Source organism: Paraglaciecola polaris LMG 21857 (assembly GCF_000315055.1).
Lineage (GTDB): Bacteria > Pseudomonadota > Gammaproteobacteria > Enterobacterales > Alteromonadaceae > Paraglaciecola > Paraglaciecola polaris.
Genome location: NZ_BAER01000111.1, coordinates 1 through 45,553 on the forward strand (window position 1 = coordinate 1; position 45,553 = coordinate 45,553).

Here is a 45,553-nt window from a genome sequence, read left to right on the forward strand (position 1 = left end):
GTGGGTTTCATTCGGCGATGAGCAATTGAATCGGCTTTGGCAGCAATACCCTCAAGACCAATTTGCATTGATGCTAACTCTTGCACCCTCAGTCATTACCATATTCGCAGGCATATTCTGGCTTCAACGATTGCTATTGGAGCTTAGTCGTGGCCTATTCTATTCGATAAAAAGCATGATCTGTTTGAAATGGTTGGCATGGTTGTCCCTTTTTGCCGTGATATACCAAATGATCTGGCCATTGCTGCCATCAATGCTGCTCAATGATCTGCAGTCTGTTGATGTGCGTATTCGTCCTTTGACCATAATGGCTGTGCTGTGTTTGCCGGTTTTAGTTCACTTGTTCAGCGCCGCCAAAGAACTTGACCAAGAAAACAACGAGATCGTTTAGATGCCTGTTATTGTTAATCTCGATGTCATGATGGCTAAGCGTAAAGTCAGTTCAAAAGATTTAGCTAAGTATATTGGTATAACCGAAGCTAATTTATCAATACTGAAACGTGGGAAAGTTAAAGGTGTCCGCTTTGGTACTCTTGAGGCCATATGCCGCTACTTACACTGCCAGCCTGGTGATATTCTGGCGTTTGAAGATGACACGAAACCAGACATGCCGCGGCGTATGGAATAACATGGACGGTGAATAATAATGCGTCACTTACAGGTTTTTATTGATGGTAGTGTCAATACCCAATTGAAGGTGGGATACGGCGCGTACCTTGTTGTATCTGATCCGAGTGCCTCGATAGAGGCATTGAAATATAGGGTAAAACCCAAGCGTTTTGAGCAAACGAGTTCAACTAAGTTGGAGTTACAAACACTGTTGTGGGCATTGGCAGAAATACGCACATTGGCAGGTAGCGAACCTATCGCGCTGACTATTTATACCGACTCGCAAAACATTATTAGTTTACCCGACAGACGCGCCCGTCTTGAACAAAATGACTACTTTTCTAGTAACAATAAACGGCTGAATAATTATCAGTTATATCAGGCGTTTTACCGTTTAACTTCTGGTATCGAATGCGAATTCGTTAAGGTGGCGGGGCATAAGGTGTCAAGCAATAAGGGGGAAATTGATAGGCGCTTTGCCTTGGTTGATAAAGCGTCTAGAGGTGCGTTACGGATGGAGTTTTAACGCTTGCCTATTGCTCAAATCCTAACGATAAAAGCGAGTCATGAATAAAAAGCATTTCAATGACTTGTCGTGGTTCTGATTACAGCGTTTTGTTGAGGTGAATGACTCGGTAGGGGGATTGCCTTTAGGACGTTCATTGTGGCATTTATGTGTTCGTTAACGCGGCCTGCGCATTAACAAATTCTTGAGCTTGTTCCGATAAGCATCTACCTGACAGATAGTTTTTTTGGCCCTTATGGTAAAGTAACCAGCCCGGAGACGGGTGACCAGCCGCAGGCTCTATTTTACTGATCTCTGCCCAAGGGATCGTACTCTCGATATGAATCGATTTACTGCTGACACCAGTGTCATCTATGGTGAGGGTTAATTCTGTATTGGCGGCTTTACTGATCAATTGCCTAGCGAGCCACCATGATTTTTTAAAGCGGAGACTGAACACTTCTAAACCACCCAGAGCGATAATGAACCATGCCACATAGGGGGCTATTTCGGTGAAACTGAGCATAACTAAGCCCGAAATAACCAGAAAAATCGCGATAATATAAGTACGTTTCGCATTGCCAGCAGACGCTGATGCATCGTAGGTTTCAATAAAGTGGCTTTTATCCAGCATATATGAAGTGGAATAGGTGAAGGGTGTCGTCATTAATACGTCAAAGCTGAGCTAAAAATGTAGTGTAGCGAGAAGCGTCCTACCTTGGTAGCGCTTTTAGCCTGATTGTGCTTGCAAGAGATAACAAAAAGGGCCCTAAGGCCCTTCAACAATTAAGTGTTTGTAACACGTTGCTAATTAAATAAGCCTTTGAGCTTGTCACCTGCTTTTTCGAGCAATTTACCTTTCTGTTTTTCGATCTCTTCGTTCACTTTCTTCTTAGCTTCTGCTGCCAAGCGTTTTTTCGCTTCCACTTTTGCGGCAGCAATAACGTTATCGAGCATGGTATTAACGACTGCCGCGCCGACTTGATTAGCTGGCATGCCATTAGGTTTGCCGATTGGACCCGCGTTGAAGGTGGGTAATGTTACTTCGTAAGCTTTGGTGTCTATTTTTAGATCGCCAGTGGGCAATTTTTCAAAATTAAACATCAGGCGCACATTACTTACCGTGACGTTTTCTACTATCACTAAGGGATTAGGTCCCTCTGTGGTTGGTGCTGGTTCATTTGCGGTTTTTGGCAACTGGGCTTCTAAGTTGCTTTTCAATACCATTAAATTGCCCTGACCATTTGCATCGACTTCATAGAGGATGGCCGGTGCATTGACGCTAACGGTCTGAATTACGTATGGCTCATTAATAACGTCGCCTATGTCTAACGTAACAGCAGCAAGACTAAATGCGTTTGCTTCACTGAAACCTTTGGGATTTTTCACGTTTAGTTCACTGATGGTCATTCGGCCATCGGTCAGCGCCAGCTCAACCTTGCTTACCGCTACTGTGGTTCCTAGGTATTGGCTCCCTTGTTGCTCAATTTGGCTGCGAATAAAGTCGCCAGCACCGCTTAACATGTACCATGCACCGCCTGCTATCAGTAGTATGAGCAGACCAAAAATCATTAATCCTTTTTTCATGAATTTTTCCTTTCGCTAGTTAGTGAATTTTATTATTGCAACACAGCATATGAATTACTAGCGCACAGGTAAAGCGGGTGCATCATCATTATGATGTTTTTTATGGGTAAATGAAGATATGCGGCATTTGTATACTGAGCTGTTGGAGTGGGGGGGATGTCATTAAATCACTGAACCCGGCGAGTTTTAATGATGCTTAATAGGCAAACTTACTACCCCCCAGATAATCAGCAGGCTTAGTGCTATCTGCTATTTTGCATAGTCCTGCACTGCTGGTTACTGAGTGGTTGCACCAATAAAGAGGGTGTCAGCGTGGTGATACGCTGATATTAACGGGCAAGGCTTCTGAGGTGAAAAAGGCTTTTAAAGTAAGCTTAGAAATCAACCCAAATAAATAATTAAGCTTGTCTGGATTAAACCAGTCGCTCAAGAGAGCGTCATTATTCAATTAAAAAGGGATACGCGCTCTGGGCTGTTAACTCAGCCTTGTCTCAAGCACATGCCCTATTCATCCTCTGGCGTTTCGACGACGCTTTTTATTTCAGAGAGTTCCTGTTGCAACGTGTCTATGCGCCTTTCCATTGCTTTGCGCTGGTCTTTTTCAGTGTCGGGCATTTGCGCTTCCAAGGATTTTATTTGCTCGAGTATGGCGACTTTGTCGCTGGCTTGCTGCTGAGCTTGTTCGGCTTTATCAAATACTACATCTTCTGCTGTGGTCACACTTTGCACTTGATTGAATGCCGGGGAGTGGGCGATTTTACGTTCTACGTCTGGACCTGCGTGCTGGCTAATGAATGTGGGTGACATAATTTCGATGTCATTGTCGTGTAGGCAATCGAGTACATGGCGATGCAAATTTGAACGTGCGGTAAGCAGGTTTTTTACTTCGACTAATAAACCACTGACTTTGTAACTGACTGAAAAATCCCCTAGATGCGTGATATGTACAAAAGGTTCTTCTAGCTCTGTTTGAATGGCTGCTTGTAATAATAAATCATCAATACGGCTGTGGTGTAAATCATACCCTAGTGATAATTCCACCGAGATGATAGTACCTGAGCGGCGTATCACACTGACGGGTTTTTTGACCAAGGCACTATTTGGGATGGATACCAGTTCTCGGGTTTGGGTTTGAATTTCACAGTCGAATAGCCCAAGTTCAGTGACACGGCCAAAGTAGGTATCAAAGCTGATGAAATCACCGGTGCGAAAAGGTTGAGTGAAGCGCATGAGTGCCCCAGCCATTAGGTTACTGAATAAAGTGGTAGAGGAAAATGCTAATAATCCAGATAACACCAGACCAATTAAACTTAAGATTTGCAGCTCTAAGCTTTCGGATACGGGAAGCATGATCACGACCGTGACTAACCCCACCAGCATAAGCGTTAACATGGCTAATTGGCGAGCGAAAATATTCTCATCGCCTGTGTGTTTCAACGTATTAAACAGCAGTCGCTGGGCTATCCAGGTCAGTATTGCGAAGGTTGCGAGTGTGACGGTGACCGGTAACCAGTCGCTGATAAAATTGTTGCTCATAGGCATATCCTTTTGTTTTAGCCAATTAGATTAGCCATGAAAAACGGTGTTTCAATATCTTGGTTATACCTTGAACCTCGGGTGAAATGCCAGCCAAATTCTACGTTTATCTAGGGACTCAGTGCCCTTGATCTAATTTGTTCTGCTCTTGAATGAATATTTGACATTCGGAAAAACATATATATGATATTTCGCATGTTAATCTGCAGAAGCCAGTTATGTCAACTCACATGCCGTTACCCTTGTTCACGCCGCTTTCATTTTATAAGTGTTTGTCTGACGATACGCGACTCAAAGCCTTGTTGTTGATTTATTTGGAAAAAGAGCTTTGTGTATGCGATTTGATTACCGCTCTTGAACTGAGTCAACCTAAGGTGTCACGTCATTTGGCTGATTTACGCCGTTGCCAAATTTTATGTGACGAGCGCAGAGGGAAATGGGTGTATTACTCACTCAATCCTAAATTGCCCCATTGGGTAATGAGTGTGCTTGAAACCACAGCGCACAATACTGAAAGCTATTTAAATGACTGTATCACCAACCTCAATATTGCCAAGCAAAATGAATGCTGTGAGTAATGTTTTGTGCCGTAAGTCCGTTCTACCCGCAATCGAAATTATCAGCTGAGTCGAGTGTTTCCATGTTAAAAATATTATTTATTTGTACCCATAATCGTTGTCGCAGTATTTTATCTGAAGCGATAACTAATCACCTAGGTCAGGGCAAATTAGAAGCACGCAGCGCTGGCAGCCAGCCTGTGGGGGAAGTGCATCCTTTGTCGCTTAAGTACCTGCAAGAAGAGGGTGTTAACACCCAAGGGCTGATAAGCCAATCGTGGGATGAATTCGAAGACTTTGCTCCAGATGTGGTGATCACTGTATGTGATAGTGCGGCAGGGGAAGCGTGCCCGTTGTGGTTTGGCGACAGTGTAAAAGTACATTGGGGATTGTCTGATCCGTCTAAGCTAACTGGCGATGAAGAACATATCGCTCAGGCGTTTCGCACAAGCATAAATGAAATTAGTCAGCGTGTGCATGCCATGCTCACTATCAAGGCTGACGCCCAGGATGCTGTGGCTCTGCGTCAAGCATTCAACCACTTGGGGGCAAAATAATGTCTGATATCGAATCACGCGTGTGCTCGACCTTACCTGACAATATTGATGCTGGGTCGTTCGTTGTGCCGCAATTCAATCAATTTAAAACGGCGTCGTTCGTCCACAAACCACGTATTTTATTATTATATGGCTCGCTGCGGGCTCGTTCTTTTAGCCGCTTAGTAGTAGAAGAGAGTGCCCGTATACTGCAAGCCATGGGCGCTGAAACACGTATTTTCAATCCGACAGGATTACCGTTACCGGATGGTGATGACGCCGAAAATACAAAAGTAGCTGAACTACGCGAATTGATGTTGTGGTCAGAAGGCCAAGTGTGGTGCTCACCGGAACGCCATGGTTCGATGACTGGCATACTGAAGAGCCAAATTGATTGGGTGCCGCTTTCAATTGGTGCGGTTCGCCCCACACAAGGAAAAACACTTGCCGTTATGCAGGTAAGTGGTGGATCACAGTCCTTTAATGCGGTTAACCAGATGCGTGTATTAGGCCGTTGGATGCGTATGTTGACCATACCTAATCAATCATCTGTAGCGAAAGCCTTTATGGAGTTTGACGACAATGACTGTATGAAACCATCGCCATATTACAACCGTATTGTAGATGTGCTGGAGGAGCTAATGAAATTTACACTATTAACGCGAGATAACGCCGATTATTTAGTTGACCGTTATTCCGAACGAGTTGAAAGCGCTGAGCAAGTGAGTCAACGCGTCAATCAACGCTCTATTTAGCAGGTATTTTAGCATGGGATTATTTGAACGTTATTTATCGATTTGGGTGGCATTGAGTATTGCTGCTGGTGTGATTCTGGGTAGTTTCTTGCCTGAGTTATTTGCTGGAGTGGCCGCACTGGAATATGCGCACGTTAATGTCGTGGTAGCCGTACTGATTTGGTTGATGATCTACCCCATGATGATCCAAATCGATTTTTCATCCCTTAAAGATGTCGGTCGCAAACCGAAAGGCATCTTGCTGACACTGGCGATTAACTGGCTCATCAAACCTTTTACCATGGCTGCATTAGGCTGGTTGTTTTTTAAAGGCTTCTTTGCCGACTGGGTTGATCCGCAAACCGCAAACGAATATATCGCCGGTATGATCTTGCTCGGCGTAGCGCCGTGCACGGCTATGGTATTTGTGTGGAGTCAGCTAACCAAAGGGGATGCTAATTATACTCTGGTACAGGTCTCGGTGAATGACATCATTATGATCTTTGCTTTTGCCCCTATTAGTGCGTTATTGCTCGGCATGAGCGATATTCAGGTGCCTTGGGAAACCTTGCTAATTTCAGTGTTGTTATATGTATTGCTGCCACTGATTGCCGGGGCGCTCACGCGCTCTTGGCTTAACAAGGCAGGCGACAGTGAGGGGGATAGCAACATTCATCGTTTTGTCGCCACCCTGAAACCTTGGTCGATTATCGGCTTGCTGGCGACAGTGGGATTGTTGTTTGGCTTTCAAGCACAAACGATCCTCGACCAGCCACAGATGATCTTATTGATCGCGATACCGCTATTGATTCAAACATACGGCATTTTTGCTATTACTTATTACGCTGCCAAGCGCTTAAGCTTGCCACATAATGTGGCAGCACCTGCCAGTATGATTGGCTCGTCCAACTTTTTTGAGTTGGCGGTGGCAGTCGCTATATCGTTATTTGGCTTACATTCAGGGGCTGCTCTTGCCACGGTCGTCGGGGTGTTGGTTGAAGTGCCAGTGATGCTGTCGTTAGTGTATTTTGCTAATCGTACACGCCATTGGTTTGTCTGATATTGATTTGCCTACTGCCCATAAAAAAGCCAGCAAATTAAGCTGGCTCTTGGGTTGGCTTTAATGGTCAAAGTATTGATTTAGTCGTTGCTGTGCAAGCTCGCGTTTAGCCCGCCCCATTTAGATGAATCTGCCACTATGGCTTCAACGCTACCGTTTTGGCTGTTACGGCGGAACAACAAACCGTTCATGCCTGATAACTGACGGGCGGCAACGACTTCGCCGTCTGGGGTGGTTACCTTGGTGCCAGCTGTAACATACAAGCCTGCTTCAACGATACAGTCATCACCAAGTGAAATGCCGGTACCTGCATTGGCACCTAACATGCTGTTTTTGCCAATTGAGTTTATGGTTTTTCCGCCACCGGATAAAGTACCCATGGTTGATGCGCCACCGCCGATATCGGAACCATCGCCTACTACCACACCTTGAGAAATACGCCCTTCAACCATAGAACTGCCGAGTGTACCTGCGTTAAAGTTAACGAAGCCCTCATGCATTACTGTGGTGCCAGCGGCTAAATGAGCGCCCAAACGTACTCGGTCAGCATCACCGATGCGCACACCTTCTGGGATAACGTAGTCGGTCATACGTGGGAATTTGTCTATAGAAGATATGCTCAGATGATGATGCTCGCCAGCGATGGCGCCGCGTAGTGCTTCGACTTTATTCGGCAGTACGGGGCCAGCTGAGGTCCAGGCCACATTGGTCAGTAAACCAAAAATTCCCGTTAGATTAATCTTGTTAGGCTGAACACTGCCTTCAGATAATAAATGTAAACGCAGGTAAGCGTCTTCGATGGTTTGGGGAGCGCCGTCGATCTCTAATTCGATTTCAACGAAATCGCTGTTAATCAAGCCTACTTTTTGCGCAAGGCAGCTACGCGCAATTTGGGTATTCGCGCGTGGAAACCACACATCTAACGTTTTACCACTCTCGGCATCGATGTAACGATGACCAATACGTTTTACAGTCATTTATTTTTCCTAGTTTCGTTAGTTTTAAAGGCAGAAGCCGAATTATGTCTTGTATTGACACAGTTGGCAGCCCCATTTTACTTATAAATTATAATCAACGTCGAATTAAACCTACTGTGCAGACCAGTAGCAGCCTACAAAGTGAGGGATAGTTCACTATTTATTTTTTCTGTGGCAGCAATTTTTTTCTGTACAGCAAAATCGACTAAGGATAATTCAACGCCGCGATTGGCTGCGTTTGCTGCCGCAGGATCGAATGAACACAGGGTGAGAATTTCATTGTAGCTTTGCGTTTGCCAGATGTAACAACGGTTGAAGCCACTGTGCAGCAACGCATAACCTTTGTCGTCGTTAACTAATTTTGCACTGAGCGAGACGCGTAAATCTTGAAAATAGTCCGTGACTTGGGCTGCTATGTCTACCCGTGGCTCGAGAGTTTTAATATAACGGTTAAGTGGCACATCCCCTTGTTGGACACCTGCTTGCTGGCGAGCACTTTCGATACTGAGTGGGTTACCGTATTTTGCAATTGCGGATGTGAGGACATCGTTTAATACGTCTTTGATCCCCACATAAGCACTTTCAACCGTATACAAGCTAGATATCTTGGTAATAAAACCATTGAATTTGTTGAAATTTAATTCAAGGCGTTGTTCTAAACGCGAATTTTGATAAGGCTGGTAAAAACTCAGGCGTACTTTATCGCTACGTGTACTGCCGGCGATGTGATGTAATTTAGCCCCTTGATCATACAGGCTCATCGCGCTGGCAAGGGCGTTATCGCCAATATACAGACTTTTAATATCTAGGGTACTGCGACTATCTTGACTGATTGTTAAACGCTGGGTGGCATCGAAGCGTTTTAATCCTGTGGTTTGCTCTAATGGATGAACATCAGCAGCATGGGCTAAACCCGAGCCTGCCAACGATAGATAACTAACTAACAAAAAACGTTTTGGGATCTTTATCTTCATGGGGTTCCTAATGGCGTGAACAGCTATGCCTAACATGCAGCATAGCACTTCGGGCTGTCCGGCAACACTCATGCAAGGCCAGTGAAAGATATAGTTATGAAAGTGTGATTTACAATCATTCAATCGACGGGTGGCTTTTGGCTAAAGCTATGAGTCGCGTATGATATGCAAGTTTATATACCGCCGCTATTGAAGCACTTGATATTGCAACACTAGCAGATTAATCTAATGCAAAGGGTCGCGACAGTAACCTGCTTTAGGAGCTTAAAATTTGCACCAAATAGATTTAACCAATTGCTGCTATAAATTTCCTCTAGATCCAACAGTCATGTTTATTTTTAAGGTATTTCGTTGAGTGAATGTATGACAAACTTTTGCGGCTATTCCAAGCACGCCTTAACTGCTGTATAACGACGCCATGAAAATACCAAAACGAATCCAACCACTGGTTGATGATGGCCTCGTAGATGAGGTACTTTACCAGTTAATGAGTGGTAAAGAGGCGACTGTGTACGCCGTGCGTTGTGGCAACGAAATCCGTTGTGCCAAAGTCTATAAAGAAGCGATGAAGCGCAGTTTTAAAAAAGCTGCGCAATATCAAGAAGGGCGAAAAGTACGTAACACACGTCGTGCCCGGGCCATGGAAAAAGGCTCAAAATTCGGTCGTAAGCAACAAGAAGACGCCTGGCAAAATACTGAAGTAGACGCCTTGTTTACCTTGGCAAAAGCCGGTGTGCGTGTTCCTGAGCCTTACGGTTGTTACGATGGCGTGTTGCTCATGGAACTTATCACAGATGACGACGGTGACGTTGCCCCTCGTTTAAACGATGTAGGCATGTCTGCCGAGCAAGCGATGGAAGATCACGCCGTTGTCATGGTTTATGTCATGCGCATGCTTTTAGCTGGGCTAGTGCACGGCGATTTGTCTGAGTTCAACGTATTAGTTGATGCCTACGGCCCAGTGATCATCGATTTACCCCAAGTGGTCGATGCAGCAGCCAATAATAATGCTTTTAGCATGTTGCAGCGTGATGTACGCAACATGACCGAATATTACGGGCAATTCGCGCCAGAATTGAAAACCACTCATTATGCCGAAGAAATGTGGGCCTTGTTTGAATCCGGTGAACTTGAAGCTGATACGCCTTTAACTGGGCATTTTGACTTCCCAGATGATGAGGCTGATGTAGACACAGTGCTGGAGGAAATTAAAGCGGCGTTTGAAGAAGAACAAGAACGTAAAGCGCGTATTGCTGGCCCTAGCGAAGAAGACTAGCAGCACGCTATTACCCGCTCAGAATACTTCAATTATGCGGATAGCGTCTGTTATCTGCATAATTGACATTGTCGAGAGCAGAATAAACAAAGCTGACCTTATTTAAGATACTTCAACGCAGATGCAACAGCGCATTTTTCTGGTCTATTCTGAAATCAAATTCCCGCAAAAAATTCATTCCTAATAAGCCGTCACTATGAGCAAGTTCATCTAGTGGCAATACCATCACATTAATGTTTCTCACTTTCGCCTTAGCGATTTCAAGGCTGGCGAATTGATACATGGGCGAGCGTACGGTGCCATTGGCCGTTTGTACGTTAAATTGGCCAACAAATTTGCTTGCTACCGATTTAAACAACGCTTTAAATTTCTGCCGAGATATGGCGGTGGTTGATGCGCCGGTGTCGATCAAAAAGTGCACCTGATTGCCACTCAGACTGGTTTCAACTACGTACTGATCGCCGTATTTTTGTAGCGGGATCTGAAAGGAATTTGTAAGACCGACTCTTTGAGGGCTGCCATTGGTTGCTTGACTTGTATCACCGTTGTCAGCATTTATTGACTCATCGATTCGTTGAATGATTTGGCGGATCTCCATCGCTTGTGGATCCTCATAGCGAATGGATGCAAGTACGTTTTCCATCAGACTTGCTTGTTGCTGGCGAGCATAAGCGGTAGCTAAGGCTAAAATCAACTCACGATCAGTGGGACTCACCTGCAATAGTGGCTCAACGAATTGTGCCAGTATGTCCCATGAATTCGCTTGTTTCAGCTCGGTGATGGTTTCATTGGTTAAGCGCGCAATGGTATTTTGCACTTGTGTTTGTTGCGCTTTACTCAAGGGTAAACTCAGCATGCCATGATAATGAATAATGGCGTCACTGAGTAAGTGTGACTGGGCGATGTATTGGGCTTCCAAGAGCAAAAACTCGACATCTTGCGGGTATTGGCGCAAATAGAGTGGAAAAAACGCCTCAAGTTTGGCGTATTCCTGCCCCGTAAGCCAGCGACGAGTTTGGGCTAAATAGGCTTGCCGTCGGTCTGGCTTAAAACGCTTTGTGCCCGAGGCCGATGTTTCGTTTTCGATGTTTGCCTTATTTTCATAGGGCGGGTTCGACGTGTTTGATTGGGGCTCTTGGTTAGCGGGCTGCATCGGAGCTTGCTTAAAAGGTGCTAGGTTAGTTGTTTCAAATACCGGTTTATGTACCGCGACTGGACGCAGCTCATGAAAACTCAGGTACTGATATACATTGATGCTCAATGAGGCAAAAAATGCCAGGACCAGTGCGCTATTGAGTTTGCTCATGACATCTACGCCTTTATTCTGCGGGGTTAATCAGCATGGCGTTGAAATAAGTCTCGGAAAATATTTTTGGCATGCGCTTAGGCTTGCCTGAGCTAAGAGCGATACAGACAAATTCAGTTCGCGCTTTTAACATGCTTAAGCCGTCACTTAGGCGAATAAATTGGAAGTGTCTGGCCAGTTTTAACTTGTTATCACATGCGACAATCCAAGTGGCGCACGCCAAGGTGTCACCTAATACTGCTGCGGCAAGGTAATCAATTTCGTGACGACTAATGGCCATACCCCGGTCTAGTTCTTGATATTGTTCGATACTCAGCCCTAACGCGTTGGAATGCGCCCAGGCTGTACGTTCAAGCTGACTGACATAAGCCACATTATTCACGTGATTGTAATGATCTATTTGCTCAGGGCTGATGTGCCATTGACAGATAAACGGGCTTGGATATTGCCAAGGAAGTTGTTCAACAGAAGTGGGCATAAATGCTTACGTCTCGGGTGTTATCTCAATACTGGGTACATAAGGTAACGGGTTATCACCCTGAGGGGCAAATAATAGTGTTACTAACTGTTCCTCTTTTAACACAATATCTTGTATGAACGTCTCGCTATTAGGGATTTTTTTAAATGCGTTATAGCCGTTTTGTAAAAACTGATGGAGAGTGTGCAAGCCTTTGGCCCTAGCTGGATGTTTAGACAATGTTAGCATCATAGCGATACCTTTTATGCTGGCCGCTTGATGTAGGTTGCGACCCAATGTACGCAGCAGGCTAATCTGTTCTAGGCGTAAATCAATATTGTTACAGGCCACATAAGCTTTAGCATAGCTTTGTTGGTCGAGAATTATGCAGGCTAAATGCGTTTGTTCAGTTAGTTTACTTGCCAGCGCGTAATCCAGTTCATAAGATAAAGCATGAAGGTGCAGAGCGGCAGCCAAGGATGACAGTGCTTTTTGTGGCAAGTATTTATGTATTTTGGGTACCACGCGGGCGATATCTGTATCTCGCTGGGTAAAATCTTGTGGACCGTATATTTGCTCAGCGAAAAAATTTAGGGCAGAGGCGCAGTTGGGGTTGTTATTTTGTGCGTTATGAGTGGCTTGCATACGCAAGGTTTGCCAGGCTTGTACTGCATGAATGAGCGGCAAGACATGGGTGCCCTGGGCAAGACGCTGAATGGACGCCACCGTATGCAGGTGGCAGGAAATTTGCGTGATAAGATCAGGCATATACCCCACCGTTATCGATGACGACCAATTGAAAATAACGACTCACACTACTGAGTCAGAGTGATTTTACCGAAGACATCAGCCGTTATGTACCCTAAATTCTTGCTGCCATTTTGCGCTGGGAAATCATGGTCACCCATAAAATGCTCGCGAACATCGCTACCATCGTTATCACAATAAGCTAACATGAAACCCATCACATCCTCGGTTTTCAGCGGGATCGATGCTTTAGGTGATTTATCTGTGTAGTCATTTGGATAACGTTTAATCGCTACCTCCCACAGGATAGTATTCGGCTTCTCTAGCTGACGCTTCCAGTTGCTGTTGATATGGTCATTGTACAGGTGGGCTTTTTCATCATCGCCAATATCCGCCGCTTGGTTATCAAGACCTATGTGGTAAGCCAATGCGGAATGATTAAATTGATGATTACCGCCAGACGCATCACCATCGACAAATATTTCAAGGGCATCGTCATCCCAGTAGCGCTCTAATGGGTCTGCATGGGTATCAATCAGCATATCGTCAGTGATTTCGGCTTGTAAATAAAGGTAGTTTTTATCCCACAATAAGCGATAGCGACCGTTGAAATCAGATTTTTCAGGCAGGGTACCATCCATTAAATATGGCATGTCATGCCATTGTGCGTGCTGCCATACAGCCTCTTGTTGTCCGTCTATGACAGGAGCCGTTGACGTGTGTTTAACATCAAAAGCGTGGGCGGAAGCCGCACTAAAGGCTGAAACGATTAATAGCGATTTTACGATAGCTTTTAACATGCTATGTCCTTGTTGGTGATATGAGATATTTTGCTGCCCATAGCTTGGCGTAAAGCGTTCAGTAACACAATAGGCACAGATATGAACTTGAGTTTAGGTGCTCGGGTTAGGTAGAATGCCGCCCTAATGAATACCTTATCCCCCACAAAATCACCTATTGGTGAAATCCATTGCAAACCCCATCGTTATCAAGATGTGATGACGTTATTTGATGCTGCCTTTAGTCAAAGTGAAAACACCCGCTTGATCAAAGGGCCTGGGGAGCCAGAATACGTGCCTGCTGGGAATGACTGCGCTTATCATCAAGTGATTTTTGCCCATGGATATTTCGCTAGCGCGCTTCATGAAATCGCCCATTGGTGTATTGCCGGGCCACAGCGGCGGTTGCTCAATGATTACGGGTATTGGTACTGCCCAGACGGACGTAACGAAACACAGCAGATGCAATTTGAACAGGTCGAAGTTAAACCCCAGGCCATTGAGTGGGCATTTTCTGTGGCAGCCAATAAAACATTTAGGGTCAGCACTGATAACCTCAATGGGGCGCAGCCAGATAAGCACACTTTCACCTTAAATGTACATAAACAGGTGATGCGTTACTTACAAGACGGTTTTCCTGCTCGGGCCACAATATTTATCAAAACGTTAGGCATCTTCTACGGCACCGGTGACCTGACGCCTGGGCATTTTTTGCAGCCAAAGAGACGGGGTCATTGGTCAACGAACGCATTCGAGGAGGGAGAGTGACGGATAAAGCACGGTTTAAACTTGGCCTTATTATTAATCCATTTGCAGGAATCGGTGGCAGTGTGGCGTTAAAAGGCAGTGATGGTGCTGATACCCGAACGCAAGCGCTAGCACTTGGCGCCCAGAAGCTGGCTAATACTCGCACCCGTTTGGCCCTAGAGGAACTGCTACCATTTAAATCTCAACTGCATATTTTTACTGCAGCAGGTGAAATGGGGGAAACGCTGGCCGCTGAGTTAGGTTTTGATTTCACTGTGGTTTATCGCTCGTTGAGTGAGCAAAGCGAAGCGATTGATACTGAGCGTTGTGCGGCAGAAGTAAAACAACGGAATGTTGATTTATTATTGTTCGCCGGAGGTGATGGTACTGCACGTAACATCTGCCACGTTATTGCCGATACCCTACCTGTGCTGGGTGTGCCTGCGGGCTGTAAAATTCATTCGGGCGTATACGCTGTTACGCCACAAGCCGCAGGGCGAGTGGTTAGTATGTTGATTCAAGGGCAAATTGTTACGCTGCAAGATGCTGACGTAATGGACATTGATGAAGAGCTTTTTCGCCAAGGCAGAGTGAACGCGCGTCAGTACGGTGAAATGCGTGTACCGAGCGAGTTGCGTTATATTCAGGCCGTCAAAATGGGCGGTAAAGAGTCTGATGAATTGGTGCTTGCGGATATCGCAGCGCACGTTATTGAGTTCATGGAAGCGCATCCTCAGCGGCTTTTTGTTATGGGCTCAGGCTCTACGGTTGATTTTATTATGCAGGAATTGGGCTTAGCCAATACTTTATTAGGGGTTGATGTCATTCAACATGGCAGTGTGCTTGCCAGCGATGTGACTGCTCAAGCCTTATTAGCCTATACCGCCAATACTCAGGTGACGTTGATCATCACACTGATTGGCGGTCAGGGGCATATTTTCGGACGAGGTAATCAGCAGTTGAGCCCTCAAGTGCTGCGGCAAATAGGTCGTGAGAACTTCTTGGTGGTCGCGACAAAAAGTAAGTTACAAGCCCTGAACGATAAACCTTTAATAGCGGATACCGGCGATATTGCACTGGACGCCATGCTGTCTGGTTTAATTAGTGTCACCACGGGTTATAAAGACCAAGTGCTATACCCGATTGCTCAATTCGAATAAGCAACTTTATATGTTAACAAAGGATATTAGTCACCGTTATGTGTGAATCAGTAAACAGCGATGTAGCAAAGCAAAAATTTGATGATTTTGTAGATGCCACTCAAGCCTACCTTGATGGTGTAGTGGTCTACGGTAACGATCAGGAGCTATTTATTGCCAGCTACCTGACCGGCCATTTTTCTCTGGTCGGCAGCAATGCTCTGGGCTTAGACGATTACTCCTTAGCAGCGTTAAACCGTTACATGCTGGAAAGCCTTGAAAAAGCCTATGCTAATAATGAAGTGCAAGGACAAGATCAAGTGCAAGTATCGGCTTTGTGGCAACGGCTATTTGTCGAAGCTGACGTGTTAGCTTAAATGTAAACAGCCTAAAAATGTGGGTTTAACGCTTGATGATGCTAAGTGTTAGCCTGCGGATTGGATTACCTGCGTTCTTGTTGTGTTAAATTTCTCGGCGAATGAGCTGCCTGATCAAAAAACGATTCGGATTTAAGGTATTGAGTAAGTCATTTGGCATAGGCAAAGGCTGGCCACAAATTTGACTGGCCAGAAGCTCCGCCATAAGTGGCGCAGTGGTTAGCCCTCGGGAGCCCAAACCCGTCAACATATATATATTTGGCACGTCACTACCTTGGGGGTAATACGTCGGCGGCAAGGCTTTATATAAATCCCCAAGTTCGATTTTTTGTTGGGCGATGTTTGCCAGAGACCCTACCAAAGGTAAGTGATCGGGTGAGCTGCAACGCACAGCTGCACGGCCAATGCCATTACCTACCACATTTTGTGCCCATGCACATTGCGCAAGTGATTGATAATGAGTGGCTAGGTTTTTAGCTTGCTCTTCAAGTCGGTAATCTGTGGCAAGATCATCTTTTACGTAAGTCGAACCCAGGGCATGTTGTCCTTGGTATTCTGGGGTTAAATACCCCTTGTGGCACAAGACGGTGTTCAGTTTTGTTAATGCGGGTTGCGTGGGAATGGCCTCAACTTGTCCCCGTACCATACGCAGAGGGAAGGGGTGTAAGTCGCTTACGCTATGGCTTTGCGCACCAGTTGCGTAGAGCACTATGTCTGCATTTACGGAGGAAGGCTGCGAGCTCGAATTTTCACCGACGCCAGCAAAGTTTACCTGCCACTGGTCATTATGTCGTTCAACTCTGGTCACCGCATGGTTGTTATGCAAGGTCGTTTGGCTTAAATCATTGGCTGCGCGGAATAGGGCATTAACCAATTGAGTTGGGTCAATCCAGCCCCCTAAAGGCATAAATAAACCACTGTATGGCACATCACAGTGACTTATTTGCGTGGCTTGCTCTTGGTTGACATAGCGAACTAGGGCGTGTGGCCAAATATCGTTATCGATTAATTTGGCATAGCGTGCGGCTAGCGGTGGTTTAAAGCCAAGTTGCAGTACGCCGCACCATTGATGAGCAAAGTCGTAGCCTTGGTTTATCAAGTTTCGATAAAGGCCTGCTGCGTAAATGAAACTATGGGCATTAATTTGACTGCTATGACTGGGATCCACGTTCAACTGTGGATAAAAACCAGCTTGAGGATTGCCTGAAGCGCCTTGCCCTGGGGTCGAGTCTTTAAAATATACGTCACAAGATATGCCTCTTTTCGCTAAGGCATATGCGGCACTAGCACCCGCAATACCGGCGCCGATAACAACCACTTTAGTTGGGGTTGCTGTATCGGCAATATGCGCAGCACTTCGTTGGAAATAGCTAGCTTGTCCGCGATGACGTTCGGCCCTTTCAATATGTCCGGCTAACATGTCCCGCTTGCGCCCATGACCTTTACGTTTCTCGACGGTGAAACCCGCCTCACGTAATCCACGTTTGACAAATCCTGCGGCAGTAAATGTAGCAAACGTGCAATTATCTGTGGCTAATCGCGCCATTTGTTCAAACAGGGCTTGAGACCACATTTGCGGGTTTTTACTCGGGGCAAATCCGTCTAAATACCAAGCATCGACCAAACCAGTTTCAGCGGTATGTATTTGCGGCAACGAATCGTGTATATCCCCCAGCCACAAGTCTAACACCACTCGATTAGCGCAAAATGTCATCCGGTGACAGCCATTAAGTGGCATGGGATATTGAGCGATAAGTTCGTCTGCGAAGTGATTATATTGAACGAAAGTACTCAGTGCCTGCACTAAGTCTTGTTGGTTAAGCGGAAACTTTTCAGTACTTACAAAATGCAGGGTCAACTGACTGAGGGGGTTGCGCTGCATAAATTGGCTAAAAGCGCTAAGGGTTACTAAAAAATTCAACCCGGTCCCGAAACCCGTCTCGGCGATCACGAAGGTATTTTTTGACCACAGTGACCAACGTGCGAGTAATTGATTATTTTGCAGAAAGACATGCTCTGCCTCGGCGACACCACCGGCTGCGGAAAAATATATATCGTCAAAATCCGTGGCAAGTGGTGAGCCATCAGAATTAAACTGAATATCTGCTGTTTTAATAGTCAATCGTGTGGGTCTCCGCGTATGCTTGGGCTAGTCTTCAAAAGCGCGATAGTTTAAGGTAACTGTCTTAACAAACCAAACAGTCTATATAAACCAAACTGTATTGCTATTCTAACCGGTGATGATTTGTTGAACAGTGGGCGCTGTGCATGATTTTTGTGCACAAAAGAGCAGACCAGTTGCAACGTTAAAATCGTTACCATATGCGGCAATTTTATAAGCAGCAATTTTTTGCTTGAAGGGTTCATCATGAGAAGAGCAGTTATCACCGGACTAGGCATTGTTTCTAGTATTGGTAACAATAAAAATGAAGTCACGCAGTCCTTAAGAGAAGGGCGTTCTGGCATCACATATTCTGAAGAGTTTGCTGAAAATGGCATGCGTAGCCATGTTTGGGGCAAAGTTAATATTAACTTAGCGGATCACATTGACCGTAAAACCTTACGTTTTATGGGCGATGCAGCAGGCTATGCGTATATTGCTATGCAGCAAGCGGTGGAAGATTCAGGGTTAACACCTGAAATGGTCTCTAACGTCCGTACCGGTATTATCGCCGGCTCTGGTGGCGCTTCGTCTCAACATCAGGTTGAAGCGGTGGATATTTTACGTGAAAAAGGCTTACGTCGCGTGGGGCCTTATATGGTGACACGCTGCATGGGCAGTACGGTATCAGCTTGTTTAGCGACCCCATTCAAAATCAAAGGCGTTAACTACTCAATCAGCTCTGCTTGTTCAACCAGTGCGCATTGTATTGGTAACGCGCTTGAGCAAATTCAACTGGGCAAACAAGATATTATTTTTGCTGGTGGTGGTGAAGAATTGCATTGGACTTTGTCGATGGAGTTTGACGCTATGGGCGCGCTTTCCACTAAGTATAACGATGACCCAAGCAAAGCATCACGTACCTATGATGCCAACCGTGACGGTTTCGTTGGCGCAGGTGGTGGTGGCATGGTGGTAGTTGAAGAACTCGAACATGCCTTGGCTCGTGGCGCTAAAATTTACGGTGAAATTGTTGGTTATGGCGCGACGTCGGACGGTGCAGACATGGTTGCCCCATCAGGTGAAGGTGCGATCCGTTGTATGCAACAAGCGATGCAGGGCCTTGAAGAGCCAATTGATTATATCAATACCCACGGTACGTCTACCCCAGTGGGCGACGTGAAAGAGTTATGGGCTATCGGTGAAGTGTTTGGCGATAAAGTGCCGCCACTGAGTGCGACTAAAGCGATGACGGGTCATGCATTAGGTGCTGCAGGCGTAAACGAAGCGATTTATAGCTTGTTGATGATGGAAAACGATTTTATCGCCCCGTCTATTAACATCGAAACCCTCGATGAAGCGGCCAACGGCATGGATGTAGTGACCGAAACCCGTGATGCTAAATTAAACACAGTCATGTCAAACAGCTTCGGCTTTGGTGGCACAAACTGTACTTTAGTGATGCAGCGTTACAAAGGCTAATTAGCCAAGCGCATGTGCGTAAATGCAAAAGCCCGCTAAATTCAGCGGGCTTTTTACGTTCTGGGAATGAGCGTATTTAAAAGTAAGTTTCTTCTAATTTAATAAAGACTTGGCTTATTCCAAGTTGTACGTCATCAATAAAGTGATGCAGCTTATCTTGAATAAGTGTTTGCGGATTAGCTGCCATTAACATCTTCTCCACGACTTCGAGCTCATGGGATACAGCTGCAAAGTTTGGCAGGTTTTGTACACATCCCTTAACCTCTTGCAAAGTGTGCAGTAATGAACGGGGAAATCGCTCTTCTAGCAATAAGAATTTCAATACGTCGGGACGACGGATCCTGAGCCGTACTTCTCGGCGATACATCTGATAAGCCGTTAATGATTTAAGCACACTCATCCACTGTAGATTTTCAAACGCCGACTGTTCTGTTTCCGTTTCTGGTAGTAAAGTGGCTGAGCGCACGTCTATGATCCGCGTGGTCATATCGGCTCTTTCTAAGTTGCGCCCAATTTTTAAGAAATTATAGCCTTCATCATGGGTCATGGTACCCGCTAAAATGCCGGTAATCTTCTGTACTGACTCAATAACTTCAGTCAGAAAATCGTATCGCGAGCGTCTAAACAACGCTTTTTGATGATTTTCATCACCATAAATATACAGTTCGTTGATTTGCTCCCATACCTCTCTAGGAATGATCTCCCGGATAGTTCTGGCGTTCTCCCGCGCAAACTCTAAGGAGCTGACAATGGATGACGGGTTATTAGGTCCTACAAGTAAAAAGTTTAAAACGCTGTGTTCGTCCGCCATGTCGTAGTGGGCATAAAAGGTTGTTCTGTCAGATACTATGTCGATTATGGGCTCCCAACCCAGCACAATGCTTTTGGGTAAATCGAGCAGTAGATTCGAGTTGACGTTAATCAGTCTAGCGGTATTTTCAGCACGCTCTAGATAACGCCCTAACCAACATAAATTATTTGCGACTCGAGATAACATAATTAGCTTCCCTCCATATCAACAATCCAAGTGTCTTTACTGCCACCACCCTGTGATGAGTTGACCACAGTCGAACCCTTCACTAATGCGACGCGAGTGAGACCACCCATAGTGACACACACGTCTTTACTACTGAGTATAAAGGGGCGCAAATCTAAATGCCTGCCTTCTACTTCATTGCCAACCATAGTCGGGGCAGTCGACAGCAGCAACATAGGCTGGGCCACGTAGTTTCTAGGATCATCTTCTATCAGTTTGCGGAACTCATCATGCTCCTTTGGCGTGGCATGGGGGCCAATCAACATACCGTAACCCCCTGATTCATTGGCGGGTTTGACGACCATTTTTTCGATATTGGCCAGTACATATGCTTTTTCGTCAGGATTCACACATCGATAGGTAGGTACATTTGACAGCAAAGGCTCTTCATCAAGGTAATATTCGATAATCTGTGGCACATAGCTATATACCACTTTATCGTCTGCCACCCCTGAACCCGGTGCATTAGCCAGCGCTACTTTGCCCGCTTTCCATGCGCGCATGAGGCCAGGCACACCGAGGGTCGACTCGGTATTAAATACTTCAGGATCGATAAAAGCATCGTCGATACGGCGATAGATAACGTCTACCTGACTGAGACCGTTTATGGTGCGCATATACACGCAGTTATCTTCATCTACGACTAAGTCATCACCCACCACTAACTCGGCACCCATCTGCTGGGCTAAGTAGGCATGTTCAAAATATGCAGAGTTATAAGTGCCGGGTGTCAAAACCACTATTTCAGGCTCTGGAATATCCCGTGGGGAAAGCGCGGCTAACATGTCGTATAAGTCCGACGGGTAATTATCTACCGGTAAAATGTCATATTGCCTGAACATTTCTGGGAATACGCGTTTCATCACTTGCCTATTTTCAAGCATGTATGACACGCCAGATGGGACGCGTAGGTTGTCTTCCAGCACGTAAACAGTACCATTTTGGTCCCGCACTAAATCTGAGCCACATATATGTGCCCAAATCCCTAGTGGTGGGCTGAAGCCTTTACACTGGGGTAAAAAGTTTTTTGAATGAGTTAACAAATCTTTGGGAAAAATACCGTCCTGAATGATTTTTTGCTCGTTGTAGAGGTCATCGATAAACATGTTCAATGCTTTGACCCGTTGTTTTAGGCCTTTTTCAATCTGTTGCCACTCTTTGAGTTCGATAAGGCGAGGAACGATGTCAAACGGCCAAGCTCTGTCGATTGATCCTTCTTCGTCGTTGTATACACGAAACGTTATCCCCATCACTTTTATGGCTGAATCGGCAGCGGCTTTATATTCTTGCAGTTCTGCATCGGAAAGGTCTTGTATGAAATCACACAAGTCTGTTGCATAAGTCCTCGGCTCCCCAGGACGTTTAACTAACTCATCGTGAAATGGGCCTGTGTCGTATTTATTCCAATTAATCGGCATACTGAGATCTCCATCTTGCTAGTTGCATATTTAGTATACGGATTCAGTTCGTTTTTGATACAAAAAGTCTTGACGTTTATGCTGGGTTCTATTCAAATCATAGGCAATTAGTCGATCGTTATAGCTACATCTTTGGTAGACCGTTTGAGTAAAATTAAATGACATATTGTTTAGCAGTAAGTGTGGACGACGGGCTCGTATTTGCGTCAGATTCGCGGACCAACGCCGGGGTGGATTATGTCGCTACCTATAGTAAAATGAGTCGTTTTGTTTTTGAAAACAATCGTGTTTTGGTGTTATTGACCTCCGGTAGTCTCGCGACATCACAAGCGGTGGTGAACGGTATTAAGCGGGATTTAAACGATCCTAAAGCAGACTTCGATATCCGTCAGGGACAAGATTTACACGAGGTCGCTCAGTACATAGGTAAGTTGAGCCAAAATGAGCAGCGCTTACATGCCCAAGCAATTGAAAAGTCCAACGCTAATAATGAATCGAGTTTTATTCTCGGTGGGCAAATAGTCGGACAAGCCTGTGAAATATTTCTTATTTACCCACAAGGTAATTTTATTTCCGCTTCAGCAGAAACCCCATATTTGCAGATAGGGGAAAGCAAATACGGTAAGCCTATTTTGGATCGAATCATTAGCTCAGACTTGTCACTTTCAGACGCAGCCCGCTGTGCGGTTATCTCCCTCGACTCGACCATGAGAAGTAACGTGTCAGTTGGCCCCCCGCTCGAATTGGCATTACATAAACAAGGTGTTTTTCAGGCTCCTGAACACTTAGTTTTAGAGGGAAATAGCGCAGACTACCAATATCTGCAAGCTTATTGGAACGAGGGAATGAAGTCAGCGTTTAATCAGCTACCCAAGTTAGACTGGGATAAATACGACCTTTAATCCTGTTGGTCAGCGATGACTTCATGTACAAACCGAAGCTTGTCTAACGCGGTAATGGAAATTACGAAGGGGTAGGCATCGTCCATTCCCATGCTGCGATTTAAGCCGTTTAACGCCCTTGTTAGCTGACACCAGTTATCAAATATGTGCGTAAAATTAGTGGCAATATAAGCCTGGTCGTGCAATTTCTCTGCGGGAATAGGGCTAACAATTTTATTTCCGGCCAGCGAGAAATCAAAATCGTTGGCGGTTTCCAGTGTGTCTATCATATGCAGATAATGCGCCCAGGTTTCTGCCCAGTCTTCCCAAGGGTGCATACTGGCGTACGCGCTGATCCACACGGTTTGCCAATTTTGGTTTGGTCCATTTTTGTAATAGTCTTGCATGGACTCAACGTAACCTAATCGTTCATCACCGAACAGTTTTCTAAACTCAAGAATTTTGTCACTTTTGGCGATCAATTTGTCCCAATAGTAATGACCTGACTCGTGCCTAAAATGGCCGACTAAGGTACGATAACGCTCCCCCATTTTTTCACGCATATCGATACGGGCACTGTGATCAGCTTCACTTAAATTGATTGTGATGAGTCCACTGGCATGGCCTGTGGTCACAAAGTTCTTTACGGTGAGTTCATTACCATATTGATCTTCAATTTCATCTCTGAGGAAAGAGAAGCTAAGTCCCGACGGGTTACTCGATGTCTTACCCTTGATAGGCAGGCCCAGCGTCATCAGGATATACAGTAAACGGCGTTTACCTTGCTCCAACCTGAACCACAATGTCATGTTTTCAGGGTCGTCTAGATTCGGAATGATGTCGTTAAGGCGACAAGACAGACAATAATCATGCTCATCGTCATAACTTACCATCCAATTACAGGCATTATATTGGGAATAGTTTTTACATTTACGGTACAGCTTGCCATTGCATGATGCTTGTAAATTTCCGTACTGGTTGGTGGTAAAAGCACTTAATTTTACTTCATCGGGGATAAAGCCAAGCATAAGGCCACAGGCGACACATTTAGAATTGGCAAAATGTAATGTGTTAGCGCATTGACAGGTAAATGTTTTCAAACGGACGCTCCAAGTTTTCGCCATAGGCAATGTTGACGATATTGGATTGTAACAAGCAAATGGATTTATCCTAATAATACTTGCTGTAATTAAATTATTATTCAGCCAGTGACAAGACCCCATTTCAATGTGCAAATCTAACCTTGGCTCCTCATGTTATGAAACACGGGGTATTTGTTAGCATATGGTTAATATTGCTTTATCAAGTTGTTGTTATGCAATAAATCAATCCGCTTACTAAAAATTAGCATTGCACTTAGTGTATTAACTTGGTTACCTTGCGCCTCCGGCATAGCTTCCAGTCAGGGATCTGAATAAGCTGCGCCATTAATTTTCTGCCTTTCTCATGGGTTTTTATTCTGGAGTGACTATGGATCGCCGCGCCGCTACGTCCGTTATTTTTGCTGGGTTCTTCTTGCTCGGTATGGTTTTCATCTTGTGGGGAATTCTGTTGCCTGATTTAGCCAAGAGCTTGGCTATGAACGAAGTGGTAAGTGGTGCTTTTTTCACTTTAATATCAGTGGGTATGATCCTAGGGGCTATTTTAGGTGGCAAATACGCGCAAAAATTTGATTTTATGTCGCTATTTGCCGTTCTGCTAGTGAGCGTTACTCTATTATTACTCGCTATTTCATTGGTGCAACATTGGCTTTGGTTGTTGATAGGCGCGCTGGTATTAGGTGTTTTCAGCTCAAGCTTGTTTACCATCGGCCATACTGTGATTGCCCGCTTACATGCCGAACGTCGCTCAACCATGATGGGCTTTATGGATTTCATGTTTAGCTTAGGTACCTTGGCTGCGCCTTTTTATGTATCTGGTTTGTACTTGGTGGAGCATGATTGGCGCTGGCCGTTACGTATTTTAGCCATCGGGCTATTGATGCTTGCTGCGTATACATGGCGAGTGGCCCATCAAGGTAAGAAACTTGTGGCACCGGAAGAGGCGAGTAAAAATCGTAAGAGTTTGGCTTATGGTGACATTATTCGCCGCCCGGTCTTTATTTTTTTAGCCTTAGCTGCGTTTGGTTACGGTATGGTTGAATTCGGTAACGCCAACTGGTTCGTTAGTTATGCGCAAAATGGCCATGGTTATAGTGGTGAGCAAGCACGCTTGGTTTTTGCCTTTTTCACTGCAGGTATGGTGGTAAGTCGTTTGGTTTTTGCTTTATTACTACGTTGGTTAACCAGTCACCGCTTAATGTTGATCCTAGCAACGATCATGCTCGTTGGCAGTTTTATGATTAAATTAGCGGTTGATCCTGTCGCCATGTCCTGGGGTAACTTTATGCTTGGCTTAGGTTTAGGCGGCTTATTCCCCTTGATGTTGTCCGCAGCAATGGATGTGGACAGTGACAAAGGCCCAATTATTTCGGGTCTGTGTGTTATTGGTTCATCCATTGGCGTGCAGGTGGCTTCATTCAGTACAGGATTATGGGCGCATTTTGCACCGCTCACCACGGCATTTTGGGTGATCCCGATAGGTGGCGCATGGTTGTGGGTAATGGCATGGGGTTACAGTCGATTCGTTAAACGCCACATTGCCACCCAGGCTCATCCCTGAGCCAACGGGCTTAGGGCGTCGTTTATATTATCAGCGACATACATTCGGTTATCCTCAAATAGGATATGACCATCTTCGTGCCAAACGCTGGGTCAGTTGAGGGTTAAAGCAACATTTTCGATTAATTCACTGTTCAGGGTGGCAAAGAAAGCGGTGGCTTGAGCGTTCTCCTCGTTATAAGGGGTGTTAATGTTGGCGGTTTGGTTAATATCGTTATTAATAGCCACTAGCCCATCATCTGTTTTGCCATTTTCTTTGAGTAATTTTAAGCCAAAGGTCAGCTCGCTGATGCCCGATTGACTTAAGCCAAGTGTGTAACCTTATGCATCTGCTAATGTTTGCGTGCGTAAATCGCGTAAAAACACAGCCGGATTCAAATATGACTCTTGTTTGCCCACGACTACAAAGACAATACTGAAACACGATATCCGTGTTAGTTTTAAGCGAAGCACACCTGTATGGTAGTAGTTTAACTCGGCTAACTTGAGAGTAATTTCATGATAAAAAGCAGTGCTGATTTTTTTAGTCGTGTCATGCAGCGATGGCTCCCTGACCCTTTCATCATTGCGATTATTTTGACCGCCATTGTATTTATGTGTGGATTGTTTATTGAACGACAATCAGTGACCGACATGGCAAATCATTGGGGTAATGGATTTTGGGCGCTATTATCATTTTCCATGCAAATGGTGCTTATTCTCGTTCTTGGCAGTATTTTAGCGATGAGTGTGGCGGTAAAAAAAGGGCTTGTTTGGGTGGCTAAACTCGCCGCTACGCCCACCCAGGCAATCTTACTCGTAACGTTAGTCTCTATGTTGGCATCTTGGATTAACTGGGGTTTTGGATTAGTGGTTGGTGCGTTAGTCGCTCGGGAAGTCGCCACTGTCGTTAAGGGCGGGCATTTTCCGTTGTTAATTGCTTCTGCTTACAGCGGCATGCTGATTTGGCACTCTGGCTTGTCAGGATCCATACCGCTAAAGATTGCGTCACAGGACAGTGATGCGTTAGGTCAATTGCTTGCCGGTCAGACTATCCCCATGACGGAAACTATTTTCGCTTGGCAGAATTTAGTTATTGTTGCTGCGCTCGTGATCACCGTTCCTATTTTGAATATATTGATGCTACCCGATAAACACAAGCGGGTGAGTTTTCAGGTTAAACACAAAAATGTGCCTTCCATCGATAAGCGCGGTCTTACCCCTGCGGAAAAATTAGAGCACAGTCCCTTTATTAATTATTTACTTGTGATGCTTGGACTGGTGTTTTTATGGCAATACTTCATCCAAGGCAATGGACTGAGCTTGAACACTATTAACTTGTGCTTACTACTATTCGGACTGGCGTTACATGTTAGTCCTCATAATTTCTTAAACGCCGCGAAAGAAGCGATTGGCTATAGCAGCGGCATTATTCTTCAGTTTCCTATCTATGCCGGTGTTATGGGAATGATGGTTGGTTCTGGACTTGCCACTTCGATGTCACAGTGGTTTGTTGAAATATCCAGTGCCCAGAGCTTTCCCGTATACACTTTTATCAGTGCCGGGATAGTGAATTTTTTTGTTCCTTCTGGTGGAGGGCAATGGGCCGTTCAAGCACCCATAGTGCTTCCTGCCGCCACTGAGCTGGGTGTGTCCATTAATCACGCTGCAATGGCGGTAGCGTGGGGGGACGCATGGACCAATATGATTCAGCCTTTTTGGGCGTTACCCTTATTAGCCATCGCAGGGTTAAGCTTACGTCAGATCATGGGTTATTGTGCCGTCATTTTAATCTGGTCAGGTGTATTAATCAGCAGCTTGATTTATTTTCTTTATTAAAGAACACCATCGCCCTTAATGTATTTTCATCGAAAAATCACTACCTCACAGCATCTGTTTTATTGCAGCTATGACGCTGGTGGGCCATCTACGCCAAGCATTTTTCGAAAATACCCTAAGCCTTTTTGGATGGACTTTTTGGCCGTTAGCCGGACGCGCAATATAGCCGGCTAGGTTAACGCCATAAACATGCCTATATACCGAAACTTTTGGGCTGTGGTTTGTCGGGAGTGCCTTCATTACCCGCCTATTGCTTTTCTATTGTTAAGTTAGTGACCAGTCGAGATGTTGCACTGCCTCGTATGCCACCAGAAACAGGCATAGTGTTTTCAGCAATCGCGCTGGAAGCGACCGAAAAATGCGTATTTCCGGTTAATATTCCATGGCTAGGATCAAAACCTAACCAACCTGTACCGGGTATAAAGACTTCTACCCAAGCATGTAATTCATAGATTGGCTTTTCCATATCAAAATAGAAATAACCGCTGACAAAACGTGCAGCAATCCCATAATGACGTAGTAGGTTAACTTGCATCCATGACAAATCACGACAAGAGCCTTTTTTTATTTTAAAGGTCTGATCGGGTGATAGCGGTGGGCCATCTTCGCGATATTCTACGTTGAAATCCTGATGAATTTGCGAGGTCAGGTTGGTTAAAAAAGCAATGGTATTAAAGTGTGATGTGTTGAGTATTGCCTCTGCATACTCGACTAATTCCTCAGTGAGAGGGGATTTTTGTAAAGCAGCAAACAGTATTTGATATTGATGATCTGAATAGGTGAAGGGGATACGGTTAAAGGCATCCGGGTGAATAATAAAGTTAAACGGGTTATAAGCTTTGTTTTGCACATGGCTTTCTACCTCAATGGTAAGACTGTTTGTTAGTTCTCCAAACCAGCAAAAGTCGATCACATTATGTTCCTCGTCTTCGATCACACTATGCCCTTCTGGTTCGGACTTTAAGGCTATTGAAAAGTGTGTGACGTCAATGTAGGACGTTTGCTTCGGGCGAAATCGCAAGTAATGGGGTTCTAAAAAGACTTTGTCATCAAATATATATGTCGTCTCATGGATTATCTTAAAATTCATGTGGCTCTCCATAGTTAAGTGAACATCTACGTCAGGTGTTGGCAATTGACGCTACTAGTCGATTAAGTCGCTGTAACACCCACATTCGTTGCAAAGGAGAAAAAGGATTTGTATGCAGGCCTAAGTAGGGCGATGAATGTGACACATCGTTTCATCCAAACTTGGCTCAGTCATCTCACCTTAGGTCTTACAGGCTATTTTTTGCTGCTTGGCGCTTAAGTATTTAAGCTCGATTATGGCCTTGTGGCATGGCACGACTATGCAACAATATGAGGTTGAATAATAGCATATATACTAAGAGGGTATCGCTTAGAGTGTTCAATGTTTGGAGCTGGTGGCCTTTGCCGTCGCATGAATACGATCGTTTGAATAGGGGGTTTGGGCTAGTTTATATGACCCTGGGTAACCGACGGTCATTGTGCTAAGCAACAGATTTCAAGCATCGTTAAATGTTGCCCCTGCGTGAAAGCAAACTCTGTTACACTGCGCTTTTTTGTCGGTTGAGAATATGTATGTGGATTTGCCCTGCTTGCCAGTCACCTTTAACGTTAACTGAGCGCACCTATAAATGCATTGCTGGGCATACTTATGATGTGGCGAAGGAAGGGTATGTTAATTTACTGCTTGCGCAGCATAAACGCAGTAAAGAGCCGGGTGATAACAAGCAAATGGTTAACGCCCGACGTAGCTTTTTAGAGCAAGGCCATTATCAACCTTTAGCCCAAAGGATGGCAGAAGTGCTCGCTCAGTTTGCTGATTTTTCAAGGCAAGTTGCAGTGGATAAACCTGGCGCTGAACCCATGGGTAATCTATTTGATGCGGGGTGCGGCGAAGGATATTACTTGAACCGTATTCTGACTGAGCTTAACGCGGCTCTAAATTCGCCAGGCATTAATGGCGCCGGGTTAGATATTTCAAAAATTGCGGTGCAAAAAGCGGCAAAAAAATATCCACAGAGTGAATTTTGTGTTGCTAGCAGTTTTGCCATACCTGTGCCTAGCGCAAGTCAGCACGCGGTTATTCAGGTCTTTGCACCAAGCAGCGAACAAGAGGTGTTACGGGTATTAGCGGAAGGAGGCATGTGGCTACAAGTCAACCCTGCGGCAGAACATTTAGCCGAACTTAAAGCCTGTGTTTATGCCGCTCCGGCTGAACATAAGCCGTCACCGCCAGTGCCTGACGGATTCGAGTTATGCCATGAAGAAACACTGACCTTTGAATTCGATTTAACTGAACCTGAGATGCGTATGAACTTATTGATGATGACGCCGTATTATTGGTCTACGTCGGTGGAAAATACCCAAGGTATCAAGGCTTTTTTGACCAAGGTGAGCGCACACTTTTCTTTGCGTATGTTACGGAAAATCAACCTGGTGGCATAAAAAAGCCTGCAGTTGCAGGCTTTTTTCATGGGGTAATTTTTGTTGGCGCTTTAGTGCTTAGCGGCAAAGCTACTTAAGCGTTTAATTGCTTGGCTTAAAAGGCGCGTATCAGCTTCATCAGGCAACTCTTCACCTGTTTGCAAGTTGTACACTTTACTGTTGCCGTTGCTGGATACTTCAATACGCTTGTTATTTTGTATCACGATAACCATGCGCTCTTGGGTTGTAACCAGCCAATCCCGCCCTGGATTACTTAAGTCACGTCCCGTACTGTAGTTTTGCGTCGGCGCGTTGCAGCCCAACATATTAAGCATGGTAGGGGCCAAGTCTTCACTGCTTGCAAAGTCAGCATAAAGCTCAGCGTTGCTGTAAAGATACTTTTCGCCGGATGCGCTGTCTTTGACAACGAATACTTGATATTGCTGTAGTACCGACGGATCAAGCAATAAACTATTCAGTTGTTTACTATCTACAAAGCCTATCGCTAAATTTGTATTACCCGACGTTACGCCCTGCTCAAAATTAGACCAATCTTGACTGAATTGCTGAGTTTGTTTGCCTGCATCAAGTTCGCTGGCATAAATGCCAACTTGTAAACCGAGAGCGGTCGGCAGGTCGAGCAAGATGGGTATTTTTTTACTTAACACTTGATGATAAAGCTCAGGTAACCCGAACAAATAACCACGTTGCGCGTCACGCATGGACGAGCGGTCAGCGTAAAGCGGTATTTTACTGCGTAACTTGGTTTGGCTAGCGAGCTTGGTGACGTCATTATCGACCAGTAGCAAAACTTTTTTCTGAGCCGATACTGAGCAATATAGTGGTGATAACGGGTAGTTAATCAGACTAATTCGATCATCAAACTGCAGTTCTAGTCTTTGCTCGTAGTTGTCTCTATCCAGTAGATCATAACGTGACATCAAGGTTTTTGCTGTCGCGGGGTAAGACAAAGGAAACAAATCATCTTGTTGTACGATAGGGTGATACAAATTAGCATCAGCCCAGATGTGTAGGGCGTGACTAGAAACAAAGCAGACGACAAAAAAGCTACTAATGGGTAAGGCTAATTTACGCTTTTGTAAGCGAGCAACCCTTTTCCATAGTGCATTTGCTAAGACTAACTGTGCAGACAACCAGAATATAAATATGAGGAAGAAGAACGCCCAGCGTTGCCAACTAAATAAGGATATCGCTGTGTTCGCCTCAGTTCTAAGCAATTCGGCTGTTGAAAAACTCAGATGCACAGCATATTTGTTGTACAACAGTGCATCAAATCCAAGCACAGCTAAAGCTACAGCCGCAAGTACTGCGCTGATTGCTTTAACCGTTCTGGCGCTGGGGACCAAATAACAAAGCGGCAGAATGAGTATGATAAAACCAAAGAAAGTCAGAAACCCAATATGACTGATCCAGTTGGACAGTAAATAGGTGAGCCCCAGAGGGGTTTCAGGCGCGGGCGAACTAAATATGTATACACTGGCGATGGCGATCGCCAAAATCATATTTGAAAGCGCAAACCAATGGCCCCAAGTAACTAACTGTGTGACTAATTTACATCTAGGCGTTTCTGTTAAGATCATGAATTTATCTATTTAGCATTGATACTTTTTAAAAGTACTTGTGTAAACTTATCAGCCATTTCACTGCGCTGACTTGCGTTAACTTGTTGCATAAAAATATTAGTGATGACATTACCCAGCACCATCAGCGATAAATCGCGACTGGTTTGATGCTTTTCTAAAGCGATGATGATGTCGTGCATAACGTCTTCAAATTGGGTGTCTGAATATTTAGAATTTTGAGGCATGTTTTTTCTCGCAAAGATAATGCCGAGATAGTAACAATGGTCTGCTCAAAATGCGAGTAATGCGCAAGGCTGGCAGGTAAATAGTCAATGATAAGCGGTGAATTTGCCTTACACATTAAATCTGGTTTGTGGTTTTTAACCTGCAAATCGCTAACTGAATTAAAGGAGCCAACGTGAGCGCACTCATTCGCCACTTTGTGGTACATCAACTTGCGATAAATGATCAGCAACAGCTGACACTCGTTCCGCGCAACAGCTGTTTCTCTGTGACAGCGGAAATTGAAGATTTAGCCCAGCAAATTAACCATGCTTTTAATACCAAACCAGGTAAAGGGGTAGGTGGGTTTGTCGAACAAGGCGCTGAGCCAGTGCAAGATGAGGACGGTGAAAATGTGCCCGTAAGCCCATTTCAAGATAAACTTAATGCCATGCTGGCCGATCCTGAGCAGTTCGTAGATTTCAGTATACAAAGCAGCGAGATGCTGAAAAAAACCATGACCGACATGGCGAGCATAGAGACTGGTTTTGTGGTCTTTAGCCATTACGAGTTTTTGGCGACCGAATATTTGATGATCGCGATTTTAAATACTAAACAACACGTAGAAATCAACCGTGATTTGGAACTTAGCAGTAGTGATCACCTCGACTTAGCCAAGATGCAGCTCGCAGTGCGGATTGATTTAACTCAGTTATCAACCACACCAGAACAAAGTCGTTATGTCAGTTTTATCAAAGGACGTATGGGCCGCAAAGTCTCAGATTTTTTCATGCACTTCTTGGGCTGTGAAGAGTTAGTTGATATTAAACAGCAAAATAAACAACTACTTAGCTCCGTAGATGATTATTTGGCGTCTGAGCAGATGGACCCAGGTGAAAAACAGGCCACGCGCAAAACTGTATCTGAGTATTACAAAGAAAAGCTCGATGCAGGTGAAGATATTCAACTGAAGGAATTAGCCGACAAACTGCCAAAAGAAGCGGATGGTGATGATTTTTATCAGTTTGTTGCCAACAGTGAAACGCCCATCGAAGAACAATTTCAGGCAGATCGTAGCGCGTTGAAAACCCTAGCGAAATTCAGCGGTCAAGGGGGCGGTATCAGCCTCAGTTTTGAGCGTAATTTATATGGTGAGCGAGTACATTATGATGCAGGCTCTGACACCTTGATGATTAAAGGGATCCCACCAAATCTAAAAGATCAACTGCTCAAAGCACAAAAGTAAGGGTAATTTTGCGTTAATAATACATCTGCTTGATTGCTCAGGCGGGTGTAAACACATGATAAAGTTTTATAGCCGCGATATACTAGGCATCGTCTCAACAAAGGTATTCAGTCTGTTTTATGCAATTATTCGTTAACGATTTAACCGTTATGGATTTCTCTTATTTGTGCCCGAAGCGCGGCATGGTGGGAGAAAGTTGGATAGTCGACGTCATTTTAGATGGCGATTTAAATGAAGAGAGCATGGTGCTCGACTTTTCAAAGGTTAAAAAACAGCTAAAACATCTGATTGATGAATATGTTGATCATAAGTTGTTGATCCCCGTTGAGCACGAATATAGTCATATTTTGCGCGATGAGAAAAACGACCGGGTGAGTGTCGATTTCATGCGCCCCGAGGGGCGTTCACTTCATCTTAATTGCCCATCTGAAGCTTACGCATTTGTGTATTCAAAGCATGTAACCATGTCTTCTGTCAGTCAATATTTAAAGCAAGTCATTGCTACCCACTTGCCTGAAAACGTCGCTGGGATTGAACTAACCCTGCGTGCAGAAGTCATTAATACCCCCTATTACCATTACACCCACGGTTTAAAAAAACACGACGGCAACTGCCAGCGTATTGCCCATGGGCATCGTTCAAAAATCACTATTGTAGAAAATCAGCACGAAAGCCAAGAGTGGCAGCAATATTGGGCTGAACGTTGGTGCGATATTTATGTGGGCTCAAATGAAGACTTAGTCAGCCTTGATAAGGTCAATTTCGTTAAAAGTGACACGGATTTAACCCAGCACTATTTATTTGGCTACGAATCGTCCCAGGGCTGGTTTGAATTAGCGATACCTAAAGCAGAAACTGAAATGGTCGATACGGACACCACAGTTGAATGTTTGGCGCAATACATAGCGGATGAACAAAAACGCCTTGAACCGGAAAGTGATTTTAAGGTTTATGCGTTTGAAGGTGTTGGTAAAGGCGCAATTGCTTATGCATAAGTTCTTTTTTGGTGCCTTTGTTAATTTACTTTTTATGGTCGGTGCCCAAGCTGAAATGTTAGAACTACGGGGCGAGCTAACTCAAGGCAGTTTGCTGCGTGGCAGTGTCCCTGCGGGAAGTGAAATATGGCTCGACGGTAAAACAATTATGATTGGTGACGACGGAAATTTCGCTTTTGGTTTTAGCCGAGACGATAAACTGACTCATCAACTTAAATGGCGTGATCCCCAAGGGAAAAACCATGAAAAAAGCCTTATCTTAATTCCTCGTGAGTATGATATTCAGCGCATTGAGGGTTTACCCAGTAAGATGGTATCGCCGCCTGAAGCAGTACTTACCCGCATCAAACAAGATAACGTACAAGTCGCACAAGCTAGGGCTAAGCGTGATCGGCGAAGTGATTTTGCCCAGAATTTTATCTGGCCTGCTCAAGGGCCTATTAGTGGAGTATACGGCAGTCAGCGCGTGCTCAATGGCCAACCTAAACGTCCCCACTATGGCGTTGATGTGGCCGCACCTACGGGAACCCCAGTATATGCTCCTGCTGATGGCGTAGTAACGCTCTTTGTACCTGATATGTATTATTCTGGCGGTACCATGATTATTGATCATGGTTTAGGGGTGTCTTCGACATTTTTACACCTAAGTAAAGGTCTTGTTACAGTAGGGGACCACATTAAGCAAGGTCAATTGGTCGCTGAAATAGGTGCCACAGGGCGTGTTACCGGGGCTCATTTAGATTGGCGTATGAATTGGATGAATGTGCGATTGGATCCTGCTTTACTCGTGCCCAAACGTTAATTTCAATACAGGCGTATTTGACTCAGGGCATTTAAACTGCCCAAATTATTTTGCATCACACCTGATAACTAATTTCAGGTTCATTTCTCATACCCATGTTGCAATTCGGGCTAAAGCAATGCGCCTTTTCTGCGATAACCTAAGTAATCCATTCATTTAATCCTGCGGTCTTTTTGATGACGGCGGATATTGGTAGCAAAGGTTTGCAGCACACCCAACCGACACAACACAGTCAAACGATTAACCCAGCGTCTCAGGATCTTGAATTCAGCGGACAGCTTAATCGTGCGTCTCACCAAGGTGCTAACTTCGCTTTGCTGTTAGCAAGTTTGCAGCAAGATGTGTTGGCGAGACCCCATGTAGGTAAGGGAAGTGAACCCTCAAACCAACAGGTTGATGACATTCAATCTAACTACCCTGAGATACACCTGCAAACTCATGCACAGGACTGGCCTTTAGCAGATACGACGACGCACATATTACACAGTGATGGTATTCGTGGTGCTCAGTTGTGGTTGGCAATGCACCCACAACCATTATCACTGCATAACGATCCTTTTCATATTGATGACGATATTTATGCAAACTGTAATAGTCATACCCAAACGCGCTATTCACAGACTGAGGCTGAGGCGGGTAATGAAATCGTCGTGGACGAAACGGGTATTTTCGATTTACTTGAGGAAATAGGCCTGCAAATGCAGGCTTAAAAAGCGCAAGCCACAACATTGAGGCTTGCCTTGCGCAGATCGAAATTAACCGTCTTGGTTAATTTTCTGAGTGACTTCTTGCAATACCGCTTCAGCCTGATCCGTCGCTATTTGGCATGTACCTGCATTTTCGTGACCACCACCACCACGCTGTAGGCAGACCTCGCCAATATTGGTATTTGAGCTTTTATTAAGAATGGATTTACCGATAGCCAAAACCACGTTCTGCTTTTGGAAGCCCCACATTTTATGAATAGAAATATTACACTCAGGGAACAGGGCGTAAATCATAAAGCGGTTTGTGGCGTAAATAGGATCTTCGTCTTTTAAATCTAGCACCACTAGGTTGTCTTTAACGGTAGCACAACGTTTTATCTGCTCAATGGCTAAGGGACGATGCTCTTGATAGATTTTGATCCGCTCTTGCACGTCAGGGAGTTGAATAATTTCGTCAACACTTAGGTCAAGACAACAGTCGATAAGCTCCATCATTAGATTATAATTGGAGATGGTGAACTCACGGAAGCGGCCTAAACCGGTACGTGCATCCATCAAGAAGTTCATCAGATCCCAGCCTTGTGGGTCGAGCACTTCTTGTTGATTAAAGTTGGCTGAATCCCCTTTGTCTACGGCGTCCATTAGTTCATCTGAGATCTTCGGAAATTTATTTTTACCACCGTAGTAATCAAACACGACTCGGGCTGCTGAAGGAGCGGCAGGATCGATAACATGATTGTCATGGGCTTTATTACGTACCGTTTCACTGTGGTGATGGTCAAAGCACATATGACAACCTTCAACGTACGGTAGGTTCGTTAAAATATCTCGGGGACCCACTTCAATTTTGCCGTCTTGCATGTCTTTTGGATGAACGAATTTAATGTCGTCAATCATGTCCATATCTTTAAGCAAAGCGGCGCACACTAAGCCATCGAAGTCGCTACGGGTAATTAGTCGAAAAGTACTATTTGACATAATGCTCTCTTGGTTGTGGGTTTGAGTAAACTAAATTGACCTATTCGCCTACTCAATACCGATAATTTTGGCTTACGAGCCAATCTTGGTTTTAAATCAGTCTAAAACGTAACAAAGGATTATTCAAAAAGTAAATCGCTGAAAAGTATTGATATTTAGTCTAACTATTCGTGCAGTTAAATTACTTTAGGGTAAAAATACTGCCAAGTGCTTGCTTATAAAGCACTAATAAAAGTGTTTTTTAAAATTTATTTCAATTTCGATTAAACTTTTTGCTATGCAACAACGACTAACTAAATGACAGCGTAGTGAACTGTCGTATTATCCCTGGGCCGCCTCATGTTTTTCATGTTGCGGCTTTTTCCGTTTTATTGAGTACGTTTTTCCTCGCGTATGGTAAGCAACTCGCACATTGGGCATACCATTTACACTAGCTCTGAAGGCTGACAAAAATAGTAACCTTGACCGTAATCAACCCCCAGTTTTTTGAATGCTTGCATCGTTTTTTTATCTTCGACAAACTCGGCAATCACTTCTTGGTTTGAAGCAATTGCCATGTCACAAATAGATTTTACCGCGGTGAAATCTAAAGGATTATCCATCATGCTGGTGATAAACGAACCGTCGATTTTAATTATTTCTGTTGGTAGTTCTTTAATATATACGTAGGACGAATGGCCGCTACCAAAATCGTCTAAAGCAAAACGACAACCCAGGTTTTTGATGTTATCCATAAACTGGCGGGCCCTTTTAATATTAGTGATGGCTACTGTTTCGGTGATTTCAAAACATAATTTATGCGCGGGTATACAAGCATTTTCAATGGTTTCAATAATAAACCTTTCCAATTCACCGTCATTCAATTTGTCTGCCAGCCCTTTGTTGGAAGAACTGCATTGATGTCTAATATCTCATTGATATTTCTATCGAAGGTAAGAGAGCCGTGTATTTTATCGGTGAGTTTGAGCATCGCCATCGTCGAAGTAAAAAGGTGCGGCGTTGACGTTATTCAATGTTACCAAGTAGGGTTGCAGCATGAGCGTGCCGAGATCCTTATTCCCTCGGCTAAATACTTTATGTACATCTAATCCCAGTGAATAGGTATAGGCGTTATGTGGTTTATCTGTATTGCGGTTGGCTCTGGCTGATGCGTCAATAGACCAGCGGCTATTATCGCCAAAAAGTGTCGAAGCAAAGGATTCAGCCTGAACAAAGAAGCTTGAAAACCATAAACCGAAGGTAAGTATTAAATGATTTTTTGTGAAAATATTAGGCATAAAATTGCACTTTCCTTGGTTAATCTTATTCAGTAACTAATGTGATGGCGGACTAAATAATGACGTCAAATAGCCGTCAGGTGTTTTTAACTTGCTCGGGCCCTGATTTATTTGTGATTATTGGTTTTACTTCGGCGCCGAACCCTAATGGATTTACTTTAACGGCCTGATTGGATTTTTCATATTAGACATAGAGATATATCTTTCTAAGATTTTGACCGTGTCATCACCGGTTTCGTACAACAGAAGAGTCGCGTTTGAAATATCATTACACTTGGATTTACCTTTTACTTATTGCCTTAGGCATATCGTTTGCACTGGGTTATGTGCCATTGTTAATACCAATATTTTATTTTTTATTGAGTGTGATGGCATTTATAGCTTATAAAAATGATAAGCAGGCTGCGATAAAAGGCACCTGGCGAGTGCCAGAAAAAACGCTGCACCTACTGGCCTTAATCGGTGGTTGGCCCGGGGCTATATTTGCTCAACAGCGATTACGGCATAAAACCCAAAAGATGTCCTTCAAGATCTTGTTTTGGTTAACCCTAGGATTAAATCTAACTTTGTTGGCTTGGTTGCACACGAAACCAGGGCAGATGTTATTAAGAGGAATATTTGAGTTTATCAATCGTCTGCTTAAAGTCGTTTTTACTGAGACAAGGACGCTGGACGTTATCGATATATTTACCCATTTCTATAATGGGGCGCAGTTTAGTTGACTAAATTTGACACAAGGTTTTAAGCTTTGCGTGATCAAGAATGATTAACTGGCCATAGTGAACCTCAATAACGGCTTGCTGTTGAAGTTCTTGCAGCAATTTATTTACGGTTTGACGAGAGCTGTGGAGCATTAAGGCTAAGGATTCCTGGGAAATCGATAAACTTGTGCCTCGCTCAATAGGCGCCTGATGCTCTAATCCTTCGGCTAACAAGAGAATGCGTCCGCATAGTTTTCCCTTGAGGGATAAACTGCCGGTTTCGTCGATAAATGCAAATGTGGTGCGAATGCGCTGACATAACAAGCGCATAAAATGGGGGTAAAGATCTGGACGTTGTTTTAACAAGGCCTTGAAATCAACGCTAGATATCTTGAGTAATTCGCAGGGCTCGTCGGCGTGGGCGTCATGTGCTCTAGGGAGCCCGTCAAACAGTGATATTTCCCCAAACCAACTACCTGGCTGCATCCAAGTTAATATTAACTCCTTACCTTCCAGCGTCACGTTGCTGAGGCGAACTCTTCCTGATACCACGCAAAATAAGCCATCACCCAAATCGTGTTTTTGATACACCAATTGTCCTGCGTCTAGCCGTTTTAACTTAGCCGCGGTGACCAATTGCTCAATCACGTCTTGAGGAAGGGATTTAAACCAAGAACTTTGACTAAGGATGGGACGTATCGTATCGAGCTGCATAAGAATTATCGGTTAATTGTCGTATTAGCGACAGTTTGAATGGGGTAGGTAGACTAAGTTGTTGCTTCTAAATTAACAATCAAAAGAAGTAAATATATGCAGTCAGTTAAGCAGCAGGTCAGTGAGCAAGAATGGAAAACCAGAGTCGACTTAGCGGCTGCTTATCGTATGGTTGCACACTACGGTTGGGATGATTTGGTTTTTACCCATATATCAGCTCGTGTGCCGGGTCCTGAACATCATTTTCTGATAAATCCTTACGGCATGATGTTTGATGAAGTGACAGCCTCAAGTCTGGTTAAGGTTGACTTGCAAGGCAATAAGGTTATGACGTCAGATTACGACATTAATCCGGCTGGCTTTGTTATTCACAGTGCGGTGCATGAAGCCCGAGATGATGCCCAATGTGTTATGCATTTGCACACCACAGCAGGTATTGCGGTGTCCACCCAGAAAGGGGGCCTATTGGCGTTAAGCCAGCAGTCTCTGCTTGCTTTGTCATCCTTGTCATACCACGATTACGAAGGGATCGCTTTGAATCCCGATGAGAAAAAACGTTTGGTCGCTGATTTAGGTACAACCAATTTTATGATCCTACGTAATCATGGCTTGTTGACGTGTGCAGATACGATTGCAGATGCGTTTTTAGGTATGTTTATAATGCAGCGTTCATGCGAGATACAACTGCAAGCCCAAGCATCAGGACAGGCGCTAATACCGATTTCAGAACAGATTTTAGCCGGTATTAAAGCTCAAGCAAAACAGGTGACTCGTTCAGCGGGTGGGGCGTTAGCTTGGCCGGGTATTTTACGTAAACTTGATCGGTCTAATCCAGGTTACGATCAATAATGAGCTGCTTTCCAAGTCTTGAGCAGTACCAAAAAAGCGCGAGCTATTGCCAAATAGGTAAGCACCAAATCGCCTATTGGACTGCTCAAGACGCTAGCGCCTTGGATAAAAATGCGCTCTGGTTGGTGATGATCCATGGATTCCCCAGTGCGGCTTGGGATTGGCACAATCAGTGGAAGACGTTACGCAAAGACTATCGTTTGCTCAGCATGGATTTACTGGGTTTAGGCCTATCGGACAAACCGCATAAACATAATTATAGTGTGTTAGAGCAAGCGGATATAGTCGAGGGCTTATTGGCTCACTTAGGCGTGAAAAAAGGTCATATTCTGTGCCATGATTATGGTGATTCAGTTGCCCAAGAGTTGTTAACGCGGCATGTTGATAAACACACTCAATTCGCTATCTTGAGTGTGTTACTTGAACGGCGGATTGTTTGCGGATCATCATCGTCCCCTGTTTACCCAGAAACTGCTTAAAAGTCTAATCGGGCCCTTACTTGCTCGCTTGATGAGTCAAAGTAGTTTACAGGAAAGTTTCCGTAAAATTTTTGGACCTCACAGTCAACCCGTTGCCTCACAGGTGGATATTTTATTCGCCTTGTTAGAGCACAATAGGGGTAAACGCGTGTTGCCAAGTTTATTGGGTTACATAGACGAACGTAAAATACAGTCTTCGCGTTGGTTAACCGCTATGCAAGGTACTGACGTTGCCCAGTGTTTTATTAATGGTATACACGACCCCATATCAGGCCAGCACATGCTGACGCAATTTGAGAAAGTTCTGCCGCAGGCCACGACCCACGCATTAGATGTAGGTCACTACCCGCAACTTGAGGCTCCTCAAAAGGTGACTGAGCTATATCAACGGTTTTTAGCAAGCGTTGATTAATTAATGGTCCCCATCGGCCCACTCATTTCGTACGACAGTTCAGTAAGCCTAGGGCTGTTACCCGCATGTTCATAGCCCTACCAGTAAGTGATTAGACCATTGCTTATTTTCAACAAAAAGTGTCTTTGGGGCATTTCGGTTGTAGCTGCACCGTGGCATACTTGCGCTCTTTTTTTGTCGCGCTGATAGCGCGCTTTAGGGTTTTAATTTCGGGTGAAAGCAATTGAAAATATATTATGAAGATAGTTTGCCCTACGCTGCAGAATTTTTTTCTGAGTTAGGCGACAGCCGAGTTTTTTCCCATAAAGACGTTAATGCAAAACTAGTCGCTGATGCAGATGTGTTATTGGTGCGGTCGACCACAAAAGTCAATGCGCAGTTACTCGATCTCAATCAAAATATCGCATACGTGGGCACAGCAACTGCCGGCACTAATCATTTAGACGAAGAATACTTGCGTAGTCGCGAGTTAGGTATTCATTCTGCTGCAGGTTGTAATGCGGTGGCAGTGGCGGAATATGTACTAAGTGCATTGTTCGTGATGGCACTAGAACATGACTGGCAACTCGTCGATAAAACCGTGGGTATCGTTGGAGCTGGACACGTAGGTACGCGCTTAAGTGCTAAATTGACAGCGTTAGGCATACGTCATTTGTTGTGTGATCCGCCGCTGGCTGACGCTGGCGATCCACGGGATTTTGTCGATATGTCGCAGATTATGCAATGCGATATTATCACTTTGCACGTGCCATTAATTAAGGGCGGCCGCTATAACACTGGCCATATGTTCGATGCCAAGCGTTTAGACGCGTTAAAAGAAACACAATTATTAATTAATGCCTGTCGTGGTGAAGTCATCGATAACAAAGCATTATTAGCGTGCTTTGAGGCCGGCCGAGCACTCAATGTGGTATTAGACGTCTGGGAAAACGAACCGGATATTGATCAAGCACTGGTACCTTACATTGCACTCGCCACAGCGCATATTGCCGGGCACACTGTTGAAGGCAAGGCTAGGGGGACTGAAATGCTATATCAGCAAGTCTGCGGGCAATTTGGTTTTACGGCGACGAAAAAATTAAGTGATTATTTGCCCGTCCCGCAACCGGATCGTCTTTATGTGGATGAAACTCTGCGTGGACAAGCACTACTGAGTGCTTTAGTGCTGAGCGTGTACGATATTCGTAACGATTCAAAACAGTTCAAAGAAAGTATTCATTTGCCTGATCAGTTTAGATATATCCGAAAAAACTATTCTATTCGAAGAGAATTCGCTGCACTTAGCGTAAATACTGGAAATAATCCCGGATCAGAGGCAATCTACGCACTCGGATTCAACCGTAAATAATATACATAAATAATCATTCACTTTTTAGGAGTTACGCTACATGTCTCGGTCTTTTGATGTCGCTGTGTTGGGTGCTACAGGTTTAGTAGGACAACATATGATAGAAATTCTTCAGCAACGAGGATTTCCAGTCAATAAACTTTACCCACTAGCGAGCTCACGCTCAGCGGGTGGTACGGTGACGTTTAAGGGTGAAGAGATTACTGTGTTAGACGCAGATACCTTTGACTGGAGTTTAGTGCAACTCGGTTTCTTCTCAGCGGGCGGCAGTGTGTCTGAAAAGTTTGCCCCGATTGCCGCTGAAGCAGGTTGTGTGGTTATCGACAATACATCCCATTATCGCTATGAACCTGATATTCCACTCGTGGTGCCGGAAGTAAATCCGCACGCATTGGCTGATTTTCGTAATCGCAACATCATTGCTAACCCTAATTGTTCAACCATTCAGATGATGGTTGCGCTCAAACCTATACACGACGCGGTAGGAATTGAGCGTATCAATGTGTGTACCTATCAGTCGGTATCAGGGGGCGGTAAAGAGTCGATGGATGAACTCGCTAAGCAAACAGCGGCATTATTAAACGGCCTTGAAGCTAAACCTGAAGCGTTTAGTCGCCAGATCGCCTTTAACGTTATCCCGCAAATTGATGTGTTTTTAGATAACGACTACACCAAAGAAGAAATGAAAATGGTCTGGGAAACCCAGAAAATTTTAGGTGATGAGAGCATTCGCGTAAACGCTACGGCTGTGCGGGTTCCTGTGTTTTATGGGCACGGTGAAGCGATACATATTGAAACTCGCACACCCATTGATGCACAAGATGCCAAAGCATTATTAGCCAATGCCCCCGGGATAGTATTGAAATCTGAACCGAGTGAATTTCCTACCCAAGTAGGTGATGCAAGTGGCAAGGACGAGGTTTTTGTTGGCCGAGTTCGCAACGATATTAGCCATCCTAATGGTTTAAATATGTGGGTTGTATCAGACAATGTACGTAAGGGTGCAGCTACTAACAGTATTCAAATAGCTGAAGTTTTAATTCGCGATTATATGTAATCGTAAAATACCTTCACATCAACCCACAGGATGCACACTCGCACCCTGTGGGTTGATTGTTTGTAGGCTCATTGTTTGTCAAACAATGCCGATACTATTTGATAGCGCAATATTAAATCATTAGGCATTTGCAGGTTTTTATCTGTCACGCGCAGAGCTATCAAAGACCAAAAATACCTTTCTAGATCATCTTAACCTTCTGGTTTATAGTAAGATACGCTGGCTTTAGCCCACGCAAGTTATGAATTTATGGAATACTTTTTGCTGTTTTATTCAAGTGCGTGTATCGATAAATAATAATGACGTTGTAAATAACCTCATGACAGCTTATTTACCCCAATTTTGAGGCATAAAGGATCAATGAATTTGCGAACGCTAGCCCTATTGCTTGTAGCGAGCCTCAGTTTAACTTTCTCTTTTGGCCTGCAATCGGCCGATTTTCAGCAAGTACGGATTAAAGGCCCTAAAAGTGCGGACTCTGATTATTCGGGGCAAACCTATGGTCCTATCACTGCAGCCGACACGCTTTGGCGCATCGCCAGTCAATCTCGTCAGAATAAAAGCCAGTCTATTTATCAGGTTATGTTTGCAACTTATGAGCTTAACCCTGATGCTTTCGAACGCAATAACATCAATTTACTTAGAGATGGGGCTGTCCTGCGCTTACCAGCCACACGATATATTGGCCGAGTAAATGAAGGGCAAGCCATTGCTAAGGTTCGGTATGATAATCAATTACTTAATTTGGGCGGTGAAGGTTCAGATCCTAACGTTAATAATGGCACCAGTAAAAAATTAGCCAGTAAAGACGATTTAGCTGAAACCAAAGAGGTCATTGAAAAGCGCCTTGGTGCAATCGATGAGGAACAAAATCGCCAATTCCAAGAAATACGGCAGCAATTTGCCGAGTCAATTCTCAGTGTACAAAGTATCTTAAATGAAAATCAGCGAGTATTCGAAAGCCTTGATTCGGTTAATAAAGATTTGGCTGAAATTCGCAGTCAAGAAACATTGCGTGATGAGCAGATGTTACAAATGGGCAAGAGCATCGAAGAGTTGCTTGCCAAGTCTCGTCAAGAAGAAGCTGACGCGTTAGCCAAGCAGCAAGCTGGTGGATTCACTGATTGGTTAATGAAGCCCCTGACTTTAATTATTTCTTCGATATTGATTTCATTATTGATACTGGGTGGTTTTGCGTATTGGTTGGTTAAACGTAAGAAACCGGCGGAGATGGATCTTGATTTACTCGCTAACAAAGATGAACCTGCAGATACCTATGTCGCCAGTGAAATGGACGATCTTTCTGATGCCCTCAGTGAAGAATTAAGCTCTGAATTAGATGACGACAACTTATTTGGTGAGCAGGATGTACCGGATGATGTGTTGGCGGAAGAGCTCAAAGAGTCTTTTGATGAAAACAAAGAAGAGTTTGATGATCTGGGCGACGATATGTTGGTGCCAGATAGCGAACTTAACCCCACTGAAGATTTTGAAGCAGGCAGCGATGAGCTTGATCAAGACGACTTAGACAATCTATTCGAAGATGAAGATGATCTGCTCGCTGAAATCGATGAGGAGATGGACAGCATCAACTTGTCTGATGATGCTAACCAAGAAACATCAGCAGATACCCAAGATGAAGATGTTGCTGTTAAAGACGAAGCTGCGGAAGCGCAAGATGTAGACCTTGATGAGGACGACTTCGATTTAGAGAACATCGAGACAACCACCTCGAATGAAGACAGTATAGATACGGAAACTGCTCAGGATTTAGGCAAGGTTGCTCCAGAGGAAGAAGTCGAACCGCAGGCAGAAATGGCGCCTGAACTGCCCCTTGATAGCGCTGATATGTCTCCTGTGGAAGATGCGGATGCACAGCCAGAAATCAGTATTGATGATTTATTGGTTGATCCCAAACCTGAGCTACCAGCGTCGTCTGAAGTGAATGCAGACGATCCCATCAATGAAGATATGCTGCAGCAACTCGATAAAGAGATTGCATCTCAAAGTGAAGAGTTAGACAACTTAACCAGTAATCTTATCGACGAGCTTGAGCAAGTTGAAATGATGCAAGGGATGTTGCCAGAAGGTGACGAAGAGTCAGAGCCAGAATTTACCGGAACCCCTCAACACGATATCCAGCAATTGGATAAAATCACCGAAGATTTAGGGGATATTTTTGATGAGGATGAAGACAGTAATATTGAGTTTGAGCCAAGGGATGACATAGCCTTAGCCGAGGACACTGGCGGCACCTCAGGGGGAAATGAAAGCGAGAGCCTAGTATCCGAAGCTGAAGAGGAAGCAGAAACACCTGAGCAAGACGAGCCTGCCAGCGATGAACAAGAAAATGACATTTCAGCGCTCGGCGATAGCGAGAATTTGCTATCAGAGCTTGCAGATGAAGATGAAACCGCGGCCTTTGAGCAAGGC

The 45,553-nt window shown here is 44.5% G+C and carries 48 protein-coding genes; 27 read left to right on the forward strand and 21 right to left on the reverse strand.

Annotated elements, in window-relative coordinates; all coding sequences use genetic code 11:
- The 3 genes from GPLA_RS23630 to GPLA_RS17095 form a co-directional block, all read left to right on the forward strand.
- A partial coding sequence (locus GPLA_RS23630) for a hypothetical protein (protein ID WP_040515229.1) occupies positions 1–391 on the forward strand: 391 nt, incomplete at its 5' end.
- Positions 392–628 carry a helix-turn-helix domain-containing protein gene (locus tag GPLA_RS17090; RefSeq protein ID WP_007106212.1) on the forward strand — a complete coding sequence of 79 codons (237 nt, stop codon included), beginning with the start codon at positions 392–394 and terminating at the stop codon, positions 626–628.
- A gap of 18 nt (positions 629–646) precedes the next feature.
- Complete coding sequence (locus tag GPLA_RS17095; RefSeq protein WP_007106213.1) at positions 647–1,135, forward strand: ribonuclease HI; 489 nt, start codon at positions 647–649, stop codon at positions 1,133–1,135.
- Positions 1,136–1,280: 145 nt separating this feature from the next.
- On the opposite strand, the gene GPLA_RS17100 is transcribed toward GPLA_RS17095, so the two are convergent.
- The 3 genes from GPLA_RS17100 to GPLA_RS17110 all read right to left on the reverse strand — a co-directional run bounded on the left by GPLA_RS17100 (position 1,281) and on the right by GPLA_RS17110 (position 4,237).
- Complete coding sequence (locus GPLA_RS17100) at positions 1,281–1,781, reverse strand: YcxB family protein (RefSeq protein ID WP_040515232.1); 501 nt, start codon at positions 1,779–1,781, stop codon at positions 1,281–1,283.
- Positions 1,782–1,921: 140 nt separating this feature from the next.
- On the reverse strand, positions 1,922–2,701 hold the full coding sequence (locus GPLA_RS17105) for a DUF748 domain-containing protein (protein ID WP_007106215.1): 780 nt from the start codon (positions 2,699–2,701) through the stop codon (positions 1,922–1,924).
- A 504-nt stretch (positions 2,702–3,205) separates the two neighbouring features.
- Positions 3,206–4,237: a mechanosensitive ion channel family protein gene (locus GPLA_RS17110; protein ID WP_007106217.1), complete on the reverse strand. Its 1,032-nt coding sequence runs from the start codon at positions 4,235–4,237 to the stop codon at positions 3,206–3,208.
- A gap of 218 nt (positions 4,238–4,455) precedes the next feature.
- On the opposite strand from GPLA_RS17110, the gene GPLA_RS17115 reads away from it, so the two are divergent.
- From GPLA_RS17115 to arsB, 4 genes are all read left to right on the forward strand, one after another.
- Positions 4,456–4,815, forward strand: a complete 360-nt coding sequence (locus tag GPLA_RS17115) for a metalloregulator ArsR/SmtB family transcription factor (protein ID WP_007106218.1) — start codon at positions 4,456–4,458, stop codon at positions 4,813–4,815.
- 62 nt (positions 4,816–4,877) lie between these two features.
- Positions 4,878–5,351, forward strand: coding sequence for an arsenate reductase ArsC (locus GPLA_RS17120; RefSeq protein WP_040515243.1), 474 nt, complete (start codon positions 4,878–4,880; stop codon positions 5,349–5,351).
- Positions 5,351–6,085: an arsenical resistance protein ArsH gene (gene arsH / locus GPLA_RS17125; protein WP_007106220.1), complete on the forward strand. Its 735-nt coding sequence runs from the start codon at positions 5,351–5,353 to the stop codon at positions 6,083–6,085. The genes GPLA_RS17120 and arsH overlap by 1 nt, the downstream gene beginning before the upstream one ends.
- A 13-nt stretch (positions 6,086–6,098) precedes the next feature.
- Positions 6,099–7,124, forward strand: a complete 1,026-nt coding sequence (gene arsB, locus GPLA_RS17130) for an ACR3 family arsenite efflux transporter (RefSeq protein WP_007106221.1) — start codon at positions 6,099–6,101, stop codon at positions 7,122–7,124.
- An 80-nt stretch (positions 7,125–7,204) separates the two neighbouring features.
- On the opposite strand, the gene GPLA_RS17135 is transcribed toward arsB, so the two are convergent.
- Together GPLA_RS17135 and GPLA_RS17140 are read right to left on the reverse strand one after the other, a co-directional pair.
- Entirely contained in the window at positions 7,205–8,101 is an 897-nt protein-coding gene (locus GPLA_RS17135; RefSeq protein WP_007106222.1) for a DapH/DapD/GlmU-related protein, read from the reverse strand.
- A gap of 134 nt (positions 8,102–8,235) precedes the next feature.
- Complete coding sequence (locus GPLA_RS17140; protein WP_007106223.1) at positions 8,236–9,075, reverse strand: hypothetical protein; 840 nt, start codon at positions 9,073–9,075, stop codon at positions 8,236–8,238.
- Positions 9,076–9,493: 418 nt separating this feature from the next.
- Here GPLA_RS17140 and GPLA_RS17145 point away from each other — a divergent pair, with 418 nt between their 5' ends.
- A complete protein-coding gene (locus GPLA_RS17145) occupies positions 9,494–10,351 on the forward strand; it encodes a PA4780 family RIO1-like protein kinase (protein WP_007106224.1) in 858 nt (285 codons plus the stop codon).
- A 112-nt stretch (positions 10,352–10,463) separates the two neighbouring features.
- On the opposite strand, the gene GPLA_RS17150 is transcribed toward GPLA_RS17145, so the two are convergent.
- The 4 genes from GPLA_RS17150 to GPLA_RS17165 are packed head-to-tail and all read right to left on the reverse strand — an operon-like array spanning position 10,464 to position 13,661.
- Complete coding sequence (locus tag GPLA_RS17150) at positions 10,464–11,657, reverse strand: retropepsin-like aspartic protease family protein (protein WP_007106225.1); 1,194 nt, start codon at positions 11,655–11,657, stop codon at positions 10,464–10,466.
- 13 nt (positions 11,658–11,670) lie between these two features.
- The gene (locus GPLA_RS17155) at positions 11,671–12,135 is read right to left on the reverse strand and encodes an acyl-CoA thioesterase (protein ID WP_007106226.1); all 465 of its coding nucleotides are present in this window, start codon (positions 12,133–12,135) and stop codon (positions 11,671–11,673) included.
- 6 nt (positions 12,136–12,141) lie between these two features.
- Complete coding sequence (locus GPLA_RS17160) at positions 12,142–12,882, reverse strand: FFLEELY motif protein (protein ID WP_007106227.1); 741 nt, start codon at positions 12,880–12,882, stop codon at positions 12,142–12,144.
- 47 nt (positions 12,883–12,929) lie between these two features.
- Positions 12,930–13,661: a sugar-binding protein gene (locus GPLA_RS17165; RefSeq protein ID WP_007106228.1), complete on the reverse strand. Its 732-nt coding sequence runs from the start codon at positions 13,659–13,661 to the stop codon at positions 12,930–12,932.
- 126 nt (positions 13,662–13,787) lie between these two features.
- On the opposite strand from GPLA_RS17165, the gene GPLA_RS17170 reads away from it, so the two are divergent.
- Genes GPLA_RS17170 through GPLA_RS17180 form a run of 3 tightly spaced genes read left to right on the forward strand, consistent with a single transcriptional unit; the run spans position 13,788 to position 15,903 of the window.
- Positions 13,788–14,408: an elongation factor P hydroxylase gene (locus tag GPLA_RS17170; RefSeq protein ID WP_007106230.1), complete on the forward strand. Its 621-nt coding sequence runs from the start codon at positions 13,788–13,790 to the stop codon at positions 14,406–14,408.
- The gene (locus GPLA_RS17175) at positions 14,405–15,547 is read left to right on the forward strand and encodes an ATP-NAD kinase family protein (RefSeq protein ID WP_007106231.1); all 1,143 of its coding nucleotides are present in this window, start codon (positions 14,405–14,407) and stop codon (positions 15,545–15,547) included. Before GPLA_RS17170 ends, GPLA_RS17175 begins: the two co-directional genes overlap by 4 nt.
- A 38-nt stretch (positions 15,548–15,585) precedes the next feature.
- Positions 15,586–15,903: a YfcL family protein gene (locus GPLA_RS17180; protein ID WP_007106232.1), complete on the forward strand. Its 318-nt coding sequence runs from the start codon at positions 15,586–15,588 to the stop codon at positions 15,901–15,903.
- Positions 15,904–15,988: 85 nt separating this feature from the next.
- On the opposite strand, the gene mnmC is transcribed toward GPLA_RS17180, so the two are convergent.
- Positions 15,989–18,025: a bifunctional tRNA (5-methylaminomethyl-2-thiouridine)(34)-methyltransferase MnmD/FAD-dependent 5-carboxymethylaminomethyl-2-thiouridine(34) oxidoreductase MnmC gene (gene mnmC, locus GPLA_RS17185; protein ID WP_007106233.1), complete on the reverse strand. Its 2,037-nt coding sequence runs from the start codon at positions 18,023–18,025 to the stop codon at positions 15,989–15,991.
- A 246-nt stretch (positions 18,026–18,271) separates the two neighbouring features.
- Between mnmC and fabB the strand changes: the two genes are divergently transcribed.
- Positions 18,272–19,486, forward strand: coding sequence for a beta-ketoacyl-ACP synthase I (fabB, locus tag GPLA_RS17190; protein WP_007106235.1), 1,215 nt, complete (start codon positions 18,272–18,274; stop codon positions 19,484–19,486).
- Positions 19,487–19,562: 76 nt separating this feature from the next.
- Here fabB and GPLA_RS17195 read toward each other — a convergent pair whose 3' ends face one another.
- Together GPLA_RS17195 and GPLA_RS17200 are read right to left on the reverse strand one after the other, a co-directional pair.
- Positions 19,563–20,483 carry an alpha-E domain-containing protein gene (locus GPLA_RS17195; protein ID WP_007106236.1) on the reverse strand — a complete coding sequence of 307 codons (921 nt, stop codon included), beginning with the start codon at positions 20,481–20,483 and terminating at the stop codon, positions 19,563–19,565.
- 2 nt (positions 20,484–20,485) lie between these two features.
- Complete coding sequence (locus GPLA_RS17200) at positions 20,486–21,940, reverse strand: circularly permuted type 2 ATP-grasp protein (RefSeq protein ID WP_007106237.1); 1,455 nt, start codon at positions 21,938–21,940, stop codon at positions 20,486–20,488.
- Between the two features lie 158 nt (positions 21,941–22,098).
- Here GPLA_RS17200 and GPLA_RS17205 point away from each other — a divergent pair, with 158 nt between their 5' ends.
- On the forward strand, positions 22,099–22,842 hold the full coding sequence (locus GPLA_RS17205; protein WP_040515234.1) for a 20S proteasome subunits A/B: 744 nt from the start codon (positions 22,099–22,101) through the stop codon (positions 22,840–22,842).
- On the opposite strand, the gene GPLA_RS17210 is transcribed toward GPLA_RS17205, so the two are convergent.
- Entirely contained in the window at positions 22,839–23,921 is a 1,083-nt protein-coding gene (locus tag GPLA_RS17210; RefSeq protein ID WP_040515235.1) for a zinc-binding metallopeptidase family protein, read from the reverse strand. The two genes, GPLA_RS17205 and GPLA_RS17210, sit on opposite strands and share 4 nt — an antisense overlap.
- Positions 23,922–24,291: 370 nt before the next feature.
- Between GPLA_RS17210 and GPLA_RS17215 the strand changes: the two genes are divergently transcribed.
- A complete protein-coding gene (locus tag GPLA_RS17215) occupies positions 24,292–25,482 on the forward strand; it encodes an MFS transporter (RefSeq protein ID WP_007106240.1) in 1,191 nt (396 codons plus the stop codon).
- A gap of 92 nt (positions 25,483–25,574) precedes the next feature.
- Here the strand turns inward: GPLA_RS17215 and GPLA_RS24235 are convergent, their stop codons facing one another.
- The gene (locus tag GPLA_RS24235) at positions 25,575–25,709 is read right to left on the reverse strand and encodes a hypothetical protein (RefSeq protein WP_007106241.1); all 135 of its coding nucleotides are present in this window, start codon (positions 25,707–25,709) and stop codon (positions 25,575–25,577) included.
- A 270-nt stretch (positions 25,710–25,979) separates the two neighbouring features.
- Between GPLA_RS24235 and GPLA_RS17220 the strand changes: the two genes are divergently transcribed.
- Entirely contained in the window at positions 25,980–27,299 is a 1,320-nt protein-coding gene (locus tag GPLA_RS17220; protein WP_007106242.1) for a short-chain fatty acid transporter, read from the forward strand.
- Between the two features lie 247 nt (positions 27,300–27,546).
- Here the strand turns inward: GPLA_RS17220 and GPLA_RS17230 are convergent, their stop codons facing one another.
- A complete protein-coding gene (locus GPLA_RS17230) occupies positions 27,547–28,389 on the reverse strand; it encodes a transglutaminase family protein (RefSeq protein ID WP_040515237.1) in 843 nt (280 codons plus the stop codon).
- A gap of 512 nt (positions 28,390–28,901) precedes the next feature.
- On the opposite strand from GPLA_RS17230, the gene GPLA_RS17235 reads away from it, so the two are divergent.
- Positions 28,902–29,771, forward strand: coding sequence for a putative RNA methyltransferase (locus GPLA_RS17235; RefSeq protein WP_007106245.1), 870 nt, complete (start codon positions 28,902–28,904; stop codon positions 29,769–29,771).
- A 50-nt stretch (positions 29,772–29,821) separates the two neighbouring features.
- Here GPLA_RS17235 and GPLA_RS17240 read toward each other — a convergent pair whose 3' ends face one another.
- Together GPLA_RS17240 and GPLA_RS17245 are read right to left on the reverse strand one after the other, a co-directional pair.
- Complete coding sequence (locus GPLA_RS17240; RefSeq protein ID WP_040515238.1) at positions 29,822–31,351, reverse strand: DUF3413 domain-containing protein; 1,530 nt, start codon at positions 31,349–31,351, stop codon at positions 29,822–29,824.
- A gap of 8 nt (positions 31,352–31,359) precedes the next feature.
- A complete protein-coding gene (locus tag GPLA_RS17245) occupies positions 31,360–31,578 on the reverse strand; it encodes a YejL family protein (protein ID WP_007106247.1) in 219 nt (72 codons plus the stop codon).
- A gap of 173 nt (positions 31,579–31,751) precedes the next feature.
- Here GPLA_RS17245 and yejK point away from each other — a divergent pair, with 173 nt between their 5' ends.
- The 4 genes from yejK (at position 31,752) to GPLA_RS17265 (ending at position 35,308) form a co-directional block, all read left to right on the forward strand.
- Complete coding sequence (gene yejK / locus GPLA_RS17250; protein ID WP_007106248.1) at positions 31,752–32,801, forward strand: nucleoid-associated protein YejK; 1,050 nt, start codon at positions 31,752–31,754, stop codon at positions 32,799–32,801.
- Positions 32,802–32,920: 119 nt separating this feature from the next.
- Positions 32,921–33,796: a 6-carboxytetrahydropterin synthase gene (locus GPLA_RS17255; protein ID WP_007106249.1), complete on the forward strand. Its 876-nt coding sequence runs from the start codon at positions 32,921–32,923 to the stop codon at positions 33,794–33,796.
- Entirely contained in the window at positions 33,789–34,598 is an 810-nt protein-coding gene (locus GPLA_RS17260; RefSeq protein ID WP_007106250.1) for a M23 family metallopeptidase, read from the forward strand. Before GPLA_RS17255 ends, GPLA_RS17260 begins: the two co-directional genes overlap by 8 nt.
- 176 nt (positions 34,599–34,774) lie before the next feature.
- Positions 34,775–35,308: a VC2046/SO_2500 family protein gene (locus tag GPLA_RS17265; protein ID WP_007106251.1), complete on the forward strand. Its 534-nt coding sequence runs from the start codon at positions 34,775–34,777 to the stop codon at positions 35,306–35,308.
- A 45-nt stretch (positions 35,309–35,353) separates the two neighbouring features.
- On the opposite strand, the gene GPLA_RS17270 is transcribed toward GPLA_RS17265, so the two are convergent.
- From GPLA_RS17270 to GPLA_RS17280, 3 genes are all read right to left on the reverse strand, one after another.
- A complete protein-coding gene (locus GPLA_RS17270; protein ID WP_007106252.1) occupies positions 35,354–36,283 on the reverse strand; it encodes a hypothetical protein in 930 nt (309 codons plus the stop codon).
- Positions 36,284–36,708: 425 nt separating this feature from the next.
- Entirely contained in the window at positions 36,709–37,146 is a 438-nt protein-coding gene (locus GPLA_RS17275; protein WP_007106253.1) for an EAL domain-containing protein, read from the reverse strand.
- A gap of 87 nt (positions 37,147–37,233) precedes the next feature.
- Positions 37,234–37,560 carry a hypothetical protein gene (locus GPLA_RS17280; RefSeq protein WP_007106254.1) on the reverse strand — a complete coding sequence of 109 codons (327 nt, stop codon included), beginning with the start codon at positions 37,558–37,560 and terminating at the stop codon, positions 37,234–37,236.
- 257 nt (positions 37,561–37,817) lie between these two features.
- On the opposite strand from GPLA_RS17280, the gene GPLA_RS17285 reads away from it, so the two are divergent.
- Positions 37,818–38,282, forward strand: a complete 465-nt coding sequence (locus GPLA_RS17285) for a DUF1294 domain-containing protein (protein ID WP_007106255.1) — start codon at positions 37,818–37,820, stop codon at positions 38,280–38,282.
- Here GPLA_RS17285 and GPLA_RS17290 read toward each other — a convergent pair whose 3' ends face one another.
- Entirely contained in the window at positions 38,283–38,975 is a 693-nt protein-coding gene (locus tag GPLA_RS17290; RefSeq protein ID WP_007106256.1) for a Crp/Fnr family transcriptional regulator, read from the reverse strand.
- 96 nt (positions 38,976–39,071) lie between these two features.
- On the opposite strand from GPLA_RS17290, the gene GPLA_RS17295 reads away from it, so the two are divergent.
- The 6 genes from GPLA_RS17295 to GPLA_RS17315 form a co-directional block, all read left to right on the forward strand.
- Complete coding sequence (locus GPLA_RS17295) at positions 39,072–39,824, forward strand: class II aldolase/adducin family protein (RefSeq protein ID WP_007106257.1); 753 nt, start codon at positions 39,072–39,074, stop codon at positions 39,822–39,824.
- Positions 39,824–40,303 (forward strand): alpha/beta fold hydrolase, encoded by a 480-nt coding sequence (locus GPLA_RS24095; RefSeq protein ID WP_226993141.1) that lies wholly within the window; start codon positions 39,824–39,826, stop codon positions 40,301–40,303. The genes GPLA_RS17295 and GPLA_RS24095 overlap by 1 nt, the downstream gene beginning before the upstream one ends.
- A 31-nt stretch (positions 40,304–40,334) precedes the next feature.
- On the forward strand, positions 40,335–40,715 hold the full coding sequence (locus tag GPLA_RS24100) for an alpha/beta fold hydrolase (protein ID WP_226993142.1): 381 nt from the start codon (positions 40,335–40,337) through the stop codon (positions 40,713–40,715).
- A 223-nt stretch (positions 40,716–40,938) separates the two neighbouring features.
- Positions 40,939–42,063, forward strand: coding sequence for a 4-phosphoerythronate dehydrogenase (locus GPLA_RS17305; protein WP_007106259.1), 1,125 nt, complete (start codon positions 40,939–40,941; stop codon positions 42,061–42,063).
- Positions 42,064–42,103: 40 nt separating this feature from the next.
- Complete coding sequence (locus GPLA_RS17310) at positions 42,104–43,120, forward strand: aspartate-semialdehyde dehydrogenase (protein ID WP_007106260.1); 1,017 nt, start codon at positions 42,104–42,106, stop codon at positions 43,118–43,120.
- A gap of 360 nt (positions 43,121–43,480) precedes the next feature.
- The coding region (locus GPLA_RS17315) for a FimV/HubP family polar landmark protein (protein ID WP_304621368.1) at positions 43,481–45,553 on the forward strand (2,073 nt) is incomplete at its 3' end.

Excerpts from the sequence above, each read along its gene's own strand:
- GPLA_RS17090 (WP_007106212.1), top strand. The coding sequence starts at position 392 with ATGCCTGTTATTGTTAATCTCGATGTCATGATGGCTAAGCGTAAAGTC.
- GPLA_RS17095 (WP_007106213.1), top strand. The coding sequence starts at position 647 with ATGCGTCACTTACAGGTTTTTATTGATGGTAGTGTCAATACCCAATTG.
- GPLA_RS17100 (WP_040515232.1), bottom strand. The coding sequence starts at position 1,781 with ATGACGACACCCTTCACCTATTCCACTTCATATATGCTGGATAAAAGC.
- GPLA_RS17105 (WP_007106215.1), bottom strand. The coding sequence starts at position 2,701 with ATGAAAAAAGGATTAATGATTTTTGGTCTGCTCATACTACTGATAGCA.
- GPLA_RS17110 (WP_007106217.1), bottom strand. The coding sequence starts at position 4,237 with ATGAGCAACAATTTTATCAGCGACTGGTTACCGGTCACCGTCACACTC.
- GPLA_RS17115 (WP_007106218.1), top strand. The coding sequence starts at position 4,456 with ATGTCAACTCACATGCCGTTACCCTTGTTCACGCCGCTTTCATTTTAT.
- GPLA_RS17120 (WP_040515243.1), top strand. The coding sequence starts at position 4,878 with ATGTTAAAAATATTATTTATTTGTACCCATAATCGTTGTCGCAGTATT.
- arsH (WP_007106220.1), top strand. The coding sequence starts at position 5,351 with ATGTCTGATATCGAATCACGCGTGTGCTCGACCTTACCTGACAATATT.
- arsB (WP_007106221.1), top strand. The coding sequence starts at position 6,099 with ATGGGATTATTTGAACGTTATTTATCGATTTGGGTGGCATTGAGTATT.
- GPLA_RS17135 (WP_007106222.1), bottom strand. The coding sequence starts at position 8,101 with ATGACTGTAAAACGTATTGGTCATCGTTACATCGATGCCGAGAGTGGT.
- GPLA_RS17140 (WP_007106223.1), bottom strand. The coding sequence starts at position 9,075 with ATGAAGATAAAGATCCCAAAACGTTTTTTGTTAGTTAGTTATCTATCG.
- GPLA_RS17145 (WP_007106224.1), top strand. The coding sequence starts at position 9,494 with ATGAAAATACCAAAACGAATCCAACCACTGGTTGATGATGGCCTCGTA.
- GPLA_RS17150 (WP_007106225.1), bottom strand. The coding sequence starts at position 11,657 with ATGAGCAAACTCAATAGCGCACTGGTCCTGGCATTTTTTGCCTCATTG.
- GPLA_RS17155 (WP_007106226.1), bottom strand. The coding sequence starts at position 12,135 with ATGCCCACTTCTGTTGAACAACTTCCTTGGCAATATCCAAGCCCGTTT.
- GPLA_RS17160 (WP_007106227.1), bottom strand. The coding sequence starts at position 12,882 with ATGCCTGATCTTATCACGCAAATTTCCTGCCACCTGCATACGGTGGCG.
- GPLA_RS17165 (WP_007106228.1), bottom strand. The coding sequence starts at position 13,661 with ATGTTAAAAGCTATCGTAAAATCGCTATTAATCGTTTCAGCCTTTAGT.
- GPLA_RS17170 (WP_007106230.1), top strand. The coding sequence starts at position 13,788 with ATGAATACCTTATCCCCCACAAAATCACCTATTGGTGAAATCCATTGC.
- GPLA_RS17180 (WP_007106232.1), top strand. The coding sequence starts at position 15,586 with ATGTGTGAATCAGTAAACAGCGATGTAGCAAAGCAAAAATTTGATGAT.
- fabB (WP_007106235.1), top strand. The coding sequence starts at position 18,272 with ATGAGAAGAGCAGTTATCACCGGACTAGGCATTGTTTCTAGTATTGGT.
- GPLA_RS17195 (WP_007106236.1), bottom strand. The coding sequence starts at position 20,483 with ATGTTATCTCGAGTCGCAAATAATTTATGTTGGTTAGGGCGTTATCTA.
- GPLA_RS17200 (WP_007106237.1), bottom strand. The coding sequence starts at position 21,940 with ATGCCGATTAATTGGAATAAATACGACACAGGCCCATTTCACGATGAG.
- GPLA_RS17205 (WP_040515234.1), top strand. The coding sequence starts at position 22,099 with ATGACATATTGTTTAGCAGTAAGTGTGGACGACGGGCTCGTATTTGCG.
- GPLA_RS17215 (WP_007106240.1), top strand. The coding sequence starts at position 24,292 with ATGGATCGCCGCGCCGCTACGTCCGTTATTTTTGCTGGGTTCTTCTTG.
- GPLA_RS17220 (WP_007106242.1), top strand. The coding sequence starts at position 25,980 with ATGATAAAAAGCAGTGCTGATTTTTTTAGTCGTGTCATGCAGCGATGG.
- GPLA_RS17230 (WP_040515237.1), bottom strand. The coding sequence starts at position 28,389 with ATGAATTTTAAGATAATCCATGAGACGACATATATATTTGATGACAAA.
- GPLA_RS17235 (WP_007106245.1), top strand. The coding sequence starts at position 28,902 with ATGTGGATTTGCCCTGCTTGCCAGTCACCTTTAACGTTAACTGAGCGC.
- GPLA_RS17240 (WP_040515238.1), bottom strand. The coding sequence starts at position 31,351 with ATGATCTTAACAGAAACGCCTAGATGTAAATTAGTCACACAGTTAGTT.
- GPLA_RS17245 (WP_007106247.1), bottom strand. The coding sequence starts at position 31,578 with ATGCCTCAAAATTCTAAATATTCAGACACCCAATTTGAAGACGTTATG.
- GPLA_RS17255 (WP_007106249.1), top strand. The coding sequence starts at position 32,921 with ATGCAATTATTCGTTAACGATTTAACCGTTATGGATTTCTCTTATTTG.
- GPLA_RS17260 (WP_007106250.1), top strand. The coding sequence starts at position 33,789 with ATGCATAAGTTCTTTTTTGGTGCCTTTGTTAATTTACTTTTTATGGTC.
- GPLA_RS17265 (WP_007106251.1), top strand. The coding sequence starts at position 34,775 with ATGACGGCGGATATTGGTAGCAAAGGTTTGCAGCACACCCAACCGACA.
- GPLA_RS17270 (WP_007106252.1), bottom strand. The coding sequence starts at position 36,283 with ATGTCAAATAGTACTTTTCGACTAATTACCCGTAGCGACTTCGATGGC.
- GPLA_RS17280 (WP_007106254.1), bottom strand. The coding sequence starts at position 37,560 with ATGCCTAATATTTTCACAAAAAATCATTTAATACTTACCTTCGGTTTA.
- GPLA_RS17290 (WP_007106256.1), bottom strand. The coding sequence starts at position 38,975 with ATGCAGCTCGATACGATACGTCCCATCCTTAGTCAAAGTTCTTGGTTT.
- GPLA_RS17295 (WP_007106257.1), top strand. The coding sequence starts at position 39,072 with ATGCAGTCAGTTAAGCAGCAGGTCAGTGAGCAAGAATGGAAAACCAGA.
- GPLA_RS24095 (WP_226993141.1), top strand. The coding sequence starts at position 39,824 with ATGAGCTGCTTTCCAAGTCTTGAGCAGTACCAAAAAAGCGCGAGCTAT.
- GPLA_RS24100 (WP_226993142.1), top strand. The coding sequence starts at position 40,335 with ATGAGTCAAAGTAGTTTACAGGAAAGTTTCCGTAAAATTTTTGGACCT.
- GPLA_RS17310 (WP_007106260.1), top strand. The coding sequence starts at position 42,104 with ATGTCTCGGTCTTTTGATGTCGCTGTGTTGGGTGCTACAGGTTTAGTA.